The 45,666-nt window shown below is 43.2% G+C and carries 45 protein-coding genes; 22 read left to right on the top strand and 23 right to left on the bottom strand.

The genetic code is table 11. From position 1 onward, the window contains the following. The first annotated feature begins 601 nt into the window (after positions 1 to 601). From IM500_RS03945 to IM500_RS03910, 8 genes are all read left to right on the top strand, one after another. Positions 602 to 1,243 carry a FeoA family protein gene (locus tag IM500_RS03945; RefSeq protein WP_190722462.1) on the top strand — a complete coding sequence of 214 codons (642 nt, stop codon included), beginning with the start codon at positions 602 to 604 and terminating at the stop codon, positions 1,241 to 1,243. Positions 1,244 to 1,278: 35 nt separating this feature from the next. Beyond that, on the top strand, positions 1,279 to 3,603 hold the full coding sequence (gene feoB, locus IM500_RS03940; RefSeq protein ID WP_287737761.1) for a Fe(2+) transporter permease subunit FeoB: 2,325 nt from the start codon (positions 1,279 to 1,281) through the stop codon (positions 3,601 to 3,603). 109 nt (positions 3,604 to 3,712) lie between these two features. Next, positions 3,713 to 3,952, top strand: coding sequence for a FeoC-like transcriptional regulator (locus tag IM500_RS03935; protein WP_190722460.1), 240 nt, complete (start codon positions 3,713 to 3,715; stop codon positions 3,950 to 3,952). 124 nt (positions 3,953 to 4,076) lie between these two features. Next, positions 4,077 to 4,625 carry an HMA2 domain-containing protein gene (locus tag IM500_RS03930; RefSeq protein ID WP_002787210.1) on the top strand — a complete coding sequence of 183 codons (549 nt, stop codon included), beginning with the start codon at positions 4,077 to 4,079 and terminating at the stop codon, positions 4,623 to 4,625. A gap of 11 nt (positions 4,626 to 4,636) precedes the next feature. Then, entirely contained in the window at positions 4,637 to 6,799 is a 2,163-nt protein-coding gene (locus IM500_RS03925) for a heavy metal translocating P-type ATPase (protein ID WP_287737759.1), read from the top strand. After that, a complete protein-coding gene (locus tag IM500_RS03920; RefSeq protein WP_002742213.1) occupies positions 6,796 to 6,960 on the top strand; it encodes a hypothetical protein in 165 nt (54 codons plus the stop codon). Before IM500_RS03925 ends, IM500_RS03920 begins: the two co-directional genes overlap by 4 nt. Before the next feature lie 237 nt (positions 6,961 to 7,197). Continuing rightward, positions 7,198 to 7,506: a DUF5132 domain-containing protein gene (locus IM500_RS03915; RefSeq protein WP_002742215.1), complete on the top strand. Its 309-nt coding sequence runs from the start codon at positions 7,198 to 7,200 to the stop codon at positions 7,504 to 7,506. A 116-nt stretch (positions 7,507 to 7,622) separates the two neighbouring features. Then, complete coding sequence (locus IM500_RS03910) at positions 7,623 to 8,606, top strand: methyltransferase domain-containing protein (protein ID WP_190722458.1); 984 nt, start codon at positions 7,623 to 7,625, stop codon at positions 8,604 to 8,606. Here the strand turns inward: IM500_RS03910 and IM500_RS03905 are convergent. From IM500_RS03905 to IM500_RS03860, 10 genes are all read right to left on the bottom strand, one after another. Next, positions 8,576 to 8,764 carry a hypothetical protein gene (locus IM500_RS03905; RefSeq protein ID WP_249264813.1) on the bottom strand — a complete coding sequence of 63 codons (189 nt, stop codon included), beginning with the start codon at positions 8,762 to 8,764 and terminating at the stop codon, positions 8,576 to 8,578. The two genes, IM500_RS03910 and IM500_RS03905, sit on opposite strands and share 31 nt — an antisense overlap. A 48-nt stretch (positions 8,765 to 8,812) precedes the next feature. Continuing rightward, the gene (locus tag IM500_RS03900) at positions 8,813 to 9,064 is read right to left on the bottom strand and encodes a hypothetical protein (RefSeq protein WP_002742221.1); all 252 of its coding nucleotides are present in this window, start codon (positions 9,062 to 9,064) and stop codon (positions 8,813 to 8,815) included. Between the two features lie 11 nt (positions 9,065 to 9,075). Then, on the bottom strand, positions 9,076 to 9,636 hold the full coding sequence (locus IM500_RS03895) for a Crp/Fnr family transcriptional regulator (RefSeq protein WP_002742223.1): 561 nt from the start codon (positions 9,634 to 9,636) through the stop codon (positions 9,076 to 9,078). A gap of 132 nt (positions 9,637 to 9,768) precedes the next feature. After that, positions 9,769 to 10,074, bottom strand: a complete 306-nt coding sequence (locus IM500_RS03890) for a hypothetical protein (protein WP_190722464.1) — start codon at positions 10,072 to 10,074, stop codon at positions 9,769 to 9,771. A gap of 164 nt (positions 10,075 to 10,238) precedes the next feature. Beyond that, entirely contained in the window at positions 10,239 to 10,598 is a 360-nt protein-coding gene (locus IM500_RS03885) for a hypothetical protein (protein ID WP_190359190.1), read from the bottom strand. Between the two features lie 90 nt (positions 10,599 to 10,688). Then, positions 10,689 to 11,048, bottom strand: a complete 360-nt coding sequence (locus tag IM500_RS03880) for a hypothetical protein (RefSeq protein ID WP_002787222.1) — start codon at positions 11,046 to 11,048, stop codon at positions 10,689 to 10,691. A 19-nt stretch (positions 11,049 to 11,067) separates the two neighbouring features. Beyond that, positions 11,068 to 11,811, bottom strand: a complete 744-nt coding sequence (locus IM500_RS03875) for an alpha/beta hydrolase (RefSeq protein WP_190722457.1) — start codon at positions 11,809 to 11,811, stop codon at positions 11,068 to 11,070. A 132-nt stretch (positions 11,812 to 11,943) separates the two neighbouring features. Next, on the bottom strand, positions 11,944 to 12,456 hold the full coding sequence (fldA, locus tag IM500_RS03870) for a flavodoxin FldA (RefSeq protein ID WP_002760221.1): 513 nt from the start codon (positions 12,454 to 12,456) through the stop codon (positions 11,944 to 11,946). Positions 12,457 to 12,722: 266 nt separating this feature from the next. Further along, the gene (locus tag IM500_RS03865) at positions 12,723 to 13,751 is read right to left on the bottom strand and encodes a chlorophyll a/b binding light-harvesting protein (protein WP_002787228.1); all 1,029 of its coding nucleotides are present in this window, start codon (positions 13,749 to 13,751) and stop codon (positions 12,723 to 12,725) included. Positions 13,752 to 14,210: 459 nt separating this feature from the next. Next, positions 14,211 to 14,777, bottom strand: coding sequence for a hypothetical protein (locus tag IM500_RS03860; RefSeq protein ID WP_190359188.1), 567 nt, complete (start codon positions 14,775 to 14,777; stop codon positions 14,211 to 14,213). 58 nt (positions 14,778 to 14,835) lie between these two features. Here IM500_RS03860 and rnc point away from each other — a divergent pair, with 58 nt between their 5' ends. Continuing rightward, positions 14,836 to 15,516 carry a ribonuclease III gene (gene rnc, locus IM500_RS03855; protein ID WP_147069137.1) on the top strand — a complete coding sequence of 227 codons (681 nt, stop codon included), beginning with the start codon at positions 14,836 to 14,838 and terminating at the stop codon, positions 15,514 to 15,516. A gap of 16 nt (positions 15,517 to 15,532) precedes the next feature. On the opposite strand, the gene IM500_RS03850 is transcribed toward rnc, so the two are convergent. Continuing rightward, on the bottom strand, positions 15,533 to 16,312 hold the full coding sequence (locus tag IM500_RS03850) for a Crp/Fnr family transcriptional regulator (RefSeq protein WP_190722456.1): 780 nt from the start codon (positions 16,310 to 16,312) through the stop codon (positions 15,533 to 15,535). A gap of 170 nt (positions 16,313 to 16,482) precedes the next feature. Here IM500_RS03850 and IM500_RS03845 point away from each other — a divergent pair, with 170 nt between their 5' ends. From IM500_RS03845 to IM500_RS03825, 5 genes are all read left to right on the top strand, one after another. Further along, entirely contained in the window at positions 16,483 to 17,526 is a 1,044-nt protein-coding gene (locus tag IM500_RS03845) for a sulfate ABC transporter substrate-binding protein (protein WP_287737757.1), read from the top strand. 11 nt (positions 17,527 to 17,537) lie between these two features. After that, complete coding sequence (locus IM500_RS03840) at positions 17,538 to 17,879, top strand: NIL domain-containing protein (RefSeq protein ID WP_002768372.1); 342 nt, start codon at positions 17,538 to 17,540, stop codon at positions 17,877 to 17,879. Between the two features lie 19 nt (positions 17,880 to 17,898). Further along, the gene (cysT, locus tag IM500_RS03835) at positions 17,899 to 18,741 is read left to right on the top strand and encodes a sulfate ABC transporter permease subunit CysT (protein WP_004159580.1); all 843 of its coding nucleotides are present in this window, start codon (positions 17,899 to 17,901) and stop codon (positions 18,739 to 18,741) included. Between the two features lie 41 nt (positions 18,742 to 18,782). Next, a complete protein-coding gene (cysW, locus tag IM500_RS03830; RefSeq protein ID WP_002797969.1) occupies positions 18,783 to 19,625 on the top strand; it encodes a sulfate ABC transporter permease subunit CysW in 843 nt (280 codons plus the stop codon). A 79-nt stretch (positions 19,626 to 19,704) separates the two neighbouring features. Next, positions 19,705 to 20,745 carry a sulfate/molybdate ABC transporter ATP-binding protein gene (locus IM500_RS03825; RefSeq protein WP_287737755.1) on the top strand — a complete coding sequence of 347 codons (1,041 nt, stop codon included), beginning with the start codon at positions 19,705 to 19,707 and terminating at the stop codon, positions 20,743 to 20,745. Between the two features lie 46 nt (positions 20,746 to 20,791). On the opposite strand, the gene IM500_RS03820 is transcribed toward IM500_RS03825, so the two are convergent. The 6 genes from IM500_RS03820 to IM500_RS03795 form a co-directional block, all read right to left on the bottom strand. After that, positions 20,792 to 22,315 carry a class I SAM-dependent DNA methyltransferase gene (locus IM500_RS03820; protein WP_190722453.1) on the bottom strand — a complete coding sequence of 508 codons (1,524 nt, stop codon included), beginning with the start codon at positions 22,313 to 22,315 and terminating at the stop codon, positions 20,792 to 20,794. An 18-nt stretch (positions 22,316 to 22,333) separates the two neighbouring features. Then, positions 22,334 to 22,567: a DUF2283 domain-containing protein gene (locus IM500_RS03815; RefSeq protein ID WP_190722452.1), complete on the bottom strand. Its 234-nt coding sequence runs from the start codon at positions 22,565 to 22,567 to the stop codon at positions 22,334 to 22,336. 109 nt (positions 22,568 to 22,676) lie between these two features. Further along, complete coding sequence (locus tag IM500_RS03810) at positions 22,677 to 23,909, bottom strand: restriction endonuclease subunit S (RefSeq protein WP_190722451.1); 1,233 nt, start codon at positions 23,907 to 23,909, stop codon at positions 22,677 to 22,679. A 95-nt stretch (positions 23,910 to 24,004) separates the two neighbouring features. Continuing rightward, positions 24,005 to 24,190, bottom strand: coding sequence for a restriction endonuclease subunit S domain-containing protein (locus tag IM500_RS03805; protein ID WP_190722450.1), 186 nt, complete (start codon positions 24,188 to 24,190; stop codon positions 24,005 to 24,007). Between the two features lie 372 nt (positions 24,191 to 24,562). Beyond that, on the bottom strand, positions 24,563 to 26,914 hold the full coding sequence (locus IM500_RS03800) for a DEAD/DEAH box helicase family protein (protein WP_287737752.1): 2,352 nt from the start codon (positions 26,912 to 26,914) through the stop codon (positions 24,563 to 24,565). 164 nt (positions 26,915 to 27,078) lie between these two features. Next, positions 27,079 to 29,715 (bottom strand): M1 family metallopeptidase, encoded by a 2,637-nt coding sequence (locus IM500_RS03795; RefSeq protein ID WP_190722448.1) that lies wholly within the window; start codon positions 29,713 to 29,715, stop codon positions 27,079 to 27,081. 4 nt (positions 29,716 to 29,719) lie between these two features. Between IM500_RS03795 and IM500_RS03790 the strand changes: the two genes are divergently transcribed. Both IM500_RS03790 and IM500_RS03785 read left to right on the top strand, forming a co-directional pair. Further along, on the top strand, positions 29,720 to 30,157 hold the full coding sequence (locus IM500_RS03790) for a DUF4079 domain-containing protein (protein ID WP_046660890.1): 438 nt from the start codon (positions 29,720 to 29,722) through the stop codon (positions 30,155 to 30,157). A gap of 102 nt (positions 30,158 to 30,259) precedes the next feature. Beyond that, positions 30,260 to 31,354, top strand: a complete 1,095-nt coding sequence (locus IM500_RS03785) for a CobW family GTP-binding protein (RefSeq protein WP_287737750.1) — start codon at positions 30,260 to 30,262, stop codon at positions 31,352 to 31,354. A 90-nt stretch (positions 31,355 to 31,444) separates the two neighbouring features. On the opposite strand, the gene IM500_RS03780 is transcribed toward IM500_RS03785, so the two are convergent. Next, positions 31,445 to 32,356 (bottom strand): metal ABC transporter solute-binding protein, Zn/Mn family, encoded by a 912-nt coding sequence (locus tag IM500_RS03780; protein WP_287737749.1) that lies wholly within the window; start codon positions 32,354 to 32,356, stop codon positions 31,445 to 31,447. Between the two features lie 134 nt (positions 32,357 to 32,490). Here IM500_RS03780 and thrS point away from each other — a divergent pair, with 134 nt between their 5' ends. Continuing rightward, complete coding sequence (gene thrS / locus IM500_RS03775; protein ID WP_287737748.1) at positions 32,491 to 34,290, top strand: threonine--tRNA ligase; 1,800 nt, start codon at positions 32,491 to 32,493, stop codon at positions 34,288 to 34,290. A gap of 86 nt (positions 34,291 to 34,376) precedes the next feature. Here thrS and IM500_RS03770 read toward each other — a convergent pair whose 3' ends face one another. After that, positions 34,377 to 34,673, bottom strand: coding sequence for a DUF7219 family protein (locus IM500_RS03770; protein WP_002743720.1), 297 nt, complete (start codon positions 34,671 to 34,673; stop codon positions 34,377 to 34,379). 337 nt (positions 34,674 to 35,010) lie between these two features. Between IM500_RS03770 and purC the strand changes: the two genes are divergently transcribed. Continuing rightward, positions 35,011 to 35,736, top strand: a complete 726-nt coding sequence (gene purC, locus IM500_RS03765; RefSeq protein WP_277925620.1) for a phosphoribosylaminoimidazolesuccinocarboxamide synthase — start codon at positions 35,011 to 35,013, stop codon at positions 35,734 to 35,736. A 165-nt stretch (positions 35,737 to 35,901) separates the two neighbouring features. Next, positions 35,902 to 36,501, top strand: a complete 600-nt coding sequence (gene coaE, locus IM500_RS03760; protein WP_190722443.1) for a dephospho-CoA kinase — start codon at positions 35,902 to 35,904, stop codon at positions 36,499 to 36,501. Positions 36,502 to 36,597: 96 nt separating this feature from the next. On the opposite strand, the gene IM500_RS03755 is transcribed toward coaE, so the two are convergent. Both IM500_RS03755 and IM500_RS03750 read right to left on the bottom strand, forming a co-directional pair. Continuing rightward, complete coding sequence (locus IM500_RS03755) at positions 36,598 to 37,428, bottom strand: energy-coupling factor transporter transmembrane component T family protein (protein ID WP_190722442.1); 831 nt, start codon at positions 37,426 to 37,428, stop codon at positions 36,598 to 36,600. 179 nt (positions 37,429 to 37,607) lie between these two features. Continuing rightward, entirely contained in the window at positions 37,608 to 39,776 is a 2,169-nt protein-coding gene (locus tag IM500_RS03750) for a lytic transglycosylase domain-containing protein (protein ID WP_287737746.1), read from the bottom strand. 278 nt (positions 39,777 to 40,054) lie between these two features. Here IM500_RS03750 and cysC point away from each other — a divergent pair, with 278 nt between their 5' ends. After that, positions 40,055 to 40,600, top strand: a complete 546-nt coding sequence (gene cysC, locus IM500_RS03745; protein WP_061432214.1) for an adenylyl-sulfate kinase — start codon at positions 40,055 to 40,057, stop codon at positions 40,598 to 40,600. A gap of 372 nt (positions 40,601 to 40,972) precedes the next feature. Beyond that, a complete protein-coding gene (locus tag IM500_RS03740) occupies positions 40,973 to 42,700 on the top strand; it encodes an ABC transporter ATP-binding protein (RefSeq protein WP_147073660.1) in 1,728 nt (575 codons plus the stop codon). 204 nt (positions 42,701 to 42,904) lie between these two features. Here IM500_RS03740 and IM500_RS03735 read toward each other — a convergent pair whose 3' ends face one another. Together IM500_RS03735 and hemE are read right to left on the bottom strand one after the other, a co-directional pair. Continuing rightward, complete coding sequence (locus IM500_RS03735; RefSeq protein ID WP_190722440.1) at positions 42,905 to 43,852, bottom strand: NAD-dependent epimerase/dehydratase family protein; 948 nt, start codon at positions 43,850 to 43,852, stop codon at positions 42,905 to 42,907. Positions 43,853 to 44,019: 167 nt separating this feature from the next. Continuing rightward, a complete protein-coding gene (hemE, locus tag IM500_RS03730; protein ID WP_190722439.1) occupies positions 44,020 to 45,072 on the bottom strand; it encodes a uroporphyrinogen decarboxylase in 1,053 nt (350 codons plus the stop codon). A gap of 182 nt (positions 45,073 to 45,254) precedes the next feature. On the opposite strand from hemE, the gene IM500_RS03725 reads away from it, so the two are divergent. Then, complete coding sequence (locus tag IM500_RS03725; RefSeq protein ID WP_242034663.1) at positions 45,255 to 45,500, top strand: four helix bundle protein; 246 nt, start codon at positions 45,255 to 45,257, stop codon at positions 45,498 to 45,500. Positions 45,501 to 45,666: the final 166 nt, after the last annotated feature.

Genomic DNA, 45,666 nt, shown 5'->3' with positions numbered 1-45,666 from the left:
GATTTTGAGAGAATCGTGCTTCAAAACCTGGCGTCTTCATCGGCCCGCGTCCTGTAGGGGCGAAGCATTCGGATAGAAAATCTACGGTTTCACCGATAGGTTATTGCCCGAATGCTTCGCCCCTACTTTTTGCCGCAGACCACTAGGTAGGGTTTGCGGCAAAAAGTTTGTTGGTGGGGTTAGGAGTCGGTCGTCAGTAGCCGGTCGTTTCAGGCTTTGTTGCCCTCTCTTTTTGTACTAACTTATGTACTGAAAGGAGGATAATGCCAGGTTTTTGGGGGTCCCAATCCGATTTTCGCAGCACTAACATCGGATTTTAACAGGTCAAAAGCCTTATTTTCAAAGGGTTTTACCATTATTCAGCCGACCCTAAATAAATATTTTTCTTTTCTGTCTCCCCTTTTCGATTAGACTGGTAATTGAGAATAATTAGCATTTATTTTAGCGATCGCAAGTCTTAGACAGTTTCAAAACCGTTGACTGAGACTAACAGTAGTGCAGTTATCACCCTTTGGCTACTGAAGTAAACTCGATGAGCTATCAAGGAATTATTATCACTCTTGAATGAAAGACCTTCTTTGCCTTTGGAGATAAGAAAAGCATGGACGATAAAATTAGACCTAATGACCCAGAAGAACCAGAAAAATCGCCAAATAAAGCCCAATTTTCTCCTTGGGGTGGTAAAGAGGCAGTAGCAGAACGTACTAACTCCATGGGTACTGAGCTAACAGCCACCTATCCCCTCGCACAAGTGGAAATGGGAAAAACCGTCTGGTTAGTGGGATTTCAGGGGACAGGAGGAATCAATCGACTCCTAGGTATGGGATTAAACCCCGGCATTCAATTACAGGTAATTAGCTCCCAACCGAGGGGGTCAGTTTTAATTGCCATTCAAGACAATCGTATTGGTATCGGGGCAGAAATGGCCGAAAAAATCCTCGTTAGTGACAGTCAACCGAAAAAACTGGAACCCAAAAAAGACCTACCTGAAGTAAGAACATTTCTGCGGGAGATACCCATAGGAAAAGCGGGTAAAGTTGTCGGTTATGACCGAGCATTGCGCGGATACAAAGGAAAATTGTTATCAATGGGATTAACTCCGGGGACAGAGTTTACCGTCATTCGCGTCGCACCTTTGGGGGATCCCGTCGAGATTCGAGTGCGGGGATTTCATCTCAGTCTGCGAAAACAGGAGGCAGACACTTTAATCGTCGAAGAAATAGACCCAGAAAGCAAAATTTAATCATCTAAGCCTATTCGTCACTCAATATCCTAATTATGGTCAAACCGATTATCGCCTTAATTGGCAATCCTAACTGTGGCAAAACTACCCTTTTTAATGCTCTCACGGGGGCCAATCAACGCACCGGCAACTGGCCGGGAGTAACAGTCGATCGCAAAGAGGGACGATTTCAAGTTAACGGGGAAGATATCACCCTTGTGGATTTACCCGGAGTCTATTCCCTCGATGTAGAAGAAGGGGAGACAGGAATGGATGAATTAGTCGCTAGGGACTATCTGCTGTCAGGAGAAGCGGATTTAGTGATTAATATCGTCGATGCTGCCAATTTAGAGCGCAATCTCTACCTTACTACCCAAATCATGGAGATGCGTTTACCGATGTTGATTGCCCTGAATATGATGGATGTGGCCAAAACTAGGGGTATTGTGGTTAATCCGCAACTCTTAAGCGATCGCATGGATGCAATTGTCGTGGCGATTAGTGCGGTTAAAGGGGAGGGAATCGGAGAATTAAAGCAAAAAATTGGGGAATTAGTTGGTAATATTAACCATACTGCCGCTTATGTGGCTTATCCTGCGGTAATTGAGGAAGCCCTTAACGAGATTATTGCCTACATTAACGACCATAGCAGTAAAAGGATCGTTGAGCCAAGATGGACTGCTTTAAATCTACTGCAATACGAGGATCGCATCGCCCCAGAATTGCGCTCACAGGAACTATTAAGCATTATCGTCAAGCATAGACGACAAATACACCAAGTTTTAGGGGAAGACCTCGATATTTTAATTGCTGATACTCGTTATGGCTTTATTCAACAAGTTACCCAGGGAGCCACTCAACGGACTGGACAGATAAATGATACCATGTCCGATCGCCTCGATCGGATTGTTCTCGATCGCTGGTGGGGAATTCCGATATTTTTGGGCGTAATGTACCTAATGTTCTTGTTTACCATCAATGTTAGTGATGCCTTTATCGATTTCTTCGATTTAACTGCCCAGACTATCTTTGTCGATGGTTTGTCCCAAGTTTTACAAAAAATCCATACCCCGGGTTGGCTAATTGCTCTGCTCGCTGATGGGGCGGGGGGAGGTGTGCAAACCGTCGCCACTTTTATCCCCGTAATTGGCTTTATGTTCCTCTTTTTGTCAATTTTAGAGGATTCTGGCTATATGGCCCGGGCAGCCTTCGTCATGGACCGATTGATGCGTTTGGTGGGATTGCCGGGTAAATCCTTTGTCCCCATGCTAGTGGGATTTGGTTGCAGTGTGCCGGCAATTATGGCCACCAGGACCCTAGAAAATTCTCGCGATCGTTTAATGACGATTATGATGAACCCTTTTATGTCCTGTGGGGCCAGATTACCTGTTTATGCGCTATTTGCGGCGGCTTTTTTCCCCATAGGTGGTCAAAATATCGTTTTTGGTCTTTATATCTTAGGAATTCTCGCCGCTATTTTGACGGGATTGGTGATGAAAAAAACCCTACTCAAGGGAGAAGTCAGTCACTTTATTATGGAATTGCCTCCCTATCATCTACCGCGTCTGAAAGGGGTTTTAATTCGTACTTGGGAACGTCTGCAAGCGTTTTTATGGAAAGCTGGACGAGTTATCGTTTTAATGGTGATGATTTTGGGACTACTCAACTCCGTCAGTTTTGATGGTTCTTTTGGTAATCAAGACAGCGAGCGATCGGTTTTAAGTGCTACCAGTAAAGCTGTAACTCCTATTTTCTCACCCATGGGACTAGAACCGGAAAATTGGCCAGCAACAGTGGGAATTTTTACGGGAGTTTTTGCCAAAGAAGCGATGGTAGGAACCTTAAACTCAATTTACAGCCAACTAGCAGGGGAAGATAACCCGAATAAGGGGGCAGCACAGGTAAAATTCGACTTCTGGGGGCAAATTCAGGAAGCTATTGCCACTATTCCCGCCAATTTAGCGGAATTACCCAATCAATTACTTGATCCCTTGGGTTTAAATCTTGGTGATCTGCAAGATCAAAAAACGGCTGCCGAGAAGCAAGAGGTAGATTTAGGAATCTTTGGGGCAATGGCGAAAAGATTTGATGGTCAAGCGGGTGCTTTTGCCTATCTATTGTTTGTTCTGCTCTATTTTCCCTGTGTTTCGGCCACATCGGCCGTATATCGCGAAACTAATGCCGGTTGGACTGCTTTTATTGCCTTCTGGACCACAGGAATGGCCTATATTGTTGCCACTTCCTTCTATCAAATCGCCACTTTTTCTCGACATCCGGGATTTTCTCTCTTTTGGATAGTCTTGATGGGTTTAACCGTAGTCGGGGTTTTATTCACCTTAAAAAATCTCCGTCCCCGAAAAATCAACCGTCCGGCAATTTAAAAGTAGGGTGGGTTAGGCGACGAAAAGCTAGGCAACTAACTAATTATTTAGATTCGCCGTAACCCACCGCAATCAAGCAACTTTTCTCGATTTTTTTCGCTTATAAACCATGATTTTAACCGATATACAGGCTTATCTTGCCAAAAATCAGAAAGCATCTCTGTCTGACTTATCCACACACTTTCGGATGTCAGCGGATGCCTTAAGTCCCATGCTCGATCGCTTGCTGAAAAAAGGGCGAATTCGCCTGATTTCCCTAGAAAAATGCGGAGGATGCAGCCGTTGTACCCCGGAATCTATGGCTTTTTACGAATGGATTGAGGGCAATTCCACAGGGACAAACAACTAAGAGTTGAATAAGTACCTAGGCAAAATTAATTACACATTTCGATAAAGCTTTTGCCTTTTGCCCATCTTCACTAGGAAATTTATTTTGCACGACTACTTACTATCTTTTTGTAGGAGATAAAATTATGATCACTAACACAGAAATTGTCTCGACACAATCGGCCACCAGCGAGGATCCGCAAATACAATTGGCCGAATTTCTGCGAGAACATAATGAAGTGGAGATGATTATTCCAGTTTTAATGGGATTATTTATTACCAGTCGTTTTCAACTGCGAGGGGCCAATGCACTATTAGTTAATTTAGCCGTAGCCAGTATCTCGCGACAAATTTTCCAACAGTTAAAATCTCCCTTCACCAGTAACCCAAAAACTGCCGAAAAAAGCCCAGATTATAGCAATCAGGAAATAATACCGGGTTGTCGCATTGTTCACTCGGTACCGGGACGAATTCGCCTTCGTATCGACCGTTTAAGTCAAGATGCTGCCTTTGCTAAAAGATTAAACCACCTCCTCGCAGCTGAGACAATTGTTCTTAGTCATCGCCTTAATCCTACCGCTGCCTCTCTGGCAATTACCTACGAAGCAGCCGGCCTCTCCGAGTTAGATTTAGGCTTTCGTCTGATCAATCTACTTAATTTAGCCAATTCTGACAGTAATCTTGAAACTAGCTAGATTTTACTCCGATGAACTTAAGCAAACTTTCCCTCAATTCCGTAAGCGTTGTTCACTCTCTCCCTGGTCGGCTGCGCTTGCGAATTTCCCGCCTAGCATCTGATAGGCATTTTGTCAAGACCTTAGAACAAAAATTAACTTCCCATCCCGCCATTACCCATTTCCGCATCAACGCCGCCGTCGCCTCTCTGGTGATCGAGTATGCCCCCGCCCTCACCCCTGAAATAAACAGGGATTTTGGCTTGCTTTGGCAAAAAATGCTCAATCAGCCCAACGAGTCTTCGAACGAGCCAGACAAGCCCCAAAAACTAGGGAAAGAAGAATGGTCTAACCTTGCCCTTCCCACCGCCGCCACCCTCCTCGCGATCACCTGTCAACGTTTTCCCCAACCCGGTTTGAGCATCTTGGCCAGAAGCGTCCTTTTGGCCGCAGCTTTTCCCGTGGCAGCCCGGGCGCTGAAAAGTATCTTCGGAGAGCGTAAACTAAATATCGATTGTTTAGACCTCTTAGCCCTGATTTTTAGCGGTTTTCAAGGGAAATTATTGACACCTTCCCTGATTATCACCCTCCATGAATTGGGGGACATTATTCGCGATCGTACCGCTAGGGCAACGGAAAAACGAACGGCTAATTTATTAGATACAATCGGTCATTACGCTTGGGTGGAAAAAGACGGCGAAATCAAGCAAATTACCAGTGATGCTGTCCAAATTGGCGAGACAGTGGTGGTTTATCCCGGGGAAAGCATCCCCGTTGATGGCACAGTCTGGCAAGGGGAAGCGGTAATCGACCAACAGCAACTAACCGGGGAATCCTTGCCTATTGTCGCCCGAAAAGGAACTCTCGTTTATGCCTCCACCTTAGTTCGTTCCGGTCAGATCCGCCTCACCTGTGAACGAGTCGGTCAACAAACTCGCGCCGCTGCCAGTATCGAACTTCTGCAAAAAGCTCCTGTCCATGATACCCGCATGGCCAATTATGCCGCTAATCTGGCTGATCGCCTGATTTTGCCTTCTTTAGGGTTAGCATCACTAATTTTTCTCACCACCCGAGATGCTGCCCGGGCCGCCGCTATTCTCACCCTCGATTTTGTCACGGGGATTCGGGTATCTTTACCTACAGCTTTTTTAGGCGCGTTGAATCATACCACCCGTCACGGGGTTTTGGTACGCAGTGGCAGAACTTTGGAGTTATTGGCAGATATCGATACGATTGTTTTTGATAAGACGGGAACTTTGACCACGGGGGAAGTGATGGTGGTGGGAGTGGAAACTATCCCTGGCCGCTTATCCCCAGAACGAATTCTTCAATTAGCGGCCTCGGCCGAACAAAGGATCACCCATCCCGTCGCTATGGCGATCGCTAATTATGCCCAGCGCCAGGGTGTGGAAATCTTACCGAGGGGAGATTGGGATTACCAGTTAGGACTAGGAATGCGGGCAGAAATTGATGGTAATCAGGTATTGGTGGGCAGTGACAAGTTTTTACGCCAGCAAGGGGTCAATTTAGACGAATTTGGCGGTGATTTAGCCAACCCCGCCAGTGCTTGGGTGTCTCGCAATTATCTCGCCTGTAATGGGCAATTTCAGGGGGTAATCCACTATACTGACCCTTTGCGTGCCGATAGTCGTTGGTTAATCGATCGCCTACAGCAAGATTATGGCATGACTGTGCATCTGTTGACGGGGGATAATCAACAAAGGGCGAAAGAAGTGGCGCAAGCGTTAAATATTCCCTTTGGCCAGGTTCATGCTGAGGCTTTTCCCGAACAAAAGGCTAAAATAGTTCGAGAATTGCATCGCTCTGGCCATACAGTCGCTTTTGTTGGCGATGGTCTCAATGATTCCGTGGCTTTGGCCTATGCAGATGTGTCGATTTCTTTCGAGAAGGGTTCGGAAGTGGCAAGAGAAACCGCCGACGTGGTACTGATGAATAATGATCTGAGCAGTTTACTAGAGGCGATCGCTATTGCCCAAGAAACTAAAGCTTTAATTGAACAAAATATTTTTCTAGTGGTCGCCCCGAATTTAGTCGCCCTCGTTTTGGCCACTAGCATCGGTCTTAATCCACTTTTAGCCACCGCAATTCATAACGGGACAGCAATTATTGCCGGTTTAAATAGTTTGCGTCCTCTGGTTTTTCATCAACTACAAGGTCAAAGGGAGACTCCATGAGTAAATATGATAAATTAGCTAATAAAATTGCCAAAAAAGTTACTAAAAAATTGAGCAAAAAGTTAATTAAAGCCATCTATAACCGACTGGATTTAGAAAATATTCTCTCCTCCCGTTCTTTTCCATTAGAAGAATTCGAGCGAGGTGATAATAGACATTAAACCATCATAAAAATCAAAGATTGTTATGATGGTTTAAGAGTCGGTATCTGGGGAAGTCTTGACCCATCCACTAATAACTGATAGGTGAATATCTAGGCTATATTCTCTTGAAAAAAAACTTAATAATATTCCCTCAAAAACTATTCTATAATGGTACTCGTAGGTAGATAATGCTTCTAAGTTAAAAACTTTTGCTATCTACAGACTGAAGGCAACAAAATCAATGGTTTAAAGCTCATGGAAAAAACACAGATGTTAGAACAAACGAGAAAACTAGCACAAATTACTCCAGGGAAAGCGATCGTTTTCGGAATCGGTGCGCTGCTGTTGGCCCCCACCGTGATTTCTTTACTGAAACCGGTCGCCAAAGCAACGATTAAAACTGGCGTTGTTCTCTACGAAAAAACTAAGAGTTCCTTGGCCGAAACGGCAGAAGTGCTGGGGGATATCGTCGCCGAGGCCAAAGCAGAAGTCATAGCCGAACGCGATCATCAAGTGGTTCTACCCAGTGGGGTTAATTCGGAACCCTCATTACGCGATAGTTAATTTCTGGTGAGTAACCAAAGTCACTCAACCCTGTTGGCCCTCAACCCGCAGAACCTCAAAGTTATATAATCTTTAAGAGTTATTAAGCTTTGTGTCAGTTTGCCCAGCAGGATTGAATGAATATACTTTTGGTGACATCATCTTTAGGGTTACTCCTAGCGATCGCTATCGTCGTCTATTTTGTTTCCTCTCGCAAGTACCAATCATCAGACTCGGTGGCCAATTCCTACGACCAATGGACTGAGGACGGGATTTTAGAATATTATTGGGGGGAACACATCCATTTAGGTCACTACGGTTCCCCACCAGAAAAAAAAGACTTTCTAGCGGCAAAAGCCGACTTTGTGGCGGAAATGGTCTCTTGGGGAGGTTTGGATAAATTACCCGCCGGTGCAACTCTCCTCGATGTCGGTTGTGGTATTGGTGGCAGCAGTCGCATTCTGGCCCGCGACTACGGATTTGCCGTTACCGGTGTCACTATTAGTCCCAAACAAGTGGCACGGGCCAAAGAACTAACACCCCCAGATTTAAATGCTCGCTTTTTGGTCGATGATGCCATGGACCTTTCTTTTCCTGACGAGAGTTTTGATGTGGTCTGGTCAATTGAAGCCGGTCCCCATATGCCGGACAAAGCCGTTTTTGCTGGGGAATTACTGCGAGTTCTCAAACCAGGGGGAGTCTTGGTGGTAGCGGACTGGAATCAGCGAGATGACCGTCAAAAACCGCTTAATTTCTGGGAACGTCCCGTAATGCGCCAACTTTTGGATCAGTGGTCTCACCCCGCTTTTGCCAGTATCGAAGGTTTTGCCGAACAGTTAGCGGCCACGGGATTGGTAGATGGGGAAGTGGTGACTGCTGACTGGACAACAGCCACTCTACCCTCTTGGATTGATACCATTTGGCAGGGGGTGATTCGTCCCCAAGGCTGGTGGCAATTTGGTCTAACTGGGTTGCTTAAATCCGTCCGAGAAGTGCCGACAATTCTGCTGATGCGTTTGGCCTTTGGCACGGGTTTATGTCGTTTTGGGATGTTCCGCGCTGTTCGCGCTCAATCCCATCTGCAACCAAGTCAGCAAGAGTCTCTTACCTCAGTTATGTAGGGTTTGCTGAATAAATCTAAAAATCTTGTTGGGTAAGACTTTTGGACTTTTTTTTCCTCAAAAAGTCCCAACCATTGGAGTGATCGGGGGGAAAATTCCTGGACTTTTTCCCTGAAAATTAGGTAATTGACCCTCTCAAAATCGATAAAACCCCACACCCCACAGGAAAAACTTTTTGCCACAAACCCTAACTAGAGGCAATCCAATTAATTATTGATCGGGTTGTGGGGAATAGTAGGAGTTTTGATCAGTGACGATCGAGCTTGGAGAGATAGGCCACTTTTGATAATTTGTTTGAGAATTGGTCGGCCTAATTTGACCGCAGCTGGCAGCACAACCGCACCGATAACAATTGTTCCCAAACCAAAGAGAGCCGTTCGATCTCCTGATTCGTGATCTTCGATAATTTCTTTGAGATGAAAAGTCAGAATCGATTTATCCCAGTGAATAATCGCCATAGGTTTATCTCCTAATAAGGATGAAATTGGGTGTCAGCAGAAGGTAAAACAATAATATGTCCTCCCGCACGAGAAATCAGACCTTGTTGCTCGAATTCATTGATGAGTCGGGTAATGCTCACTCTGGTCATCCCGACCATTTCGGCTAATTCCCGATGAGTGAAACGGATATCGATACGCTGGCCCGTTTCTGCGGGACGACCGAACTTTTGCGATAATTGAATTAGAGTTTTCAGAAAACGCAGCCTAGGCCGATCGCGACGCAGGGAACAGAGCCAATGCTCAGTTTGTTGAACGTGACGACAGAGAGCCGAGGAAAGACTGCTACCCCGTTCAAGAGGAAGACAAGTAGCTTCAACGCTAGTGCAGCACTGCATCTCGTAGGGTTGAATCTGCGATAGGGGACGGCCGACCACATCATTTTCTCCCCAATAGCCGAGGATGACGATTTCTCCTTCCTCATCCCACGTCATCACCTTAACCACACCGCGATTGATTAACCAAAGAGCATCCAGACGCGAGGGTAGGGGGTCACGGGGTTGAAATAGACGAGTGACGAGAGGTTCCCGCATAAGTACCACCGCTAGTAGAATTACCTTCTCCTCTAATTATTGCATAATTTTCTCAATAAAATCAACAGGGATCTTCCAGAAAAATTTCCTCCAACTGATGGGACTTACCAAAGATGAGCTTCCTTATACCCCTCATTCAAAGCTGTAAACAGCCAAAGACCAAGATTTCACCTCGAAATATCCCCTCGATCGAGACTGAGAATGATCGCGATTAGCTTTCAACCAATTGATAATTATTTGCAACTGTGTGATAATGAAGTTATGAGATTTCCCCCGCAACCATGAATAGTCACCAATAGCGACTTTGGTTTCAGGAAAGAGAGTTTGTACGGCCATTGCTAAGACATGGGCGCAAGTATGGCGTATTTTTACGATTTTTTGCGAATCTTCCTCGATAACGGGGCTTTCTGCTCGGGGATACTCAATCTGATTGACCATTGCTAGTTAAAACGATAATCATTATCATTTTAGCAAAGGAGGGCTGATGTCTGAGAAAAAAATGCGCTCAAATCCTCTAGCGGCAAGCTCAACGCTGATAGCTTACCGCTCAAACTGGAGGTTTCCCCGTTTTAAAAGCAGGGATTATCGACGATATTCTCGACTTAACAGCCAGAATCTAGGTTATAATGACGAAAAACGCCACAATGGGCTTTACTTCTCCCGTGTCCTCTCTTAAACTCTGTTTCTTGAGCGAGTAGTGCTTCTATTTCTGCCAATAGTTGACGCACTGGTTGCCATTCTGCGCTATTGTTCTCCTGACATTTAACTTCCCACTGAGCGAGAATTTCCTCTAGCAATAGCGGCAAGTCTCTGGGGGAAAATGCCTCTCCTCGGTCTAATTGTTGGCTAAAATCGAGTATTTGGTCTTTAATGGCAATGGGAACCCGGATAGTCTGAGTTTCTCCATTTTGCCACGCTCTTTTACGTCCTGCGCCACCGCGCCATCCACCTCTTCCTGACATAATTCACGCTCCATTTCTAGACAATTTACCTGACTCCTTTAGCCTAGCATCCTTTTTTGATTTTGTGTCAATATCTATAAGCCATGTATATCAAGGGTTGAGTCCGTAATCATCCCCCCTATTTTTTAGACTGACTATACTCTGCTTAGACACACTCCATAGCCAGTGAAAAGTTACCGTCAGCAAGGGGAGAGAATTAAGGGGATTTTCCTGAATTTCTCGCTCAAAATCCCGACAATCGATCGCCTCTTCCGAAAAGGCACGCATTGGATGCACCGCACATTTCAAGCGATAATCTCCAGTACAAAAAACACAGCGACTACAGGGAATTCGATGCAGCTTTTGCAACTGCCGGCGCCCTTGGGCAACAGCAAGAAAAAGAGCAGTAAAAAAGAACAGCAGCGTTATCCAGATCGCGATCGGACAAAAGAGCGGTATTAGCCTTAACATAAATCTCGATTTTTGTCAATTAAGGAATAATTACAGTTGGCTCAGAAAGAAATTCCTGTGGAACTAGAGATCGCCAAAAACTAAAAATCTCTTGACTGACGCTGTAGGGGTGGGAATAGTGGAAAAAATAACGCCCTTTGTGACAACTCCAAATGCGATCGCCTGACTTTAACCAGGGTTGCCATCCCTGCAATAAATGCTGATCAATTACCGTATCGATATCTCCCCCACAGACTAACAGGGGTACGGGAACTGTCCCCGGGGCGAAATGAGCATTCTGATAGAGATTATGGGGAGAAAGGGACAATAATAAATCCTGTTCCAAGAGATAGCGATATTCTTGGGTTAAAGCGCAGGATTGATGACCAAAAAGATTGTGAACCGATTGATTGAGCAGAGTTTGACGAGAACAAGGCAGTAATTTTGATAGCACATAATAATGAGCTTGCCAATCGATCGCCGGATAGACTCCCACAGAGAGCAAAGTTAAGGATTTTACCCTTTCCGGATAACGACGCGCATACAGTAATCCTACTAATCCCCCCGTGCCGTGGCCGACTAAATGCAGCGGTCGCTCGCATTGTTTCAGGTAATCTTGTATTAATACCAAGGCAATATCAAGAGAAGCTGGCTGATCAAGAGATTGACAGTATTGCCAATCAGCGATCGCAACTTCCCTGGCTAAAAAATCCAACACCGGGCGATCAAAACGGCGAAAACTGGGGTTAACATTAATCCAAACTGCATCAGGTAATCGAGACATAATAATCAAGGATATAGGGGATTTTTCAGTGATCAGTAAACAGTAATCAGTAATTGGTGAAAAGAAAGCTGCGAACTAGCCACTTAATACTATTCACTGATAACTGATAACTGATAACTGATTGATAGCTAACTAAACGCCAAATTCGCCCTTAAGTCCCGCGACCCAGGTTTTGATCCGTTGTTCAGTTAAATCGGATTGGTTGTCTTCATCGAGGGCTAAACCGACAAATTTGCCATTTTTTAGGGCTTTCGACTCGTTAAAATCGTAACCTTCTGTCGGCCAGTAACCGACGGTTTTACCCCCCAGGGAGGCGATTTTTTCTTCCAGTATCCCCAGAGCATCTTGAAAGTTATCCGCATAACCGATTTGATCCCCCATCCCGAAATAGGCGACCTTTTTGGAGACGAAATCAATGTCATCCAATTCATCGTAAAAACCCTCCCAATCGCTTTGTAATTCGCCGATATTCCAGGTGGGACAACCGATAATCAGGGCATCGTAGGGGGCAAAATCCTCGGTAGAAGCGGAGGAGATATCGTGTAATTCTACAATTGCCTCACCTCCAAATTCTTTCTGAATCATTTCCGCCACCGTTTCGGTTTTGCCGGTTTGCGTGCCAAAAAATAAGCCAATTTTTGCCATAAAATTTGTCCTTGTTGCGAAATAAGTGAGTTTAACTCTTAATTCTCCTTGATAGGGAATAAAGCCCCTGATTACAGTTTTCTCCCTCTGAAACTGGCATTTCCTGCCGGCAAGAACTACAGTACCAATAAGAGCGAGAGCGTCCAATGTGATGCAGCAATTTGGTGTTACAACAGGTACAGTAAGGCATAAGGGACAGTTAGAAAGATTGATCAGCGGGGAAAATTAGGAAAATCGATAATTTATCCTAATTTTCCTCAAAAAAACTAGGCTTCTATCGCATTTAAGGCTTTTTCTACTCGTTTAAAGTCAAAACCCATCGCGCGTAAAGCGTGCCAGAGATGACCTTGTAAAAAGAAGAAAGCGAGAAAAAAGTGGGCATTAGCTAACCAACAGCGCGCCGTATGTACTCCAAAGGGCAATTTCACCGTGTCGGCAAAGTAGGGAGCAATTCCTAACTTCACTTCTAAAATTGGCCCGTAAAATTCGACTGGATAAGCGAGGGTATTTACCCCACAGAAATAGGCGGCCACGAAACCAGCTAGGGCAATTCCGCCCAAAGAATAGGATAAAATGGCTTCTCCAGAGAAAATCAGCACATTTCTCGCCCATTTAAGCGGGGGAACGATAATATGCCAGATACCGCCCCCAATTAACATTAAACCGACGTAGATATGACCACCGACTAAATCTTCGAGATTGTCCACAGTAGCAAAGTGGGTTTGATAGCCATAGATAACCCAAGGATCGAGGGTTGGTTCACTAACGACTCGGACAGCGCCGATAGTTGCGTCGTATAATCCCCCCCAGTACATAGCTTTGGCCACTAACAATAATGCAGCTATACCTAAAAAGAGCAGGTGATGACCGAGAATAACTCCTAATTGTCGGGGTTCACTCCAATCGAAATGGAATTTTTTCCCTGGACCGGAGGAATCTTTCAGGGTTTCTGGGACTCTTAACAGGTGAAATAAGGCTCCTGCTCCCAAAACTGCCGAAGAAATCAGATGAATTGAGCCAATCACGAAAAAGGGATAGATATCAATGATTTGCCCCTTTTCTCCAACTCCAAAGCCTAAAGTGGCCAGGTGCGGCAGTAAAATTAAGCCCTGTTCTGCCATGGCTATATCGGGGCGATACTGGGAAATTTCAAATAAGGTGAAGGCTCCTGCCCAAAAAGCGATTAAAGCAGCTTGAGCAACGTGAGCAACGATAAATAAGCCTGATTTATCGGCAAAACGGGCATTTCCTGCCCACCAGTCGTATTCGATCTGAGGATTATCGTAGGTCTGCATGGCATCTTTTAACGGAAATAGAACCAAGCTTATTGATAATTATATGCAATAAGCTTTAAGTCTTAGTCTAGAATAATTCTCAATAAAGTCAAGTTAAGAATTGTTACAGTTGCTCGGTATCCTTTGATGCCTCAGTATTTTTAGCCTGATCAGCCTTTGACAATCAAGGCTTTTCAGCATGAATCTTGGATCGCAGCTAGAGTAATCGCCTCAAATAATTGAGAATAATTACTAATTAATTTTTAACGAAGACTAGAGGATAATTAGCTTGTCATCACTTAAACAAGCCTATAATTAGGCATTAAAGAGCATATTTAAGCTTATTTACGCTTTTTATTTCATTTTTAACCTGAAATATCTTTTTTATTCGATAAAATACCCACTGGTGCCACTCGCCTCGCTGTCGGTTGTGGTAAGCTGTACTGAATTTAAACTGCGTCAGAGTCTCTGAGCGCCCATTTATAGGGATTGCCGCCTCTGGAGGTTACTTTCTCCCCCCTCCCCAGTTCTGAAAAGATACTTAATAGAGCCGTAGATTAATAACATTGTCGTTAAAGTTATGGCCATAATTAGGGGAGCGATTTTGGCTAACCAGAAAGCCACGAAGATTATGCCGATTCCGTCGGCGAGTAAGATGGGTAAACGTGGCACTATGCCATGGTCAATGATTTTTTCTGTGCTTGGCTGCAGTTGAATTTTGGCTAAACAATGAAACCAAATTTGACTAACTAAAACTATTAAAGCTCCCCATCCTATCCAGAGGGCAGCCAGATAAAAGCCCGATAATTCTAAAACAATTGTACTAATTGTGACGATAAAAAAGCGATCGAGGCGAGGATCGCTGGTTTTTTGCTGAAATTGGGCAATTTCTCCCAAGTCCACCGCTGCCATGCGTGCCTGTTCCATACACATCCCCAGGGTACCTAGGGCAAGAATAGCAGCGGATAGGTTTTCCGGTGAGAAGATTTGGGAGATTATGCCTAAACTAGCCGGAAAAAACAGTAAAAAAAGCATCGTTCGTCTCATCTATTCGGGGTGGGGTCGGATTAAGATAAGAAATGCTCTTGACTTGATCATTTCTGTAATGTCTTGTTTGCCTCCTTTTCAAAATGCTCTCCTTCTCACCCAAGCTTTAACCCATCGTTCCTATGTCAATGAACAGTCGGAATTGACGGAAAATAACGAGCGCCTAGAATTTTTGGGCGATGCGATTTTGGCTTTTTTGGTGGGCGAACTGTTGTATCAAAAATATCCCGCCATGAATGAGGCAGAATTAACCCGTTTGCGGTCAAATTTGGTCAAAGAAGAACAATTAGCGCAATTGGGCCTTGAAATCGGCCTGGGGGAGTTAATGCGTTTGGGTAAGGGGGCAATTAAAGATCGGGGGCGATCGAATCCTACCCTATTAGCGGACACTTTTGAAGCGATAATTGGGGCTTATTATCTAGATTCGGGGTTAAATGCGGTTAAAAATTATCTGCACGGGCTTTTTATCCCTGTAGCCTCTCATTTAGTCTCTCAACAATCGGAATCGCCATCTTTTATCGATGCCAAAAATCTCTTTCAACAGTGGGCCTTGGCCAATTTCGCCTCTAATCCAGAATATGCGATCATTGATGTTACAGGACCCCCCCACGCTAGGGAATTTACTGCCGAAGTGCGGGTTAATAATCTTCTCTACGGTACAGGTAAAGGTAAACGGAAACAGGATGCCACCAAAGCGGCTGCCGAAGATGCCTTAAAGCGCTGTCAATTGCAAGGGTAAATAGGGACAACCCTACTTATCTTAGGGGCCACCAATTAACTTTATCCCGGGTGGCACTGTACACTTCTTTTAAACCCTCGGCATCTAGTACCCGAATTAAATCCCCCGTCGATTCTGAGGCAATTAATCCCACGGTTTGCAATCCTTTTAATACCTGTTCGACGGTGCGTTGATTGAGTTGACAAGCGCGAGCAATCACATCGACGGATAGATCAAAAGTATAGATATTTTCGGCATCTGGTTGACTGCCTAATTCTCTTTCTTGATAGATTAAAGCTCTGAGTAAAGTGGCTACAGCTTGGGGTGGATAGCTACTGCAATTAAGCAAATGATACTCGAATTTTTGCTGTAATTCAAATAACAAACAGTACCGTTGACGAAAACTTTGGTTATCGTTGTAAATCTTTTCTAGCGCCGATAAGGGAATTTTCAGGACGTGGGTAGTTTTATAGGATTCCACCAAACAGGGAAAGGCGCGACTGGCTAAACCATAACTAAAGGGTAAACTCCTCATGCCAAAACAGCCACCGGGGTAGGTAATGGCAATAATCCGGTCGAGGGGAGTGCTGCGGACGACGATTACACCCTCATTCAAAATCACATACAAAACATCTAGAAATTCATCGGGGAGAAAAGCCGTATAGACGGGACGATTGGAAAATAGCGTCTCTAGCTTGAGATTGTCGGCATCGAGATACTGACTTAACCAAGCTTCCTCTAGTCCGCGAAAGAGAAAACTCTGGTTAATCAGTTGTTGTAGGAGGGTTGTTTTTTTGGCTTTGACGCTCTTGCCCATAGTCTCAAACCTAGATGTAGCACTGATTCCATCTTCTCACAGTTTCCCTTGTTATCACCTTATTCCCAATTTGTTTTATAAATGTATTGAAATTTTGTTTCCTGTGCTGTAGGATTAAACTAGACCTGAAAACAGATACAACCTTAGAGTAAATCTCAGGAGCGCCGCCGATGCAGTCATCCCAGTCTTGTTTATCCCTACTCGTGGCAACTGTCCTGACGGGGGGAACGCTGGTATCCTGCACCCCATCCCCCACCAATAGCGGCAATGACAGCCAAAAACCCGTGACTGTGACGCTTGTTTCCTATGCTGTCACCCAAAGTGCCTACGAAAAAATCATTCCCAAATTTGTCGAGGAATGGCAACAAAAAACGGGGCAAAAGGTAACTTTTGAACAGAGTTATGGTGGTTCCGGTTCCCAAACTCGTGCCGTTATCGATGGTTTAGAAGCGGATGTGGTAGCGTTGGCTTTAGCTTTGGATACCAAGAAAATTGAGCAAGCGGGATTAATTCAACCCGGTTGGGAAAAAGAAGCTCCCAATGACTCTATTGTTCATAAATCTGTAGTGGCTTTTGTTCCTCGTGATGCCAATATTAAAATTAATCAATGGTCAGATTTAGCCAAGGATAATATTAAAGTTATTACCGCTAATCCCAAGACTTCTGGCGGAGCGCGCTGGAATTTTCTCGCTCTTTGGGGTTCGGTGACGCAAGCGGGAGGCAGTGAACAAGCGGCGCAAACTTTTGTCGAAAAAGTGTTTAAAAATGCGCCAGTTTTACCTAGAGATGCTCGCGAATCTAGTGATGTATTTTTTAAACAAGGCCAGGGAAATGTGCTGATTAATTACGAAAATGAGATGATTCTCGCTAACCAAAAAGGCGAGAAGTTGTCCTACACTGTTCCCACCGATTACAATATTTCTATTGATAATCCCGTGGCGGTTGTTGATGCCAATGTGGATAAAAAAGGTACGAGAAAAGTGGCCGAGGCTTTTGTGCAGTTTTTATTTACTCCCGCGGCGCAAAGAGAATTTGCTCAGGTGGGGTTTCGTCCCGTTGAACCGACGGTATTTAAAGAGTTTGAGAGTAAATTTCCTCAGATAAAAAATCTCTTTACCGTGCAGGATTTAGGCGGTTGGGATAAAGTACAAAAGCAATTCTTTGATGATGGAGCCTTGTTCGATAAAATTCTGACTAAAGCTGGTAAATCCTAAGGAGGAAACCCATGGATAATCAACCTCAATGGCAAACTATTAATCATCCCCAAAGTGACTTACATCTCGATCAATCAGGACTCGATCGCCCCACGTCCCGAAGAATAAAAATTCGGATTCCTAAACAATATATTAACGAGCCAATTATAGCACGTTTAGGGTCTTTTCCTGGTCTAAAAGTGAATATATTTTCCGCTTTGTTAGCGGCAAATAATAATCAAGATGGCTGGTTCGATCTACAACTACAAGGCAACTCCCAAGGGATAGAAAATGCCCTTTCCTATCTGGCAGATTTAGATGTAGAAGTTTGGTATGATTCAGCACAAGTTCTTGAAGAAGCGGACAATTGGTAATCTCTAGCAATAATAAACAATGGCTAACCCACAATTATCTTTATCTCCCAGTCAACCCCTGAAAAAAGTTTCTATTCCTTGGGTAATTACCATTAGTTATCTAGTGGTTTTGTTGGTTTTACCGGCGGCGGCACTATTTGCTAAATCCCTAACTCTTGGTTTTGCCGAATTTTGGCGCATTGCCACTTTACCGATTTCTTTATCCGCCTACCAAGTCACTTTTTTTACTTCCTTAATCGCCGGATTAATTGACGGAGTTTTTGGCACTATTATCGCTTGGGTATTAGTGCGTTATCGATTCCCGGGTAAAAAAATTGTCGATGCTTGTGTAGATTTGCCCTTTGCTTTACCCACTTCTGTTGCCGGTTTAGTCCTAGCCACAGTTTACAGTGATAACGGTTGGCTCGGTCAATTTTTTGCCCCCTTTGGCATTAAGATATCCTTTACCATTTTAGGGGTTTTTGTGGCGATGTTATTTATCGCTTTACCCTTCATTGTCCGCACCTTACAGCCGGTTTTACAGGAAATGGAAAAAGAGGTAGAAGAAGCGGCTTTATCCCTCGGTGCTTCCTCTTGGCAAATCTTCTGGCGAGTTATTTTTCCCACAATACTACCCGCTATTTTAACAGGAGTTGCCCTCGGTTTTGCCAGAGCGATCGGTGAATATGGTTCCGTAGTTATTATCTCCTCTAATATTCCCTTTAAGGATTTAATTGCCCCAGTTTTAATCTTCCAAAGACTAGAGGAATATGATTACACAGGTGCGACAGTAATCGGCATGGTTTTATTACTGGTTTCTTTGTTCATGTTAGTAGTAATTAATTTCCTGCAGCAATGGGGGCAAAAATACAGAGTTAAGTAAAGAGTAAAAAATATTAGGGTATAACTGGAGACAGATCAAAAATGCTGAGTCTAAAAAAATCAACTAAACCGAAAGAGTGGGATTACAAACCCCTACTAATTATCATCGCCCTTGTTTATCTGGCACTATTATTATTTATTCCAGCAGCGGCAGTATTTTACTATGCTTTTCGCAATGGATTCCAAGCTTTTTTAGAAGCGGCGGGAACTTCTGACTTTATCGAAGCGGTAAAATTAACAGTAATTATTGCCCTAATTACTGTACCTTTAAACACAATTTTTGGACTTTGTGCAGCTTGGGTAATTGCTCGCAATCAATTTCGTGGCAAAACTTTATTAATTAGTTTAATTGACTTACCTTTTGCCGTTTCTCCCGTGGTAGCGGGTTTAATGATTGTACTGCTCTATGGGCGCAATGGTTGGTTAGGTTCTTTCCTAGAATTTTTCGATATAAAAATACTTTTTGCTTTACCCGGAATGGTATTAGCAACTATATTTGTTACTATGCCTTTTGTCGCTAGAGAAGTTATCCCAGTCTTAGAAGAAATTGGCTTGGAACAAGAGGAAGCGGGGCGCACTTTAGGGGCAAGTGATTGGCAGATTTTCTGGCGCATAACTTTACCCAATATTCGTTGGGGATTGATGTACGGAGTGCTGTTAACTAATGCCCGGGCGATGGGAGAATTTGGGGCGGTTTCTGTGGTTTCTGGCAGTATTTTAGGGAGAACTGCTACCCTGCCAATTTTCGTAGAACAGGCCTATAAAAATTATCTAACTCCTGCCGCTTTTAGTGCGGCGGCTATCCTAGCTTTACTAGCAGGAGTTACTTTAATTATCAAAGAAATTCTCGAACGTAAAACCGCCCACAAAATTCACACTACCTAACTACAAAAAACCTAAAAATCATGAAGGCGTTGGGTTTCATGCTTCAACCCAACCTACGTTCTACAAAAAACCTAAAAATATGAGTATTACTATCCAGCAAGTTTCTAAACGTTTCGGCAATTTTCAGGCTTTAGATAATATCAGTTTAACCATTCCTGAAGGCAAATTAGTCGCCCTCCTCGGACCATCGGGATCGGGAAAATCTACCTTATTACGTTCAATTGCGGGATTAGAAAGTCCCGACAGTGGCGCGATTATCATTAACGGACAAGATACCACCCGTGTGGATCCTAGACGGAGAAATATCGGCTTTGTTTTTCAACATTATGCCCTATTTAAACATTTAACTGTCCGTCAAAATATTGCTTTTGGGCTAGAAATTCGCCAGCAAAAATCGCCATTAATTAAGAAAAAAGTTGAGGAATTATTAGAATTAATTCAATTACAAGGATTAGGCGATCGCTATCCCGCCCAATTATCGGGAGGACAACGGCAGCGAGTAGCTTTAGCCCGCGCTTTAGCCATTCAACCGAATGTATTATTATTAGATGAACCCTTTGGAGCTTTAGATGCAAAAGTCAGAAAAGAATTAAGGGTATGGCTGAGAAATTTACATAAAGAAGTTCACGTTACCAGTGTTTTTGTTACCCACGATCAAGAGGAAGCAATGGAAGTAGCTGATACGATTGTCGTGATGAATCATGGTAAAATTGAACAGGTGGGTTCTCCCGCCGAAATTTACGATCATCCGGCCACAGCTTTTGTGATGCAATTTATTGGGGAAGTGAATATCTTACCCAGTTTAGCAGGATTAGGAAATGGACATCATCCGGGTGATAATTCCACCGTTTTTATCCGTCCCCACGACCTGGAAATTATGCCCGAACAAGATGGTTTGAATAGTTGGGCAGTGGTAAAAAGAGTTATTCATTTAGGCTGGGAAATACAAGTAGAATTAATGTTAGCCGATGGGGAAATGGTGGTGGCTTATCTCAATCGGGAGGAATACAAGCAATTACAGTTACAACCAGAACAAACGGTACATTTAAAACCGAGAAAAGCGACCTTACTCACTGATTTTGACAATAAAAGTGAGAAAGTTATCGATTACTCAATTTAAAAACTCTAGGTTTATTAAAAATTTTTCATAAAGCTGTAAGTGACCTTCACCGCTCCCACTTTCTCAGCACTGATAGAGTTAGAGCAACTTCTTTACCTTTCTCCTCAATAAAATCTAGCAATTCCTTGACGGTGCTTTTATCTTCATCTACTTTGGTGTTAAGATTGACAGCCTTGAGGTCAAAGTTTTTGGCTTCGATTTCTTCACGGGTGATTGTCCAACTCCTCTCACTATCTTCTCGGTTGGGTAATAGTTCTATAAACTCCTGAAAGTGATTCATCATCAGGGGTTTGCGCTTGGTAACTTTGACATCGGACAGGTCATAATACCAGATTTTTTCAGTGGGTTTACCTTTAGTAAAAAAGAGGATGTTAGCTTTAACACCCCCACCGGCAGCCACAAAAGTCCCCGCGGGCAAACTAACGATACACCAGAGATTACAGTCGTTTAATAGTTTTCGTTTGCTCTGGACAAAAGCATTTTCATTGGTGCGAAATAACACCCCTTCATCTAGGACGATACCGCAGCGTCCCCCCGGTTTCAAACTATCGATAACGTGCTGTAAAAATAGGACTTGAGTAGCACTGGTTTTATAGGCAAATTGTGCCTGTACGGTCCTGTGTTCTTTGCCGCCAAAGGGAGGGTTAGTGAGGATAATATCGAACTGGGGCGGAGCATCTTGGAACAGGTCGCCATAGATGACTTCTCGGTTTAAGGTGTTGCCGTGCCAGAGGTGGGGGTAATCGATGCCGTGTAGGACTAAATTAGCGAGGGCAATGGGGTAGATGAGGTTCTCTTTTTCCCTTCCGTAAAAGGTTTTTAGTTTGATGGTTTCTAGCTGTTCGGGGGTGATGTCATCTGCTAGGAAATCGCGGATATATTCGTAGGATTGGGCCAGGAATCCGCCCGTGCCGCAGCAGGGGTCATAGATGGTTTCTCCTACTTGGGGGGCGATGGCTTTGACCATTGCCCGGATGACTTCCCGGGGGGTAAAGAATTGACCGCCATCGTTGTTTTTTTCTCCCATTTTCAACAGCAATCCCTCGTAAACTTGGGAGATGGGGAAGATGTGGGTAGGGTCAATGTAGTCGATTTCGTGGATTTTATCGAGGATGTCTAACAGGTTGGTTTCGGTGTCGATGCGGACTCGTTCGACACTGGATATGACCTCACTGATAATTTTTTGGCGGGGGGTGGCTTGGGGTTTGTTTTTGAGACTTTTGAGGTAGGGAATGACTTTTTCATTGACAAAGGGCAGAAATTGACCCATTTGCCCCATTTGCAGGTTAAGGCGGCGGTTGCCTTCAGGGTTGGCCCAATCTCGCCAACGGTAGGGTTCGGGGATGGAATCGGCAAAAGAGTCCCCCACGGCTTCCGCTTCTTCCGCTTCTCGCTGTTCGGTGTCGTCAAGGATTTTGAGGAACAGTAGCCAACTGAGTTCGGGGACGTACTGTAAAGCACCGGCACAGTTGGAACGCCGCATGATGTCGCAGATGCCTTTGATGTAGCTGTTAAGTCCCTGTTGGGTGGTGAAGGTTTTACCGTTGTCGTTGCTGTTTTTTTTAGCCATTGAGTTTACCTAATTTGTCTAACCTGCCAAGCGGAGATTGGCGATGAGGGGGAGTTGGAGTTCGTTGTTTTCTTGCATTCTTTGAGAAAAGAATAGGATTTCTAGGTTTTCGATTTCTTCGGTTTGGGGGTTGACTCTCACAATAATATCATCTCCTAATTCTTCTGATTCTTGTTCGGGATAGGGAGCGCATTTATTGATATAGAGAATGTCTCCCGTTGGGTCATATTTGATAATTAGGTTTTCTGTCATTTAGTAAAATAATAGCGATTTTCTTCTGATTCGGTACGAGGTATGAACAGTATTTGGTTTAAGTTTGTCCATGCTTGCTGTGTTTTTTCTATGTCTATTGTTTGCATAACTATAATTCTCCCTTAAAGGCGCGGCGCAATAGGACGGCGGGGAGTTTATTGATGGTGTCGAGTTGCTCTTTTAAGTTCTGTTTTAGTCGTTCCACTTCTTGCATTTGTTCGGTTAGAGTTGAGGCGATTTGTTTTTGTTTTTCTAAAGTAGGAGGAATAGGAATTGGCATATTGTACATAGTAGAAGCACTAATATTCACCTGTCCTATAGCGCGAGTCATATTAGCTTCTATGAATTTCCTACCTTGTCTTGAATTTATATAAGCAGAAATATAATAGGGATCTGCTAAGTTGTATCTCATTTTAAATCGAATCAAATAAGATGCGAATACTGCTTTAAATTCAGCGTCAAAAACTGCGGTTTTCCCTACTAATTCAGCACTATTTGTCCTGTTAAATAAAACATCGCCTTTCTTTAATAAAAATTTGGTTTCTTCGTCGGTCGGTAAATTAACATACATTAAATCAGACCAATTTATTTTCCCTTCTATAATGTTTCCCATTCTAAGAACAGGCAAACCTTGATTTACATTAGTAGATTTTTCAGATGTTCCATATTGACCATTACTTTGACATATTTCCCCTAACTTTCTCCTCTCCCAAGAATTAGCCTCCTCACTTTCAAAAACAGCCCGAAGATAGGCAGCAGGTAAAGCCTTGGCAGCTTCTAACTGTGCTTCTGTTGCTTTTCGTGCCTTTTCTACCGCTTCCATCTGTTCATTAAGAATGGCGGCTATTCGTTTTTGTTCGCTTAGGGGTGGGAGGGGGATTTCAATACATTTTAAATCTTTGATAACAAGGTTACGATTAGCTGCTCCCTGAGTTAGGCTTTCTGCTTGTTTTTTACAAATCGGAGCATTTAAGACCTTCTCTAAATATTCTGGAATAACTTCTGATTTAAGCTTTAAAAGTGCTACGCTGACAAAAATACTGAATTCTCGATTAATATCAATAGCTTTAGCAATACCTGTAGTACCAACTTTTGTATAGAGTACATCTCCTTTTTCTGGCTTACATCGTTTACATAGCTTTTTATGTTCTTCTTCACATATAAACTTACAGTCATCAAAATTAATCCCAGTTTCTCTAATATTTTTTACTGATAAAAATGGTATTCCTTCTTCAATATAAGTTGGAGTAAAATGACTGCCATCTGAAACATCACGGCAAACATCCCCCAACTTTACCCACTGCCAACCATCGGGCAACTGCCGATCATTTTCCTGACTCATAATAACTCCCTTGCCCAATCATAAACATTCAAATACCAATCCCAAATTAAAAACCCTAAGCGGCAAACAATCTTATCTTAGTTTCCTGTATGATCTCAGCAAGTAGCTCCTCTACATGTAATCATTAATGTCTCTTCAAGATGATTAAATTCATCGTAAAAACCAATGACTCCATTCGCACCATATACAGGATACCCTTCTTTTTTTAATGCTGATATTGGAATAGTTTTCCACTGCTTTGGTTTACAGACATCGACTAAAGCTACTTCTGTCCAACTCATCCCAACATCTCCTTTAACGCGTGTAAAACCTGATCAATCTTATTTTCAAACATAAATCAAACATCCTTTCGGTTGACTAAAACGGTGGGTTACGACGGATTGTTAGATTGACTTTAACGCCTAGATTGTTGCCGTCTAACCCACCCTACCAATGCACTCACCCCCCTCCAATGCGTAGGGTGGGTTAGCGATAGCGTAACCCACCACTCTCTTGGAATCACCCAATAAAAATAACATTCCTATCCTAATCAGATATTATACCATTCAACAAGCTTGGAGAAAGAAGCTGGGAGAAAGCGGGTTTCTTAACAAAATCTGAGCCTTAATTTAGCTATTTACTAGAAACCCGCTTTCTGTTCTATTTAGAAACCCCTAAGCGGCAAACAATCTTATCTTAGTTTCCTGTATGATCTCAGAGGGTTTACCTACTAACTTTAACGCCGCCAATCCCCCAGCCTTAGTCACTTCCGGCACTTGAAAAATGAGCTTATTTTCTAATCCTTCCGTCCCCGACTTACCAAACTGAGAAGCGATCGCCCTCACTGTCGCCGCCGTTTCCTCTGGCATTTCGCGTAACCAATCCTCCTGTTTATAACTAAAAGCTTCCGCTCTTTCCAGACGAGTCAGACGGTGCAAACCATAACCTAACTCTCCCAAAACATCAAATAAATCGCAAGCTTCCAACTCATCTAGTGTCCTAATTATACTTGCCGATCGCCCCCCATCAGGCAATATTTGTAATAACCTCCCCCGCTCCTCCGGCTGAACCCAAATTGAACGAAATAAGGTCAAATTAGTCACCTGATTAACCAAGGATTCCGCCAGCCTCTCTCGATACTCTTCTACCGTTATCGGCTTCGTTTCTCCGTCCACCGTCGTCAGAATATAGCGCCCCACCGGAGTAATATTCACCTCGAACCCCTCAACGGAGATAACCCGCCGTTGCTGCCTTTCCTTTGGTTCCGCCGCCGTACCCTTTTTGGTGGCTAACTTATCGAGAAACTTCTCCCCAAATAAACGGGTAGCATTAGTGTAGTCATACACCCGAAACATTAACTTATTAGTGGGTAGATGCAACCGCGTCCCCCGCCCTACCATTTGATAGAAACTAATGGGAGAATTGACATATTTAAAAAAGACAATATTTCTCACATTGGGGACATCGACGCCGGTGGTTAAAAGATCTACCGTCGTCGCGACAAAATGGGAACGGGAACTGCCCTTTAAATCCGGCAAATAGTCATTACCCGAAGATTTGGCCGTACACTTGAAAGCATAATAATCCTTCGGCTTTTCCCCCTTAGCGGCACACCAACGAGCATAGAGATTATTCATCTCAATGGCTACAGCATCAGCATGGCGGTCATTAACACAGAAGATAATCGTTTTCTGTTCCACTCCCCCCGTTGTTAACAAATGATTAAATAAATCCCCCGCCATCGCCATCACACGGTCAGGGAGCAAAATTAACCGCTCATAACTGGTTTTCTCGTACATTTCCCTAATTTCTGCCTCTGGGATGGGCTGTCCCGTGTTGGCATCAAGGGGATTTCTGCTGATGACCTCCTCCACTGTAATGCCCGTGTCATCGAGGTTGATGGCGCTCCTAACAATTTCGCAGGCGGCAAGATAGCCATCCTCTATCCCTTGTCCGATGTCGTATTCATAGACAGGTTCGCCAAAATAGGCCATATTATCGGCGGTGATTTGTCTATCGGCTTCTGATTCGGGCGAGTCTTCTGTAAACTCCAATTCCCGGGGAGTTGCCGTCAACCCCACCTGTACCGCCTCACTGTTGCGGGTGAGAACTTGCGACCACTTACCCCAAGCGGAACGGTGACACTCATCGATGATGATATGGCTGAAATAATTTTCCGGGTAATGGGTGGTTAAAAAATTCCCCATGTCCTCTTCCTTGTCCACATTCAGGGTTTGATAGGTGGCAATTAAAACACGGGCATTCTTGTGGGGTTGGTTCTTTTCTACTTCCGCCGCCTCGGAACCGAAGGCAATTTGCAAAGCCGCCGCCCCCTGGGTTCTCAACTCATCGCGATCGCAGACAAATAAAGCCCGCCGCAACTGTCCGGCATCTGCTATTTTTCGCAGTAGGTTACAGGCAATAAAAGTCTTACCCGCGCCCGTTGCCAGGGTTAGAAGGACTCGCGCCGGGGAGCCTGTTTGCTGGCAGCGGGCAATTTTTTCCAAAGCAGCGCGGATGGCAGCATCTTGGTAGTAACGCCGTCCTCCTTCTCCCCCCTTATAGGGAGTCAGCAGGGGACGGGCGACCTCCTCTGCTAGGCTGAAGCCTACATACTGCTCGTATCTCCCCCTCAGTTCGGCCGGGGTAGGAAATTGGCTGAGGGGCTGAGGGGCTGAAGTTATATTCGTCGTGCGATCGTGTTCGACAAAAAGATGACCGTTACAGGAGTACACAAACGGTACATTTAACCCTTTGGCATAGCGTTTAACCTGTTCTAAGCCTTCAGTGGGGGGCGCATCTTCCTTTTTTGCTTCTATTAGGGCGACGGCTAAGGGTTGGCTGTCGCTACTGACGGCCACTCGCAGGGTATAATCGATCCTTCCCCTGGCGCGTTCGGCTTCCCCATCGATAATTTGAATTGCCCCCGGGGTTTCTTCTCGCTTGAGACAATCCTCGGTCCATCCTCTTTGATGCAGGACGGGGTCAATTAATTTGGCTCTGGTGTCTGTTTCTCCTAATCCCATGGTTCTCTCAAGACAGTAAACAGATAACTAATGAATGATACTAAAATCTGGTTATTAAAAACTGATTATCTATTGCCCCTATTGCCTTTTGCCTGTTCTGATATGTAGCCTATACTCAACTGATAACTGATAACTGATAACTGATAACTGATAACTCAGGTTAATTAACTATTTTTCGCCTCTAATTTGGTCAAACGACTTTTAAGTTCCTGATTTTCCTGTTTCATTTTTTCTAATTCCTCGCGAATTTCCTGAATTGCTTTCTCGGAACCTAATTTTTTCTGGACTTTTTGTACTGCTTCCTCCGCTACACGACGGACGCGACCATCGGGAGTTCGATCGCTCAAAGCTTGTAAAATAGCGATAGCTTTGGCATTTTCTATCTGTCCTAAAGCGTTACACACTGCCACTTGCGTCAAGAAAAAAGTCTCCTTGGCAATGGTTTCTAAACGTTCCAAAATTACGGTTAATTTGTCGGTGGTTTGTCCGGAAGAAATCGCTCCCAGGGCGCGGATAGCCCCTAATCTCAGGGGTTGAGGCGTGCCTAAAGCCGTGTAGGTCAAAATTGACTCCAAAGCCGCCGACGAGGTTTTTAACTGGCTTAAACCCCCAATTGCGCCCGCTCTTACTACCTCATTCCACCCCTTTCTTAACTGTAAAACATGATTGAGCAGGTCAATAATTTCCCCTTCTTTATTTTGCAATTGTCCCACGGCCATGGAGCCTAATCCTCGCGCCGCGGCCGCTTCCACATAATAACTAGCATCTCCAGTTTCTAATAGGGATTTAAGCGCATTATAACTATCTAAGGTTTTAATTTCACTTAATCCCTCGACAATTGCCCGACGGACTTGTGCTTTTTCATCGTTTAAACCTTTAATTAAAGCAGTAACCGCCTGATCTAAACCAAGAGTTGCTAACTGTTTGGCCACCTCCACACGCACCCCCCAAAAAGGCTCATTTTCTAGGGATGTCCCTAAAGCTTCGATCGCTTCTAAACCGCCTTTTTTAGCAATGGCTATGGCTGCATAGATACGGGAAATTGGATCGGGATCCTGTTGTAATTGCGCTTTTAATTCACCGATGGGATACTCAAGAGTGACGGTTTTGAGGAAATTATTACCCCGATCGAACTTGACAAAATCGGGCTTTTGTGCTAGGGGAAAATAGAAAGTTTGTTCTTTTTGGTGAATCCGCAGATTGTAGGTAATATCCTCAGAGTTGAGATAGGCAAAAGCGACGGGAATTTTCAAGTCGAATAGTTCTTTTTCGTCCTGGGTTTGGGTGACAGTTAATTGGGCTAAATTATTCTGATTGTCCCAACTGTAGGCCACCTTATAATCGGGATGACCACCGCGATAAACGTACTGATCAAAAAGGAATAATAAATTGTACCCGGTCGCTTTTTCGATCGCCCGTAATAAGTCCACAGTTTCCACGGTTTTATGGGCATTATCTCGCACAAAAGTCTGAATCGCTTTTCCGAATAAATCTTCCCCTAAAATAGAGCGGATCATGTGATAAACACAAGCACCTTTTTCGTAGAGATGACGATCATAAAGTTCGATCGCTTCTCGATAAACATGAGTAACAATCGGACGACGATAGCGGGAAGTATCTTCTTCTAAATAACTTCTTGCTTCCCCTAATAAATAATAACTAGCAGCAGCTTTTCCGTATTCCGATTCTGTCCATAAAACCTCAGAATAGGAGGCCATTCCCTCTTTAATCCAAGCGTGAGACCAGTGTTTAATTACCACTAAATCACCGAACCATTGATGAGCTAATTCATGGGCAACTAAGCTTTCTGTCCAAGTATGATCGATGCTGGCTCTTTGATCAATTAAACAGCGATCGGTTAAAATTGTGGTGGAGGTATTTTCCATCCCACCAAAAATAAAATCATCTACACAAACTTGCGCGTATTTGGGATAGGGATAGGGATAACCAAACTTTTGGCTAAAAAACTCGATCATGCGGGGAGTTTTACCCATACTTCTTTGGCCCTCTTCTTCCCGTCCTTTTTCCACATAATAAGTGACAGGAACACCATTCCATGAGTCGCATAATTCGGCAAAATATCCCACCGCAAGAGTCATTAAATAGGTAGGATGAATTTGCTTTTGTGACCAGTGATAAATTCGTTCTTCACCAACGGTTGCCACCGAGATTAATTCCCCGTTAGAAATAGCGATATAGGGTTGGGGAATTTTCACCCGAATTTCGGAAGTGGCTAATTGGCCGGGGTAATCAAAACAGGGAAACCAAAAGCGAGAATCTTCATCTTCTCCCTGGGTCCAAACTTGCATCGGTTTATCGGGATAATATTCGTCGGGGCCGATAAAATATAATCCCCGTTGTGGTTGCTTAACCTGATAGTTAATCGTCAGGATAATCGGTTTATCGGTAGTGGGTTGCAGCAGATGAATGGTCAGAAGAGAACGATCATAGTCAAAGGGTTGACTGATACCTTCAATGAACACAGAATTAATATTTAAATCCACCGCATCCAGAGTTAAACTGCTAATTCCCTGACGAATGGGGGTGAGGGTAATCTGACAGCTGCCCTGAAAACTTTGTTGGGGAATATCAATAATTAAATCGAGAAAAATATGATTAACTTGTCCGGGTCGATCGGGGTTATAATGGGGTTTAGCCCCGGGTAACTCAAAGGGTTGACGCTGATTATTTTCCGTGTCGATGGTGAGATGAGACATATTAGCCCTAACTTGCTGATTTTTGTCCGGTAAACTTAAATTAACACGATCGGTCGTCCCTTTCCTTGCTAATAATAATCCCACCCCTATGAATCTCCCTTCCTTTCTCTGGTTATGGAAAATTGCCGCTTGGTCGATGGGATTTGCTCTCTTTGCCTATTTTTTATTAGCGGTTTCGGGGGTAAACATGGGTTATCGACGACTTGCGGGCCAATCTCGACCGAAATGGTTAAGATCCTTTCATCTCCTCAGCGGCCTGATCATGGTTGCTTTGGTCTTAATTCTACTGGGAATCGGATTAGTGGGAACAATCGGTCATTATGGCAGTTTAGGCCACTCTTCCCACCTGATAGCGGGTTTATCGGTGGTTTTTCTGGTTTTTGTTTCGGCAATTAGCGGCCTGAACATTACAACTCGTCCACCTCTAGCGCGGTCTCTCCACATCGGCACTAATCTTTTATTGTTTCTGGGTTTTCTTTTTGTTACCCTAACAGGATGGGATGTGGTCCAAAAATATCTACAATAAAAATAGTCGGCGATCGAGTGGAGACTGTTTGATCGAGAAAAACTAGCTATCTCATCCCGAAAAATCGCTTTTTAGTGACAGAATACTCACCCCCAAATCATTATGCAAACCGTCGAATCACAAGCTATTAACACGATGTCAGTGCCAAAAAAAGGGCTACCGGTAACAATTATTACTGGGTTTCTTGGTAGTGGTAAGACTACTCTCCTCAATCATATTCTCAGCAATCAACAGGGATTAAAAACTGCTGTTCTTGTCAATGAATTCGGTGAAATCGGTATCGATAATGAACTGATTATCAGTAGTGATGACAGCATGGTAGAATTAAATAATGGCTGTATTTGCTGCACGATCAACGAGGATTTAATTCAAGCAGTTTATAAAATTCTCGAACGTCCCGAAAAAATCGATTATTTAGTCGTAGAAACCACGGGATTAGCCGATCCTTTACCGGTAGCTTTAACCTTTTTAGGTACAGAATTACGGGAAATGACCCGTTTAGATTCCATTGTCACTATGGTGGATTGTGCCAATTTTAGTCTCGATTTATTCAACTCGCAAGCGGCCTTAAGTCAAATCACCTACGGTGATATTATTGTTCTCAATAAAACCGATCTAGTGGATGAAGCGGATGTGGATTCTTTAGAAATAAGAATCCGGGACATGAAGCAAGGAGCGAGAATTCTTCGTACTAGCAAAAGTCAGGTTCCTTTACCCTTAATTCTCAGCGTCGGACTATTTGAATCGGATAAATATTTCGACACAGAAGAAGAACACCACGACCATGATCACCACGACCACGATCACGACCATTGCGATCATGATCACGATCATCATCACCACGATCATGATCATCACGACCATTCCAATCATTTAGAGGTAGATGGATTTACTTCTATTTCCTTTGCTAGTGACCAACCTTTTTCGATTCGGAAGTTCCAATATTTCCTCGATAATCAGTTACCGGAAAGCGTTTTCCGCGCTAAGGGGATTCTCTGGTTTGATGAAAGTCCTAAACGTCATATTTTTCACCTCAGTGGCAAACGTTTTACTCTCGAAGACGACGAATGGAAAGGTACTCCCAAAAATCAGCTAGTTCTTATCGGTCAAAATCTCGATCATGAAACCCTAAAAGAACAGATTAACAGTTGTCTCATTTTACCTGCTGTCAATCGCGGTAAAGGATTTGGCAAATAAACCCCGTGGGGGTGTTAGCCTAGGGTAACGCACCCCCATCACCCAAATTCCCCACTTCCCCACTACCCCACTTCCCCCAATTATTTATTTTTATTCGGGTACTTTTCCCCCTAAAGATTCCACGATCGATCGAGTATTTTCTTTCAGCATTTTTACATAACTATCCCCTCCAGTACCCACCGCGCCGATCGAATCAGAATATAATTGTTGTGGTGCTAATTTTACCCCCGCTTCTGCGGCTACAGTGGTAATTAAAGCGGGATTAATAGTCGTCTCGGCAAAGATAGCAGGAACCTGGAGATTTTTAATAGCATCGGCTAAATTTTTCACCGTTTGGGCGCTTGGTTGTTCTTCGGTACTAATGCCAATTAAAGTTCCCGCTACTTTTAACCCGTAGGCATGAGCATAATACTGAAAAGCGTCATGAGTGGTGACTAATTGCCTTTGGGAAGGGGGGATAGTTTCAATAGCCACAGTAATCCAGCGATCAAGATTTTCTAATTCCCTGATTAATTGGGCGGCATTTTCAGTAAAAATCTCTTTATCTTCGGGACTTAATTCAATCAATTGATCTCGGATTTTTTCCACCATGATTATGCCATTTTTTGCCGAACCCCAAACATGGGGATCGGGTACTTTCTGCCCCTCTTTTTCCAGTTGTAAAGGTGTAATGGCTTCTCCCACAGCCACTTTTTTAGCTTTAACTGCCGTAGAATTGATCATTTTAATTAACCCCGGTTCGAGATTATAACCGTTATAGAGAATTAAATCGGCTTTTTCTAAAGCCACACTATCGGCGGGAACCGGTTCATAAACGTGGGGATCATCCCCTGGTTTTAAAATGTCTTGATGGTCAATTTCTTCACCGCCCACTCCTGCGGTTAAATCGGCGATAATTGTGCTGGTGGAGATTACCTTGGGTTTTTGGTTATCGGTGGTGTTAACTGAGGGATTACAAGCAACCAATCCCAAAAATAAACAGGATAAAATTAGTTTTTTCATCGGGAAATAGAGATGAGGGTTTAGAGGTTAGATATGGGGGGAAATGGCATTGATATCTATCTTGATTTTTTTCCTGACTAAAGACTCCTTTTACCATTAAAATAGAGAATAGAGAAGGTGTAAATTCAAAAGACATGGATAACCAAGCCCCGATTAAACTACCGAAAACCAGCGAATCCGACCACCTCAAGCGCATTCGTCACACCACCTCCCATGTTATGGCCATGGCGGTGCAGAAATTATTCCCGAAAGCCCAAGTTACTATCGGGCCTTGGACTGAAACCGGATTTTACTACGATTTTGATGTGCCGGAACCTTTTACCGATAAGGATCTCAAGGACATCAAAAAAGAGATGGTCAAAATTATCAATAAAAAACTGCCGGTGATTCGCGAGCAAGTTTCTCGGGAAGAGGCGGAAAAGCGCATTAAAGCGATTAATGAAGCCTATAAGCTGGAAATTCTGGCGGGAATTCAAGAACCCATCACCCTTTATCATCTTGGTGACGCTTGGTGGGATTTGTGCGCCGGTCCGCATCTAGATAATACAAGCGAACTAGACCCAAAAGCGATCGAATTAGAGACGGTAGCGGGTGCTTATTGGCGTGGGGATGAGAATAAAGCCCAATTACAGCGCATTTACGGCACAGCTTGGGAAAATCCCCAACAATTAGCCGAATACAAGCGCCGTAAGGAAGAGGCCCTCAAACGGGACCATCGGAAATTAGGCAAAGAATTAGGTTTATTTATTTTCTCTGATTCTGTCGGGCCGGGGTTGCCTTTATGGACACCAAAAGGAACTTTAATTCGTTCTTTGTTAGAAGATTTTCTCAAAAAAGAACAGTTAAAACGCGGTTATTTACCCGTAGTTACTCCCCATATTGCTCGCGTCGATTTGTTTAAAATTTCCGGTCACTGGCAAAAGTACAAAGAAGATATGTTTCCCATGATGGCAGACGATGAGGAATCTGCTGGTAAAGAAATAGGATTTGTCCTCAAACCGATGAACTGTCCTTTTCATATTCAAATCTATAAAAGTGATTTGAGATCCTATCGGGAATTGCCGATGCGTTTGGCAGAATTCGGTACAGTTTATCGTTACGAACAATCGGGAGAATTGGGGGGGTTAACTAGAGTTCGCGGTTTTACCGTGGATGATTCCCATTTGTTTGTCACTCCCGAACAATTAGACAAGGAATTTTTAAGCGTTGTTGATTTAATTTTGACGGTGTTTAAGAGTTTACAATTAAAGAATTTTAAGGCGCGATTGAGTTTTCGTGACCCCGAATCGGATAAGTATATCGGTTCCGATGAAGCTTGGGAAAAGGCACAATCAGCGATTAGAAAAGCGGTGCAAACTTTGGGGATGGATTATTTTGAAGCCCCCGGAGAAGCGGCTTTTTATGGTCCCAAATTAGACTTTATTTTCCAAGATGCCCTCGAAAGAGAATGGCAGTTAGGAACGGTACAGGTAGATTATAATTTACCCGAACGTTTTGAACTAGAATACGTTGCTGAAGATGGTAATCGTAAACGTCCGGTGATGATTCATCGCGCACCCTTTGGTTCTTTGGAACGTTTAATCGGTATTTTAATCGAAGAATACGCAGGCGATTTTCCTCTTTGGTTAGCTCCTGTCCAGATACGATTATTACCGGTTAGTGATACTCAATTGGATTACGCTAAAGAGGTGACAGCGAAAATGCAGTTGTTAGGAATTCGCGCCGAAACCGATACCAGTGGCGAACGTTTGGGTAAAATGATTCGCAATGCTGAAACCGCAAAAATCCCCGTGATGGCAGTGGTGGGGGCCAAAGAAATGGAAAGTAATAGTTTAAGTATTCGCACCCGTGCCACGGGCGATTTAGGAGTAATTAGCGTCGAGGAAGTGGTGGCAAAATTAGAAAGTGCCATCCAAAATCACGGTAATTTTTAAGCGTTTGCTCATCTCATTCTATGGGGCAGAAAATATTTCTGTCCCAGTATTTTTTATCAAGCGAGGAGATTTTTCTTGATTATCCTTTAGGTATCGTCATCTTTTTGAAAGGGATTTTCCCCAATGCCTAGGCCTTTTTTGCTCTGTTTTAAGTCTTTCCAGAGAGCTTTAATTTTTTGATAGGCTTCTAGAGAACTGATTTTGCCCCCCGTTTCCAGATTACAAATAAAACTGACTTTTTGGGCAAATTCCTGTAAATTGGCGTTAAATAGCAAGTTTTCTGGCTTAAATTCTCCATAGTAGGGGGCGCGAGGATAGAGAAAATCCTCCTTGCGGCGATCGGGGAGATTCGGGTTATCATCGTTAGGAGGATTCTGGTTCATAGGGCGATGGCGGGTAATTTTGCGGAATTTCTTTAGATTTTTCGGTAATGGTAATGGGAGATAATATCAATTGTTGGCTATGATTGAGGATTCAAGTAAAAACTTGGCTGATTCGCCAAAAGTTGACCCCTGGTATCGTGACACTTTTTGGTTATAGGTTAAGGTTCGATCGTCAAATGTTGACAGTTATCTTTAAGCAGCAATTATACATTATTTTTTTTCAACGATCATCTCCCCGATGATATAAATTTTTTGTCTAGGTTGATCGCCAAAATTTGCTGCTGCCGCTATCTGATTAACCATCGATTTTCGTTTATCAATGCCGAGGATGATAACTATGGAAAAACTCTATGAAGGTAAGGCCAAAATTCTCTATCAAACCGAGGATCCTGATATTCTCCTCACTTATTACAAAGACGATGCCACCGCTTTTAATGCCCAAAAACGCGGGCAAATTGTCGGCAAAGGAGAAATTAACTGTACTGTCTCCACTGCCCTATTTCAATGGTTAGAATCCCTAGGAATACCTACCCATTATATCGATCGCCCTAGTTCTAGGGAAATGCGTGTCAAGGCGATTAAAATTATCCCTTTGGAGGTAGTAGTCAGAAATATCGCCGCCGGGAGTTTGTGCAAGCAAACGGGATTAGAGGAGGGGAAAGTTTTACCTTTTCCTCTTGTAGAATTTTACCTCAAGGATGACGCTTTGGGCGATCCTTTGTTAACAACCGATCGCATAAAAGTGATCGATATTGCCAGCGAGGATCAAGTCAATCAGTTACGAGATTTAGCCCTGCGAATTAATCAATATCTGCAAGAATTTTTCGATAAGTGCCAGATTATTCTCGTCGATTTCAAGTTAGAATTTGGAGTTGATAAAACGGGCAAAATTTATCTAGGTGATGAAATTAGCCCCGATACCTGTCGTCTCTGGGATAAAACCCAAGAGGATGCCCAAGCGCGCATTCTCGATAAGGATCGTTTTCGTCGCGATTTAGGAGATGTGGAAACTGCCTATCAACAAGTACAAGCAAGAGTTTTACAACAGATAGAGAGTTTATAACTTTGGGGTGTGTTAGCGAGCGCGTAACGCACCTTAGATAGAGGGTTTATAACTTTGGGGTGTGTTAGCGAGCGCGTAACGCACCTTAGATAGAGAGTTTATAACCGTAGGGTGTGTTAGCGAGCGCGTAACGCACCTTAATTGAGATTAGCAATTTAATAATTTATGTCAAGAAGAATTATCGGGTTAACAGGGGGAATAGCCTGTGGTAAATCCACGGTTTCCAATTATTTAGAAAATATCTACAAAATTCCTGTCCTTGATGCGGATATTTATGCCCGGGAAGCAGTGGAAAAAGGTTCGGCAATTTTAGAGAGAATTTTTCAGCGTTATGGCAGAAAAGTTAAAACTGAGGATAATTCCCTTAATCGCCAACAGTTAGGAGAGATTATTTTTAATAATCCCGAGGAAAAAATCTGGTTAGAAAGTCAGATTCATCCCTACGTTAGAGAATGTTTTAAGCGGCATTTAGAGCAGTTAGAAGCCCCGATAGTTGTTTTTTCTGTTCCTTTATTATTGGAAGCCAAATTAACCCATTTAGTCACGGAGATTTGGGTGGTTTCATGCAGTTTCGAGCAACAAATTCAACGCTTAACGACTAGAAATAACTTAACTAGAGAACAAGCGATCGCTCGGATTAATAATCAAATGCCTTTAGCCGAAAAAATTGCCTTAGCTGATATTGTTTTGGACAATTCCGGGGATTTAGAAGCTTTATATACCCAGATCGATCGAGCTATAAGTAGCTGGTTAGAATTAAATTGAAGATAGATTTTGGGTTCGATCCCCCCTTAATCCCCCCTTGATAAGGGGGGAAACTGATAGTTTTTAACACCTAACTACTTACAATAGGGATTAATTTTAAAACAACCAGGCAAATTTTCCCACCCCGAATTTTACATAGAGAATAATTGCCAAAACCAATAAAAATAGAAAGCCAATCATTAATAAATAGTCTTTATTGGTTAAGATTGATTCCTGTAAAAATGTGCGATCGGGATCACCAGAGAAAGCTTTAGCTTGTAGAACTACCTCTAATTTTTGCGATTTAGCCATAGCGTTTAAAATTAAAGGTACAGCGATAGAAGCGTAAATTTTTCCTTTTTGTAACCAACCCATTTTTTCTATTGCTAATCCTCGTAATCTTTGAGCAGAAATAATCGATCGAGATTCTTCTACTAGGAGAGGAAATAAGCGCAGGGTAGAGGAAAAAATAAAGACTATTTTGTAGGGAATTCTGGCTTTAGTTAAACTCACCATCATCTGATTTATATCAGTGGTAAAAATAGCGAGGGGAATAATTAAAACCATGGTGAGAGTTTTAAAGATCACATTTAAACCGTAGAGGGTTCCCTCGACAGTCATTTGAGTAGAACCGACAGTTAATAAGGGAGTTAATTCAGTTTTTCCCGTTAAAGCTTTTACCTGTTCCACATTAAAAAATCCCATGGTAATTAATAAGAATAGATAAAAAGGAGCCATGAATTTTAAAATAGTGAGGAGATAAGACCATTTTACCCCAGCCCAGAGACAAGCTAAAGCGACAATAAGAGTTAGTAAACCGCCAGCGAGGGGACTTTCCCAAGTAAAAGCGATGAGAGTAACCACGATCATCATGGTTAATTTTGTCCGAAAATCTAGGCGAGTAAAAGGAGAATCTCGATCAACGGTTTGCCAGTTAAATGATTGCATAATTAGGAAAAAAGTTAGTAAGTAGCTAGGTGTTAAAAACTGTCAGATGCCCCCCTTATTAAGGGGGGATTAAGGGGGGATCGGCACACCCCTTATTAAGGGGGGATTAAGGGGGGATATATCTTCAATTTAATTATAACTTTAAGGGAATGAGTTAATTACCCATCCCCATCAATTCCCTAGGAAGGGTTAGCAATTCTGTTCATTTGCTCTTGAATTTCGGGGTTATAAATCTGGAGATAATTCCAATAATTACCAAACACCGATTCTATATAACCCTTAGTTTCTCTAAAGGGAATATTCTCAACAAATTCATCGTGATCGCTAAAATCAAAACGCTGTTTCCATTTGGCAACTGCCCCAGGTCCGGCATTATAACTAGCCACGGCAAAAAGTGAATTTCCGGCGAATTTATCGTGGGTATAATCGAGATACCATGTCCCCATCATAATGTTATCTTCGGGATTAGTTAAAGAATAACTTTTATTGCCAGTATTACCCGCGATATATTTACCCGTATCGGGCATAATTTGCATTAATCCCACTGCCCCCACAGGAGAACGAATTTCTTTTTCAAAGCGGGATTCTTGCCGGATTAAAGCCGTCACTAGCAGGGGATTTAATTGTCTATCTTTTGACCATTGCAGGATGGTATCGTAGTAGGGGAAAGGGAATAAAGCGTGCCAGTATTTATCATTTTGTCGCAGGACTTTCCAAGCTTTCTTTTCCTCTGGGGTATCTCTTTCTCGCAAGCGCCAAATCAGGTTAATTCCTTCTAAATTTTGATTGCGAGAGAGTTTATATAAACCGAGGTTAAATTGTTCGTCAACGGTTAAATTCCAAGGATCGACAATTTCTGCTTGCCAGAGATTCCAAGCGTCCGTATCTTCACCAATTCGATATAATTCCTTGAAAGCTTCCGAACCAGCGGGGGGATCGTTACGAGTGGCGGGTTTGACGGTGGTAGGGTTATAGGAGCGGACAGTGGTAAAATCCCCCACGTCCCAACCTAATAAAACCGCCGAGCGCCAAGCATAATAGGAATGGGGATGACGAGAAATAGTGTAGGTAAAAGCTTGTTTTGCTTCTTGGTTTTTTCCTAGTTTTTGCGCCCATTTTCCCACCCAAAAGGCTGCTTTCGGAGCAGTTTGACTATCGGAATTATTAACTGCAATTGGCTGCGCCCACTGCCACGCCTTGGCGTAATCACCGGATTTAGCGGCTCTTTGGGCCATTAACCAGCGATAATCGGCGGCTTCGTCGGATTTTGGGTATTTATTTAATAAAGTCTGCCATGTTTGACTAGCGGCCTGGGCATTAGTTGAGTCCAGTAATTTGGCTTTCGCTTCCAAAGCTTCCGGGGCGCGATCGGGAAATTGCTTGACAATGCGATCGAGATATGCTATAGCATCGCGGTTAGGAGAAATTTGGGCGAGTCGCAGTAATCCTAAACCGGTTTCTGGGGCCTGGGGATAGGTTTTAATTAATTTTTGGTAAGCGGTGCGAGCTTCTGGCAGTTTTTTGGCAATTTGTAGCCCGCGGGCGTAACGATAGGCTTGTTCGGGGCTAGGAGTGGCTTTAGCGTAGGCTTTATAGGCTTTTTCGTACAATCCCGACTGCCAATAACCCGCCCCAATCATTGCCCAATCCGCCGGAGTTAACTGCTCGGCGTAGTCTTTCACCAAACGATCGCGGGCTTGATTGAGGGTAGGATCAAAAGGATTAGCCTTGGCTAACTGCAACCATAAGGGAAATTGATCGGGATTTTCTTGAAGACGTTGGCGAATTAAAGCCAAAGTACGCGGGTGTCGGGGGTATTCCTTGAGCAATTTTTCATGATAACTGGGGTCGTATTTGCCCAAAGAGTAGTAAGCTTCCGCCACTACGGGCGATTGGGGATAGGTTTCCAGTAATTTTTGCCAAATTTCTCGCGCTCTTTCACTATCATTGCTTAATTCGTGGGCGCGTCCCTGTTTGAGGAGAATCTGGGGAGCGAGGACAGGATATTGTTTTTCTAAGCCTTCTAATTGTTTTAAAGCCGGACCCCCTTCATATTTTCTCAATAAATCCATGGCCAGGAGATAGCGGGCGCGACTACGATCTAAAGAGGGCGCGTTGGCATCGGCAACATCTTTTAACTTGACATCTCGCTCGGTTTGTGGTAAGGAAGCGCTATCAACCACGGCAGAGGGTTGGTTAGGATCTTGGCTAGGAAGCGAAGCACTATTGCGATCGAGCCAAGCGAGAAGTTTCGGGTGAAAGAGAAAGAGACTGGTGAGAGTAAAAAGCGCAACCCCAGAACCTAGTCCAAGAATGAGCGGGGTGTGAGGGGGGAATTTCTTAAACATTACCTTATTCAAGACAGTAACTCAACATACATTATCAGTGATCGTGGTGACAGGTTGTTTGTTTCAATCAGGTTGGGGAAGTGGGGTGTGGGGTGTGGGGAAGTGGGGTGTGGGGGGATGGGAAGGATAAATAAAAATAATCTCCTGTCTCGGAGTCTCCTGTCTCGGAGTCTCCTGTCTCCTATCTCCTATCTCCTATCTCCTGACTCCTGACTCCTGATCACTGATCACTGAGATATGGTACGCTAAACAGGATTTAAGTATTATTAATGATTGCTATGAAACAAGGCGGCGTGACGGTTTGGTTAACGGGATTGAGCGGTGCGGGGAAAAGCACGATTACCGAGGCATTACAGGCAAAATTAATCGCTGAAGGTTATTCCATTGAAGTTCTCGATGGCGATGTAGTACGGACGAACCTCACCAAAGGTTTAGGATTTAGTAAAGAGGATCGCGATGAAAATATCCGTCGCATTGGTTTTGTGTCTAATTTGCTCACCCGTCACGGTGTGATTGTCCTAGTTTCGGCTATTTCTCCCTATCGTGAGATTCGCGAGGAAGTACGGCAAAAAATTGGCAGTTTTGTCGAAGTTTTCGTGAATGCTCCCTTAAATGTCTGTGAGGCGCGCGATGTGAAAGGATTATATAAAAGAGCGCGTGCTGGCGAAATCAAGTCTTTTACGGGAATTGATGATCCCTATGAACCACCTTTTAACCCGGAAGTGGAATGCCGCACCGATTTAGAGACTTTAGAGGAAAGTGTCGCCAAAGTCTGGAACAAATTGACGGAATTAGGCTACATTCATCAAGCTGTGGCGGTTTAATCGCAGCATAACTTTGTCTTGTTGGAAAATATCGTAGGGACGTGGACTACAAACGTCTCTACATCCTGATTAACCCCTTAAGCAAATTTGTTAGTCAATCTCCTTTTCTTCAGTACCTAAGCAAAGTTAATTATACCTCTGAGTAAACCTCTGTCCAAAGTGAAAGAGAGCCTAAACAGTAATCAGTGATCAGTAAACAGTAAGTAGGGAGGCACAATTATTTGTAGGATGGGTTAGCGGTAGCGTAATCCATGGGTGTGTTGGGTTTCATGCTTCAACCCAACCTACGTTCTGATAACTGATAACTGATAACTGTCTCGACTAGCAAATTAATTTTGCAGGAATACTTATATTTAAAGGCGCTAAATTATTTTGAAATCTCGCTCTAGTTATTGGAACCTCATTCCCTATCTCCGTCCCCAAACCCAAACAATTATTTTGGCGTTTATCTGTACGATCGGATTTACGGTATTTTGGCCGATTTTAGCTTGGTTAGCCGGACAAATGGCCAGATATATCGGCGAGGGAAATGTGCAAGCATTGGCGACACTTTCGGGGGTGGGGGCAGTGGTTTTTTTACTGCGGGGAATGTCTCAGTATGGGCAAGATTCCCTGATGGCAAAAGCTTCTTTAAAAATTGCCCTCGAATTAAGAAAAAAAGTTTATGCACACCTGCAAACCCTCGGTTTAAATTACTTTGAAACTGCGAAAACTGGTGATTTATCCTATCGTTTAACGGAAGATATTGATCGCATTGGGGAAGTAATTAACAAATTTTTCCATGATTTTATCCCCTCAGCCTTACAGTTAATTGTCGTCTTTGCCTATATGTTTATTGTTAACTGGCAATTGACGATCGCTGTCATTATTATCGCTCCTTTGTTGGGAGTTTTGGTGGGATTTTTTGGTGAAAAATTATTACAATATGCTCGTCGCGCCCAAGCGAAAATATCTAATCTTTCTGCGTTATTAACCGAAGTTTTTAGCGGTATTCGTGTGGTGCAAGCTTTCGCTGCTGAAGATTATCAAACCGAGCTTTTTGCCCAAGAAGCGGAGGAAAATCGCCGCGCTCAATACCTATCAGAATCCACCAAAGCTTTACAATACGTCGTGGTGGGATTCTTACAAGCTCTCGGTGTCATCTTTTTATTCTTTCTCGCTGGTTGGCAAATTTCCCAAAAGAATTTAACTGGAATTGACTTTGTTAGTTATGTGGCAGCGGTGGCAATGTTAATCGATCCCATCGCCCATATTACCAGTAATTATAATCAATTTAAACAGGGGCAAGCCTCCATGGATCGGATTTTTGAATTGTTAGCTATTTTGCCAACAATTACCGAAAAACCGAATGCGATCGAGTTGCCACTCCATAGCAAAGAAGTTGAATATTGTCAAGTAAATTTTTCTTACAATGAGGACAGACAGGTTTTAAAAAATATTAATTTTACTGCACACGCTGGCGAAATGATTGCTTTAGTGGGAGCATCGGGAGCGGGAAAAACCACTTTAGTTAATCTTTTATTGCGTTTTTATGACCCCACTTCCGGCAAGATTTTAATCGATGGGGTGGATATTCGTGATGTGACTTTAAAAAGTCTCCGGCGACAAATTGGCGTAGTTTTACAGGAAAATATTCTCTTTTCTGGCACTATAGCCCAAAATATCGCTTTTGGTCAGGGAGATTTTAATCTGCAAGAGGTGGAAAAAGCGGCAAAAATTGCTAATGCTCATCAATTTATCAGTGAACTTTCTCAGGGTTACTATACCTATGTGGGAGAAAGGGGTGTTAATTTATCGGGTGGACAAAGACAAAGAATCGCCATCGCGCGAGCGGTTTTATCTAATCCGAGAATTTTAATCTTAGATGAAGCGACTTCCGCGCTCGATTCGGAATCGGAAGCTTTAGTGCAGGAAGCTTTAGAAAGAATTATGACGGAGCGCACAGTATTTGTTATTGCTCACCGATTAGCAACTGTCAGAAAAGCTAACCGTATTTTAGTCTTAGAAAAGGGTGAAATTATCGAGGTGGGTAATCACGAGGAGTTATTAAATCTTAATGGTCGTTACGCTCAATTTCATGCTAGACAATTTCAGGATTAGTCTATTTGGCGTTAAGAGTTGGGCATTATTTCTGATTTTATCACTCAAGCCAAGTTTTTGGGGGGTTCTACCCCCCAAACCCCTAGGGTTGATTCAAGGTAGGGTTGATTCAAGGTAGGGTTGATTCAAGGTAGGGTTGATTCATGAATCAACCCTACCCGTCGGGGGACGAAGTGCCTCCCCCAAACCCCGCAGCCCAACTACTTAGGGTTTTTTTCGGGGAATTCCTCGCAAGGCTAAAACATCATCGAGGGTGGAACAATAGTTTTTTAAACCAAAATCGTCAGGAGTATAGGTTTTAACGTGGGTGAAGTGGCGATAATTCATGGCAAAGCGGTCCCATGGTTCCATCTGCAAGTTAAAAACTTTGATAAAAAAGTTAGCAATGGTTAAAGATAAAGGAATGCGAAAGTAGATTTTTTTGTTTAAATAAGTGCAGATTTCCTCCACTGCTTGGTTAGCTGTTGTGCGTTGATTGCCTAGGACAATTTTGCTTTCTGGTGCGGGATTTTCGATTAAATAATTCACCACTTGAGCTATATCTTTGGCATGGATAAAATGAAAACTGCCATCAGCTTGAAACCAACGCACTAAACCGATATATTTCAACACATCCGGTAAACCCCCATAGATATGAGAATAGGGTTTATTTTCGTCACCACCTAAGACAAAAGTGGGGTATAAAGTGATAATTTTATCGGCGATTTCTAGGTGAGCAAATTTACTATAACAAATATATTTAGTGCGGATATAATTAGTTCCTATTTCCCCAGCTTCGGGCAAAGGTTGATTATTTTGATTGAGAATGCTGGCGGTAGAAAAGTAGAGGACTTTCTCGCAGATTTGAGCATCTAAATAACTAATTAATTCTAGGGTTTTTACCACATTAATCTGATAACTTTCCTCCTCTCCTCCCCAACTGGTAGCGATTAAAACCGCTATATTCATTGTTTTTAAAAGCTCCGCATATACCCCAATATTTTGCATATCGCCTAAAAGTATATGAACATTTGATCGCCCTTGGTAACTAAATTTTAACTTTTCTGGATTACGCAATAAAAAATATAATTCATAGTCGGGATTTTCCAGTAAAATCTCGGCGATATAATGTCCAATACAGCCACTCACACCCGTTAGAAATATTTTTTTCATTATTTTAATTGATCCGGCAGAATTTAGGGGACAGTTTGAAAGTAAAAAGTAAAAATGGTGTTGGGGTTTTAGGGTTTTAGGGTTTTAGGGTTTTAGGGTTTTAGTTGAATTTCCCCATTTCCCCATTCCCCCATTTCCCCATTTCCCCATCCCCTGTTCCCTGTTCCCTAGTCCTGATAACTAAATTGTTTAGCGGTTTCAAAGAAGAAACGCACGTTATCTTCAGGAGTTCCCACCAAAACACCATGACCTAAATTAAGAATATGACCTTGATTACCTGCTTTACGAATAGTATCAAGAATCCGCTCGCGAATAAAAGACTGGGAACCGAATAAAACCCCCGGATCGATATTACCTTGAACCATCATCGCTTTACCTAAACGCTGTCTCGCTTCCGCCATATCGACAGTCCAATCGACGCTAATAATATCAACCCCCGATTTACCCATTCTTTCCAAAACGCCGGCGCTGCCACTAATGTAGAGAATTAACGGTGTATCGGGATGGGTTTCTTTCACCAAACGAACTACTTTTTGTTGATAGGGTAAGGCAAAAACATCGTAATCTTGGGGAGTTAATTGACCCGCCCAAGAGTCGAACATTTGTACCACTTGCGCCCCACAATCGATTTGATAACGGACATAGGTGGCAATCATATCCGCTAATTTATCTAAAAATTGGTGCAGTACCGAGGGTTCCGAAAAAGCCATCCCTTTAATCACAGAATAACTTTTAGAACCTTTCCCTTCCACTGCATAGGCTGCTAAAGTCCAAGGCGCTCCGACAAAACCGAGGACAGTGGATTTGTTTCCCACCTCTTGACGTAGGGTTTTTAAAATCGTTTTGATAAAAGGTAAAGACTGATCGGGATCGAGGGGATTAAGTTGGTCCACCTGCGCTTGAGTACGAATGGGAGAATCGATAATCGGCCCCTTACTTTCGATAATATCAAAGGGAATACCGATTCCCGCTAGGGGAGTGAGGATATCGGAGAACATGATCACCCCATCTGGTTGAAAAGCGCGCCAAGGTTGCAGGGAGATTTCGATCGCTAAATCGGCATTTTCCGATCTTTCCCGAAAACTGGGGTATTTATCCCGCAATTCTCGATAAATCTGCATATAACGTCCTGCTTGTCTCATCATCCACACGGGAGGACGGGGTAAGATTTCTCCTTTGGCAGCGCGTAATAAATAAGGTATTTCAGGGGAGTCAGTCATATCACGATGATTATTCTATTGCCTTTTCTACGGTATCATCCCCCGTACAGCTAATTTTTCTAGTTTTTCCTTAAGAATTGTTAACGAAAATTATCCCCCTTTGCATTGAAACTGGGTACTGGAAATTGTAGTACAATCTTTTGGGTTGAGACAGGGTGTAGAGTGTAGGCAATAGGGATAAGTTGATAAAATCTCTGGCGGATTCAAAAATTCAATCTTACCGAGATTTAAGAGTTTGGCAGGAGGCCGTAAATTTAGCTGAAAGTTGCTATCGTCTCACTAAAACTTTTCCCAAAGAAGAGCTTTATAGGATGACAACACAGATTCGCCGAGCTTCAGTGTCAATAGCAGCGAATATTGCCGAGGGGTATGGACGCAAAACCAAGGGAGAATATCTGAACTTCCCCCATACATATCTACTACAATAGCCGAAAACCCTTATCCATCAATGGATACACCCATTAACTTTTCTTGATGTACCCATGTAATTTGTAATATTTCTTAATGGACAAGAATTCTCTCTATTTGCTAGAATGGTAGTCATGTATATAGAAAAAGTTCCTAACCGTAATTCCCCCCCCGCTGTCCTTCTTC

Origin of the sequence: Microcystis sp. M179S2, from assembly GCF_020245805.1 — a bacterium.
In the GTDB taxonomy this organism is placed as follows: Bacteria; Cyanobacteriota; Cyanobacteriia; order Cyanobacteriales; family Microcystaceae; genus Microcystis; species Microcystis aeruginosa.
This window is presented reverse-complemented; position numbering and strand designations above follow the sequence as displayed.

What these genes read in the sequence shown, in the direction of transcription:
- IM500_RS03945 (WP_190722462.1), top strand. Translation starts at nt 602, where the DNA reads ATGGACGATAAAATTAGACCTAATGACCCAGAAGAACCAGAAAAATCG.
- feoB (WP_287737761.1), top strand. Translation starts at nt 1,279, where the DNA reads ATGGTCAAACCGATTATCGCCTTAATTGGCAATCCTAACTGTGGCAAA.
- IM500_RS03935 (WP_190722460.1), top strand. Translation starts at nt 3,713, where the DNA reads ATGATTTTAACCGATATACAGGCTTATCTTGCCAAAAATCAGAAAGCA.
- IM500_RS03930 (WP_002787210.1), top strand. Translation starts at nt 4,077, where the DNA reads ATGATCACTAACACAGAAATTGTCTCGACACAATCGGCCACCAGCGAG.
- IM500_RS03925 (WP_287737759.1), top strand. Translation starts at nt 4,637, where the DNA reads ATGAACTTAAGCAAACTTTCCCTCAATTCCGTAAGCGTTGTTCACTCT.
- IM500_RS03920 (WP_002742213.1), top strand. Translation starts at nt 6,796, where the DNA reads ATGAGTAAATATGATAAATTAGCTAATAAAATTGCCAAAAAAGTTACT.
- IM500_RS03915 (WP_002742215.1), top strand. Translation starts at nt 7,198, where the DNA reads ATGGAAAAAACACAGATGTTAGAACAAACGAGAAAACTAGCACAAATT.
- IM500_RS03910 (WP_190722458.1), top strand. Translation starts at nt 7,623, where the DNA reads ATGAATATACTTTTGGTGACATCATCTTTAGGGTTACTCCTAGCGATC.
- IM500_RS03900 (WP_002742221.1), bottom strand. Translation starts at nt 9,064, where the DNA reads ATGGCGATTATTCACTGGGATAAATCGATTCTGACTTTTCATCTCAAA.
- IM500_RS03895 (WP_002742223.1), bottom strand. Translation starts at nt 9,636, where the DNA reads ATGCGGGAACCTCTCGTCACTCGTCTATTTCAACCCCGTGACCCCCTA.
- IM500_RS03890 (WP_190722464.1), bottom strand. Translation starts at nt 10,074, where the DNA reads ATGGTCAATCAGATTGAGTATCCCCGAGCAGAAAGCCCCGTTATCGAG.
- IM500_RS03885 (WP_190359190.1), bottom strand. Translation starts at nt 10,598, where the DNA reads ATGTCAGGAAGAGGTGGATGGCGCGGTGGCGCAGGACGTAAAAGAGCG.
- IM500_RS03880 (WP_002787222.1), bottom strand. Translation starts at nt 11,048, where the DNA reads ATGTTAAGGCTAATACCGCTCTTTTGTCCGATCGCGATCTGGATAACG.
- IM500_RS03875 (WP_190722457.1), bottom strand. Translation starts at nt 11,811, where the DNA reads ATGTCTCGATTACCTGATGCAGTTTGGATTAATGTTAACCCCAGTTTT.
- fldA (WP_002760221.1), bottom strand. Translation starts at nt 12,456, where the DNA reads ATGGCAAAAATTGGCTTATTTTTTGGCACGCAAACCGGCAAAACCGAA.
- IM500_RS03865 (WP_002787228.1), bottom strand. Translation starts at nt 13,751, where the DNA reads ATGCAGACCTACGATAATCCTCAGATCGAATACGACTGGTGGGCAGGA.
- IM500_RS03860 (WP_190359188.1), bottom strand. Translation starts at nt 14,777, where the DNA reads ATGAGACGAACGATGCTTTTTTTACTGTTTTTTCCGGCTAGTTTAGGC.
- rnc (WP_147069137.1), top strand. Translation starts at nt 14,836, where the DNA reads ATGTCTTGTTTGCCTCCTTTTCAAAATGCTCTCCTTCTCACCCAAGCT.
- IM500_RS03850 (WP_190722456.1), bottom strand. Translation starts at nt 16,312, where the DNA reads ATGGGCAAGAGCGTCAAAGCCAAAAAAACAACCCTCCTACAACAACTG.
- IM500_RS03845 (WP_287737757.1), top strand. Translation starts at nt 16,483, where the DNA reads ATGCAGTCATCCCAGTCTTGTTTATCCCTACTCGTGGCAACTGTCCTG.
- IM500_RS03840 (WP_002768372.1), top strand. Translation starts at nt 17,538, where the DNA reads ATGGATAATCAACCTCAATGGCAAACTATTAATCATCCCCAAAGTGAC.
- cysT (WP_004159580.1), top strand. Translation starts at nt 17,899, where the DNA reads ATGGCTAACCCACAATTATCTTTATCTCCCAGTCAACCCCTGAAAAAA.
- cysW (WP_002797969.1), top strand. Translation starts at nt 18,783, where the DNA reads ATGCTGAGTCTAAAAAAATCAACTAAACCGAAAGAGTGGGATTACAAA.
- IM500_RS03825 (WP_287737755.1), top strand. Translation starts at nt 19,705, where the DNA reads ATGAGTATTACTATCCAGCAAGTTTCTAAACGTTTCGGCAATTTTCAG.
- IM500_RS03820 (WP_190722453.1), bottom strand. Translation starts at nt 22,315, where the DNA reads ATGGCTAAAAAAAACAGCAACGACAACGGTAAAACCTTCACCACCCAA.
- IM500_RS03815 (WP_190722452.1), bottom strand. Translation starts at nt 22,567, where the DNA reads ATGACAGAAAACCTAATTATCAAATATGACCCAACGGGAGACATTCTC.
- IM500_RS03810 (WP_190722451.1), bottom strand. Translation starts at nt 23,909, where the DNA reads ATGAGTCAGGAAAATGATCGGCAGTTGCCCGATGGTTGGCAGTGGGTA.
- IM500_RS03805 (WP_190722450.1), bottom strand. Translation starts at nt 24,190, where the DNA reads ATGAGTTGGACAGAAGTAGCTTTAGTCGATGTCTGTAAACCAAAGCAG.
- IM500_RS03800 (WP_287737752.1), bottom strand. Translation starts at nt 26,914, where the DNA reads ATGGGATTAGGAGAAACAGACACCAGAGCCAAATTAATTGACCCCGTC.
- IM500_RS03790 (WP_046660890.1), top strand. Translation starts at nt 29,720, where the DNA reads ATGAATCTCCCTTCCTTTCTCTGGTTATGGAAAATTGCCGCTTGGTCG.
- IM500_RS03785 (WP_287737750.1), top strand. Translation starts at nt 30,260, where the DNA reads ATGCAAACCGTCGAATCACAAGCTATTAACACGATGTCAGTGCCAAAA.
- IM500_RS03780 (WP_287737749.1), bottom strand. Translation starts at nt 32,356, where the DNA reads ATGAAAAAACTAATTTTATCCTGTTTATTTTTGGGATTGGTTGCTTGT.
- thrS (WP_287737748.1), top strand. Translation starts at nt 32,491, where the DNA reads ATGGATAACCAAGCCCCGATTAAACTACCGAAAACCAGCGAATCCGAC.
- IM500_RS03770 (WP_002743720.1), bottom strand. Translation starts at nt 34,673, where the DNA reads ATGAACCAGAATCCTCCTAACGATGATAACCCGAATCTCCCCGATCGC.
- purC (WP_277925620.1), top strand. Translation starts at nt 35,011, where the DNA reads ATGGAAAAACTCTATGAAGGTAAGGCCAAAATTCTCTATCAAACCGAG.
- coaE (WP_190722443.1), top strand. Translation starts at nt 35,902, where the DNA reads ATGTCAAGAAGAATTATCGGGTTAACAGGGGGAATAGCCTGTGGTAAA.
- IM500_RS03755 (WP_190722442.1), bottom strand. Translation starts at nt 37,428, where the DNA reads ATGCAATCATTTAACTGGCAAACCGTTGATCGAGATTCTCCTTTTACT.
- IM500_RS03750 (WP_287737746.1), bottom strand. Translation starts at nt 39,776, where the DNA reads ATGTTTAAGAAATTCCCCCCTCACACCCCGCTCATTCTTGGACTAGGT.
- cysC (WP_061432214.1), top strand. Translation starts at nt 40,055, where the DNA reads ATGAAACAAGGCGGCGTGACGGTTTGGTTAACGGGATTGAGCGGTGCG.
- IM500_RS03735 (WP_190722440.1), bottom strand. Translation starts at nt 43,852, where the DNA reads ATGAAAAAAATATTTCTAACGGGTGTGAGTGGCTGTATTGGACATTAT.
- hemE (WP_190722439.1), bottom strand. Translation starts at nt 45,072, where the DNA reads ATGACTGACTCCCCTGAAATACCTTATTTATTACGCGCTGCCAAAGGA.